Origin of the sequence: Oceanimonas pelagia (assembly GCF_030849025.1) — a bacterium.
GTDB classification, from domain to species: Bacteria; Pseudomonadota; Gammaproteobacteria; order Enterobacterales; family Aeromonadaceae; genus Oceanimonas; species Oceanimonas pelagia.
Genome location: NZ_CP118224.1, coordinates 913,720 through 971,390, shown reverse-complemented (window position 1 = coordinate 971,390; position 57,671 = coordinate 913,720). Strand labels below are relative to the sequence as shown.

Genomic DNA, 57,671 nt, shown 5'->3' with positions numbered 1-57,671 from the left:
CCCATCCAGCCGTAAATGCGCCGGCCAATCAGCGGGTACAGGGCCGAACGAATGGTCAGCGGCAAATTCTGCCGGTAGGAGAAATACGCCAGCGACAACCCCACTACCACATAAATGGCCCAGGGATGCAGGCCCCAGTGAAAGAAGGTGATGCGCATGGCCACTTCCGCCGCCTCCGGGGTCATGCCCTCGGCAATGAAGGGATTGCTCTGAAAGTGGTAAATGGGCTCGGCGATGGACCAGAACACCAGGCCAATGCCCATGCCGGCGCTGAACAGCATGGCGAACCAGGAAAACAAACCGTATTCCGGCCGGGCGTCGTCGCTGCCCAGGCGCAGCCGGCCAAAGCGGCTGCAGGCCAGCACCACGCAAAACACCAGCATCAGCGCCACAATGGCGATGTAATACCACTTGAAGTGAGACAATATGCCGCCCGACACAGTGTCGAACAGGCTGGCGGCGGCGTCCGGATACAGGGCGCCGCCCAGAACAAACAAGGTAACGATCATCATGGAGCTGATCGTTGCCGCCGGACTCATTCCTTTTAACATTCCATCTTTGCCAACCATAGCAAGAGATCTCCGTCGGATTGATTGTGAGTCAGCCGCCACCCGGGCCTCCTCATCCCCCTGGCCCCGGTCGCGACTGCAAGTGATAACAAGGCATCCGCATGGACGCCCGTGGGTGCAGTAGCGCCTTCTATAACAACAGCTAACGGCTGATTAAAACTTCTTCAATGCGACACCGAGTTAACCAGTCCCGCCCCGAGCGGCATATTCTGTTTTCAATGCGACAGCATGTCGCAAATGGTCTTGTTCCCCGCCGCGGCCGGGATTAGCCTGAGCTTTTCGCCATACAGGAGACTCCCATCATGATGATCACCGAGCTGATTGATCAGCAGGACTTTCTGGCCCGGTTGCGCGACTGGGGGCTCTCTCCCCCGGCGAGTCTGGCGGATTGTGAGCCACTGCTGGAGGCGCTGTTGCAAGGTCAGGAAGGGGCTGTGTGGCAGGAACGGCTTGAAGCCCTGCTGGCCCAGCGGGCACTGCTGCACCCCGAGGTGCTGGCACTGGTGGAAAGAAGCCTGAATAACCGATGATCCGGCACAGGGAAGGTCTGTAGCGGCCGCTTTAGCTGGCAGGGCCTGCGCAGCAGGCCGTTAACACCGGAGTATCCTTATAAACCCCGTCATTTCCGTGAAGGCGGAAATCCAGGGCATGGGCACAGACCTTAAGACCCGGCGCTGCGTGAAGACAGCTATGGGCCCCCGCTTTCGCGGGGGCGGCAAAACCGCCGGCTTACTCCGGCAGTTCGACGGACAGGGTCTGACCGCCGGCATTGGCCACAAAGGTGTCGGCATACCAGTTAACGAAATTCACCACCCCGAACTCGTAAGTGGGTGAATAGGGGCCGGGCTCGTAGGCAATGGAGTTGATGCCACGCTGGTTTTCCTCGGCCAGGGCACGGTCCTGGGCGTTGGTGGCATCCCATACCCGGCGCAGTTTTTCCACGTCGTAGTCCACGCCTTCCACCGCGTCCTTGTGCACCACCCACTTGGTGATCACCTTGGTCTTCTGCGGGCCGAGCGGCACCACCTGGAAGGTGATCAGATGATCACTCTGGCCATGGTTCCAGGAGTTGGGCAGATGCAGAATGCGCAGCGAGCCCAGATCCCGGTTCTGCACCCGGCCCAGGGTCTTGTTACAGGCGGCGCTGCCGTCTATGGTCATGGCCACCTTGCCCTCGGCCAGGGGCATGCGCACCATGCGGTTGCGCAAACCGAACGACACATGCTCGTGGGGAATGCCCTCGGCGTCCCATTCCGCCGCCTTGCGCGCCACATGGGCCTTGAAGGCATCGGTGGCACGGGGATCATTGGTGTCGTCGAACTCCAGCAGGGTATTGAGCAGTTCGGGGTGAGAGCCGGCGCAGTGGTAGCATTCCCGGTTGTTCTCGATCACCAGCTTCCAGTTGGCGTCCTCCACGATCTCGGACTGCACCGCCACCTTGGCGTTTTCCAGATCGTAAGGCTCCAGGTAATGCTCCAGCGCCGCCAGAAACTCGTCGATCTCGGGCGGGTTGTCGGCCAGACAGATGAAGATGTAGCCACCGGCGGTCTTGGTGTGCACCTTTTTCAGCGGAAAATCGGCCTTGTTGAACTGCTCGCCCATGTCGTTGCCGGCATAGATCAGCTGACCGTCCAGCTCGTAGGTCCACTGGTGATAGGGGCAGACCAGCTTGGCCACCTTGCCCTTTTTCTCGGTGCACAGGCGCGAGCCGCGGTGCCGGCACACATTGTGAAAGGCCTGCACGCCGTCCTTGTTGCGTACCACGGTAATGGGGTTGTTGCCCACCTCCACCGTGATGTAGTTGCCGGTTTTGGGAATTTCGCAGGTCAGCCCCACATACAGCCATTCCTTGCTGAAGATCTGCTCCATGTCGGCCTCGAACACCGACTGGCTGTTGTAACAGGCCTGGGGAAGGGAGTAACCGGGACGACGCTGCTGCAGCAGCTGAACGGTATCCGCCAGTGCGGGGGCGGTGCCGATAACGGTGGTGTTGCTCTGCTCCATCTGCATTGCTTCCTTTGCTGAGTTGAAAGAACGGGAAAACCCTCCCGTTAATGGGCGTATTGTTATGCCACCGGGGCGGCCCCGGTTGTCTGAAAACGACCCGGGCCGCCGGCTTTTACGACCCGCACACCGGCGGCCCGACGCGGCTTTCCCTTCCTGGCAGGCGAGGCGGGGCTCACGGATATGTCGGTGTCGCTTTCAGGCAATTGCCCCGCCCCAAACTCATCAAGAATGCCGGAAACAAGGACACAAGGGGCCCAGCACCGCCCCTGCGGAGGACAGCGATGAATCAGGACTTTATTTCACCCATCAATACCCAGACCTGGAGCAACGGTCGCCACCCGGTGCGCTGTGTGCGCGTGATCCAGGAAACCTGGGACGTGCGCACCTTCTGCTTTACCGCCGAAAGTCCGCTGCTGTTTTTTTTCAAGCCCGGCCAGTTTGTGACCCTGGAGCTGGAAATTGACCAACAAACGGTCATGCGCAGCTACACCATCGCCTCTTCACCCTCGGTGCCCTACAGCTTTTCCATTACCGTCAAGCGAGTGCCCGGCGGCGTGGTGTCCAACTGGCTGCACGACAACCTCAAGGAAGGCGACGCCCTGGCGGTGCACGGCCCGGTGGGCAACTTCAACTGCATCGACTTTCCCAGCGACAAGGTGCTGTTGCTCTCCGGCGGTGTGGGCATTACGCCGGTGATGTCGATGCTGCGCTGGTGGTTCGACACCAACGCCGATGTCGACATTCAGTTTGTGCACAGCGCCCGCACCCCCAAGGATCTGGTGTTCTACCGGGAGCTGCAGCACATGGACTCGCGTCTGTCCAATATTCAGCTCAGCCTGATCTGTGAGCGCACCGACATTGGTGAAACCTGGAGCGGCTACCGGGGCTTTCTCAACAGCGCCATGCTCAGCCAGATCTCCCCCGACTTTATGGAGCGGGAAGTGTTCTGCTGCGGCCCCACTCCCTACATGAAGGCGGTGCGCAACCTGCTGCAACAGGCCGGTTTCGACATGGATCGCTACCACGAGGAAAGCTTTGGCGCCACCCCGGTGGAAGTGATTGAAGACGTGGAGCTGCTGGCCCAGGAAGCCTCGGATCTGGCCGATGAACTGGAGCGCACCGAAGAGCGGCTGACCATTTCCTTTCTCGACAGCGATCTGCAGGCCAGCATTCTGCCCGGCGAAACCCTGCACAGCGCCGCCGCCCAGGCCGGTTTGCACATTCCCAAGGCCTGCGGCATGGGCATCTGCGGCACCTGCAAGGTCAGGGTCACCAAAGGGCAGGTGGCCATGGAGCACAACGGCGGCATTACCGATGAAGATATTGAGGCCGGTTATGTGCTGAGCTGCTGCAGCGTGCCCAGCGGCGACGTTGAAGTGGAATACTGAAGTCACGGAGGTTGCAAGGGACTGACAGGTCCACCCTTTTGCCCGCGCCGGCATGTCTGGCCCGGGCTTTTTTGCGTTCACAACGGACTCGGGCTGTAGGCGCCGCTTCAGCCGGCGCGTTTATCGGGCTGCGCCGGTGTTAACGGCCTGCTGCGCAGGCCCTGCCGACATCCTCTTTCAAATCCATATTGCATCCCACAACGGATAATCACCCACCCGGTTCACCAGCCCCGCCCTGAGCGGGTTGGCAATAATGTATCTGGTAATCTGCCGCAGGTCTTCTTCCTGCCGGATGGCATGATCATGGCCCCCCCTTTGCCAGCAGGCGCCGCTTCGTCCCAGATGGTGGTTCACACGTCAGGCCGAACGGCCCTTGAAGGTGCGGATCAAACCTGCAAGGGAAGCAGGTTCATTCAGTTGCAACAGCCAGTGCAGATGATCGGGCATCAGCAGCCAGGGCATGATGATAGGGCATGGAGATGATGAGGTGGAGGGTCGGGGGACGCAGTGTAGTTCATGGGGCGCAGGCTGCAGGCGCCACTTTAGTTGGCACGTTAATCAAGCAACACCGGTGTTAACGGCCTGCTGCGCAGGCCCTGCCAGCTAAAGCGGCAGCTACAACATCAGCTCCGGGTTTCACATCGGGCGGGGGCTGCAGATACCCGACACTGCGCCCGGCGCTGCCACAGCAGCACGGCGATCAGGGCGTAGAGGCCAATGACCACCAGGCCCACCCACTCGATTTTGAGCGGGGTGAACTGGAACAGCAGCACCAGGCCGAACATCAGTGTCCAGTTCAGGGCCACGTAACGTACCTGCCCCAGCTTTTCGGCCTCAATACCCAGGTTGGTAGTATAGAGGCGGATCAGCGAGTCGAGGGAGTTAATCACAAAAATCACCCCCACCACCACCATCGACAGGTTCAGCAAGCCGCCGATCGCCAGGCTCTGCTCAAAATGCAGATAGAGCACGGAAAACCAGATGGCAATGGGAATGGAGGGCACCACCAGCATGGCAATACACAGCTGCCAGGCCGGCAGGCCACCGGCAAAGCGGGCCACGAACTGGCCGATCATGATGCTCCAGGAAAACCACCAGAACAGATAGAAGGCATGGTAGTCGGTAATGGGCGTCACAAACCGGTGAATATGGGTGAAGTACTCACCAATGGTGGCCACCGTGCTGCCCAGCCCCTGCACCCCCGCCCCCGTGTTCAGCCACATGGCAAGGATAAGCGCAATAAACAGCCAGGTTGACGCCACGCTCAGCAGCTTCACATAACGCACGTCGGAGCTGGACCAGACCGCTGCCAGCACCACCAGTGCCACCAGCCCGTAGACCATGGCGGGCGGAATACCCTCGATATAACCGGGCAGGTAACTCAGGAACAGGTAACCGGTAAAGGCACAGGTACCGATAATCACCAGGTTATTGATCAGCTTGACCAACGGCAGCTCGAACAGCCTGACCCTGGGCTCGATCAGCACAAAATAGAAGGTGGTGAAAAAGTAAAAACCCCACACCAGAAAGCCCCAGAAGCCAAACTCGATGGCCAGCGGGCTGGCAAAGCCGTATTCCGCCTCGCTGGCATAAACGGGAAATTCGGTGAGCGGAAACATCACCAGGCCCACATCCAGGCCCGAGGTAAACAGAATGGCGATAAAGGTAAACAGGGAGGTGGGCATCTCTCCCTTGCAGCGCACCCGGCCGTAACGCAGCAGTATCCACACCGACGCGGTCAGCGTCAGCACAATGGCAACAGACAACACCCTATCCATGGCAAAGGTCCTCTTTTGTTGATTCCATCAATCGGCTCGCGCCCACCGGCACGGCGACCATCCATATGCTCCTTGCTGGCCTTTAAACCTCACATTAATTGAACAATCAATCAATACCCCACTGTAAAAGCAGGAGAGAATCGGAATATGCTGATTGCGACCCGGGACCTGGCTGTTTGCGACAAAGGGGAGTGTAAGCTGGGTATAAAAAAGGACGGCATTTGCCGTCCTTTGTCTGGGGGGGTTAACCCCGGTGAGCGTCGGTCGCGGGCCGGGTGCGGTTGTAGACGGTTTCGTCCAGCTCGTTCTCGCTCTTGCCGATCAGCACCGACACCATCAGGTCGCCACACACGTTCACCGTGGTGCGGGCCATGTCGAGGATGCGGTCAATGCCGGCCACGATCGCCAGGCCTTCCAGGGGCAGACCGACGGTGGTCAGCACCAGCGACAGCATGATCAGACCGGCGCCGGGCACGCCGGCGGTACCAATGGAGCCCAGGGTGGCGGTCATAATGATCAGGATATAGTCGGACATGGCCAGATCCACGCCAAAGGCCTGAGCCACAAACACGGCACAGATGCCCTGATAGAGAGCGGTGCCGTCCATGTTGATGGTGGCCCCCAGGGGCAGCACAAAGCTGGACACGCCCTGAGACACGCCCATTTCCTCGCGGGCCGCCTTGATGGTGGCCGGCAGGGTGCCGGAGCTGCTGGTGGTGGTGTAAGCCACGGCGGCCGGGTTGATCAGGCCTTTCAGGTAACGCACCGGATTCAGGCGGCCCAGCACGCTGATCAGGCCGCTGTATACCACCAGCACGTGGATCAGCGAGCCCACATACACCAGAGCCACCACCTTGATCAGCGGCAGCAGCACTTCCAGGCCGTATTTGCCCGCCACCCAGGCCATCAGACCAAACACGCCGTAAGGGGCGAGCTTCATCACCAGCTCGGTCAGCTTGTACATGCCTTCGGCCAGGCTCTCAAACAGGCTGACGGCCGGCTGCGCCTTGTCGCCACACAGGGTCAGGGCAATGCCCAGGCCCAGGGCAAACACGATGATCTGCAGTATGTTGCCGGCGGCCATGGCACCGATGGGGTTTTGCGGGATCAGTGCCAGCAGGGTCTCCACCAGGGAGGGGGCCTCGCTGGCCGACACCGGCTCGGTAATGGTCATGTTCATGCCGGCGCCCGGGGAAAACAGCAACGCCAGTGCCAGGCCAATGGTAATGGCCACCGCCGTGGTGCCCAGGTAAAGCACCACCGACTTGAGGCCAATGCGACCCATTTTGCGGGTGTCCTGCATGGAGGTCACACCCACCACCAGGGAGCAGAACACCAGCGGCACGATCAGCATTTTAATCGCGTTGATAAACAGCGTGCCAATCGGCTTTAACAACTCGGCGTCCGGGCCCAACAGGGTGCCCGCGATCACGCCCAGCACCATGCCCACGAGAATCTTTTTCCAGAGCGCCAGTCCGCTCCAAAAGCCGCTACGGCCCTGCACTGCTACTGTCTGTTCCATCGTCGGTTCCTTGGTTCTTGATGTCGAGGTATACAGCCGGACGCGGCCCCGTGCGGGCGCGGTCCGAACCATCGGTATCTGGCGTTCACTCGCCAATCCCTGCCCAGACAAGAGCAAGGGCCATGCCAGTTTCGTCAAACACAATTAAGCAACTGTTTATTAATGAATTTTTAATGAAGAACAGCCGAAGCAAAGAAGCGCAAGGGGTATAACCAGCGTTATGGAAAAGGCTATCGAAAAACAACAAATATTGATTTATCAATGAGATAAGCAAAAAAACCCGGGTTATAACCCTTCACCCGGGTTATAGGGGTTCAGGCGTCGTCGGCCGCGGCCTTTTTCAGCCGTTTGCTCAGCGCCGGCTGGGAAATACCCAGCAGCCGGGCGGCCAGCGACTGATTACCCTGGGCCCGGCGCATGGCCTCGGCCACCAGCAGGTCGCCCACTTCATTCAGCCTGGGCAGGGTCGGCATTTGGCTGAAGGGGCCGGATTCGGCTTCGCCTGTTGGCAGAACCTGTGTTTCCTGCTGGCCCAAGGCCTGGCGGAACACCTCCATCGACAGCATTTTCGACTTGTGCCGGCTCATGGCGTCGTAGGCCAGCGCCCGCAACTCCCGCACATTGCCGGGAAAGGCATAGTTGGCCAGCAGCACCGGCAACTCCCGCGGCACGGTGGGCACGGTTTTACCCAGCTCCGCCGCCGCCTCGGCAAGAAAGTGCTCCAGCAACAGGGGAATGTCGTCCTTGCGCTGACGCAGCGGCGGAATCTCCACCTGATGGGTACGCAGCCGGTAATAGAGATCCTTGCGAAAGCTGCCGTCCTGCTGCTTGCGGGCCAGATCCTGATGGGTGGCCACCACCACACGGGCACGCAGACGTTTGGGCCGGTCGCTGCCCAGGGGGTAATACTCCCCTTCCTGCAGCAGCCGCAGCAGCTTGACCTGGGAAGGCAGGCTCAGGTCGCCTATCTCGTCCAGAAACAGGGTACCACCCGCGGCCTGTTCAATCATGCCGGCCCGGGCCCGCTCGGCCCCGGTAAAGGCCCCCTTGTGATGGCCGAACAGGGTGTCGGCAAACACATTGTCGTCCAGCCCCGCCACATTCACGCTGACCACGGGGCCGTCGCGGTTGCTCAGGGCATGAATGGCATGGGCAATCAACTCCTTGCCCACCCCGCTCTCGCCGCAGATCAGCACCGGCTGGCTGCTGGCGGAAATCGCCTCCAGATACTGAAACACCGAGCGCATGCCCTTGTCCTGGGTAATGATGCCGGCAAACACCTCGGGGCGCTCCAGGGTGTCGGTGAGAAAGCGCCGGCGCATTTCCTGGTTTTCCAGCCGCATTTCCTGGCTGGCAATGGCCCGGCGAATGCCACCGATCAGCCGGTCTTCTTCCGTGGTCTTGACGAAATAGTCGTAGGCCCCGAGGCGAATGCAGTTGACCGCCGTTTCCAGCTGGTTCAGCCCGCTGATGATAATCACCGCTATCTCGGGATATTCCTCCACGATCTGTTGCAGCAGGGCTTCGCCGGACAGGTGCGGCATGGTCAGATCCAGCAGCACCAGGCCGATGGGCTCCCGGGCAATGATGTCCATCACTTCCCGGCTGTCTTCGCAGCGGTAAATGTGATTAATGCCGCCCCGCCGCTCCAGGGCAATGCTGAGGCTGCGCAGAAAGGGGGCTTCGTCATCCACCAGCAGCACACCAAAGCTGGGGTAGGAATTGCTTTTGATCACGATGGGGTTCCTTTTATCGCAGGCAGCGTCAGGGTCACGCGGGTGCCCCTGCCCGGCTCGGAGTCATACTCCAGCCGGCCGCCATGCTCCTGCACGATGCCGGCCGACACGGACAAACCCAGCCCGATGCCGCCCTGCTCGCGCTTGGTGGTAAAAAACGGATCCTTCAGCCGGGACAGGTTGTGGGGCTCGATGCCCACGCCCTGATCGGTAATATCCAGATACAGCTCGTTGCCCCGGACCCGGTAGCCGGTGCGGATAAAGATGCCCTGCTCCGGGCTGGTGAGGGCCTGGCAGGCATTCACCACCAGGTTGATCAGCACCTGTTCAATGCGCTGGGCGTTACCCCTGAACGGCGGCAGGTCCGGCGCACAATCCACCTCCAGCCGGTGGCTGGACTTGCGAATGGTGTTGTCGACCAGGCGGATCACCGTGGCCACCAGGGCGTTGAGATCCACGTTCTCATTCAGCTCCGCCGGGCCCTGGCGGGCAAAGTCCCGCAGATCATCCACAATGCGGCGAATGCGACCGGCGCTGGTCTGCATGTCGTCGAGCATGGCCGGCAGCTCCTCGCGCATGCGGCTGTAGGGCAGCCCGGCCAGGTAAAAGTCGCCCTGCTGTTCATATTGTGCCTCCAGCAGATCTTCCAGATCGGCAAAGGCATCTTTCAGCACCGGCAGGTTCAGCAGCAGCAGGCTGCTGGGGTTGTTGATTTCGTGGGCCACTCCCGCCACCAGAATGCCGAGGGACGACATCTTGTCGGCCTGGATCAGCTGTTGTTGCTGCAATTGCAGCTCCTCGCTGCGCCGGGCCACTTCCCGGGCCAGCATGCGGTTCCAGATGACGATACCGCCCAGCACCACCAGCAACAGCGCCGACACCAGGGCGGCGGCCAGACCGATTTTCTTCCAGGGCCAGCCATCCTGCTCCAGCGGCCCCAGCCATTTGTCGTAAATCTGTTGCAGGCGGCCGGTGTTCTTGAGAATGGCCAGCCCCTCGCTGAACCCCGCCAGCAGCGCCTCGTTGCCCCTGGCCACCGCATAGCCGTAACGCTGGGGCCGAAAGGGCTGGCCCACCGGCACTATATTGGACAGCTCCAGCTCGCGGCCCAGATACAGCCCCGGCAGGTTGGCCACCAGGGCATAATCGTGCCTGCCCGCCGCCAGCAGGCGCAGCCCGGTGGCATGAGTGTCGACCAGCACCAGTTTCGCCCCCACGTCGTTGTGCAGCAGGTGATCGTGCATAATGCCGCCCCGCTGCACGATCACCTCCCTGCCGCGCAGGTCGGCCAGCTCCCTGGCCTCGTCCTCGCCCTTACGGGCAAAAATGGACTGATACACGATGGCGTGCGGGGGCGAGAAACTGTAATCGTCGCTGCGCTCGTCGGAGAAAATCATGCCCTGCAGCACATCCATCTCGCCCGCATTCAGGGCCTGGCGCATGCGATTCCAGTCACCGAGATGAAACTCCACCTGCATGCCCATGACCTCGGCAATGGCACGGGTCAGCTCCACGTTGTAGCCGTCGGGCTCACCGTCTTCATTGAGAAATTCATAGGGCGGGTAGTCGTGATCGCCGCCCACGCGAATAATGCCTTCCCGGTAAGGCTCTGCCGCCATGGCGCCGCCCAGGGCCAGGCCCCACAGCAGCAAACACGCGCAAAGCCGTTTCATGGTTTCGGCTCCGCCCGGCCGTAATTCTGCTCGCACACGCGCCAGAAGGCTTCGGCGGTGTCGGACAGGGGCCGGCTGCAGCGGTAGAGACACACATTGAGCGGCCACTGCCAGCGGCGACCGCCGCAGATCACCAGAAAGCCCTGGCGCAACTCTTCGCGAATGGCAAAGCTCGGCACCCAGGCGATGCCCATGCCCTGCATGGCCATCACCTTCAGGCTGTCGGCCAGGGGTGACTCAAACGCCTGGTGCAGGGTAAGGGCAGGCGGCCGGCGGCGCAGCAGCCGCGCCACGCAGCGGCCAAGAAAAATTTCCTCGGGATAACCCAGATAAGGCAGGGTGGCGCCATGGGCGGCGTCCAGGTCGAAAATGGGCCGGCCTTCCTCATCGGCCCGGCACACCGGCACCAGCTGCTCGGTTTGCAGCTCAAAACGGTGAAACTGCGCCGGTGCCAGACCGGGATCGTCAAACGCCAGCAAAAAGTCGCAAATGCCGTTTTTCAGGGCCTGCACGCTGTCGTCCACGTTGGCCACCAGCTGACGGGTGCTGATGCCCTCCAGCTCCCGGCGGAACGACTGCAAAAAGGCGGGAAACAACGACAGCGACAGGGTGTGCGACACGGCAAAGTCGATGGTGTGGGCACCGCGCTGTTTCATGGAGCGCAGGTGGCCGATGCTGTCGGCCAGCTGGGTGACCAGGTTGCGCGCGGTAATGCGAAACAGCCGTCCTTCATCGGTGAGCTGCACCGGCGTGCTGGTGCGGTCGACCAGCTCGCAGCCCAGGGCGGCTTCCAGCGCGCGAATGCGCCGGCTGAAGGCGGGCTGGGTCATGTGCCGCTCCTGGGCGGAGCGGGAAAAGCTCTGGGTGTGGGCCAGAGAGAGAAAGTCTTCCAGCCATTTTGTTTCTATGTTCATGCACCACCCTCGGCATTATACCCACAGCGTCGGTCAGCCTGCTGACCGCTCCGGGCGGCATTATATCACTCGCCGGCGCCGATGCTCAGGGCCCTGGTGCCTCATGCCAACCCGGCACCGGCGATACCAAAGCGGCATAACGGCGCCATCTTATTGATCTTGCAACCCCGGCACGGGGGTTATGCGGCTTGCGCATAGGGGGTACCCAAACGGCATTGTCGGTGCCCGTGCCGGCTGTTTTAGGCTGCAAAAAAACAGCCTGGAGACCCCTTATGAGTTCCCTGATTGGCATTCTTGGCGGCATGGGCCCGCTGGCCACCGTCGACTTTGTGACCAAGATCATTCACCAGACCCCGGCCAGCCGGGATCAGGATCACCTGCCGCTGCTGGTGCACTCGGTGCCGCAAATTCCCGACCGCACCGCCTGCCTGCTGGAAAACAAGGAATCGCCCCTTGAGGCCCTGCTAAAAGGGCTGAACACCCTGATCGGCGGCGGCGCCGGCTGCATTGCCATTCCCTGCAACACCGCCCATTACTGGTATGAGCCGCTGGCCCGGGCGAGCAGCGTGCCCATTTTGCACATAGCTCAAGCCTGCGCCGCGGCGCTGGCACGGGAAAAAATCACTTCCGTGGGCCTGCTGGCCACCGACGGCACCCTCAAGGCCGGCTTTTATGCCCGGGAGCTGGCGGAATACGGCATTACCCTCACCCTTCCGCAGGCGGAGCTGCAGCGCCGGGTGATGGAAGGCATTTATCTGGTCAAGTCCGGCGCCGTAGAGCAGGGTGCTCAGGTGCTGGACGCCTGCATGGCCGGCATGCTGCAACAGGGGGTGGAGCGGGTCATTCTGGGCTGCACCGAAATTCCTTTCGCGCTGGACTCCATTGGCTCGGCCCATGCCCATCTGGGCATGGACGCCACCAAGGCGCTGGCGGCGGCCTGCGTGCAGTGGCACCAGCAGCAGCAAATGGCGGTGGCGGCCTGAACACACCGCCACCCACCACAAGCCCGGGGCTTGATGCAGCAGCGGCATCAGGCCCCGGGCCAATTTTGCTCTACCAATCAGGCGACGCAGGGTGCCACCATGGAGGCGGGGCTGAGCACCGCCGCCAGGCGCTCTTCGCTGAGCAGCTGCTCTTCACGCACCAGCTCGGCCACGGTGGCGCCGGTCATCAGCGCCTGGTTGGCGATGCGGCTGGCGTTGTCGTAACCGATGTGGGGCACCAGCGCGGTGATGATGCCGATGCTGTTGTGCAGGTGGGCGGCGCACTGGGCCTCGTTGGCCTTGATGCCGCGCACACAACGGGTGTCGAGCATGCGAATGGCCTCGCCCAGCATGCGGCTGGAGTTGAGCAGGTTATAGATGATCAGCGGCTCCATGGCGTTCAGCTGCAACTGGCCGGCTTCCGCCGCCAGGGTCACCGCCAGATCGGCGCCGATCACCTGAAACGCGGTCTGGTTCATCGCCTCGGGGATCACCGGGTTCACCTTGCCGGGCATGATGGACGAGCCGGGCTGCATGGCGGGCAGCTGAATTTCGCCCAGACCGGTGCGCGGGCCGCTGGACAGCAGGCGCAGATCGTTGCTGAGCTTGGACAGCTTCACCGCCAGCCGCTTGAGCACGCTGGAGAAGGTGACAAAGGCACCCATGTCGGAGGTGGCTTCCACCAGGTTGCTGGCCAGGCTGACCGGCTGGCCGGAGATCGTGGCCAGGTGCTGCACCGCCAGCGGCGCGTAGTCGGGGTGGGCATTAATGCCGGTGCCGATGGCGGTGCCGCCCAGGTTCACCTCGCACAGCAGCCGGCAGGCGTCGTCGATGCGGGCGTCTTCTTCACCCAGGTTAACGGCAAAGGCCTCGAACTCCTGACCCAGGGTCATGGGCACGGCGTCCTGCAGCTGAGTACGGCCCATTTTGAGAATGTGGGCAAACTCCCCGGCCTTGGCCGCCAGGCTCTGTTGCAGGGCGGCAATGGCCTGCTTGAGCGGCTGGGCGGCAAACACGATGGCCAGCCGGGCGGCGGTGGGATAGGCGTCGTTGGTGGACTGGGAGCGGTTCACGTCGTTATTGGGGTGCAGGTGTTTGTAGTCGCCCCGGGCATGGCCCAGCTTGGCCAGCGCCAGGTTGGCAATGACTTCGTTGGCGTTCATGTTGGTGGAGGTGCCCGCTCCGCCCTGAATGAGATCCACCACAAACTGATCGTGCAGGGCGCCGTTGATGATATCGGCACAGGCGGCGTTGATGGCTTCGGCCTTGTGCGGCTCCAGCTGGCCCAGATCCCGGTTGGCGCGGGCGGCGGCGGCCTTGACCATGGCCAGGGCGTTGATCAGCTCGGGAAAATGGCTGATGGGCACGCCGGTAATGGTGAAATTCTGCTGCGCGCGCTGGGTTTGAATGCCGTACCAGGCCTCGGCCGGCACCGCTTGTTCGCCCAGTAGATCCTTTTCGATACGTGTTTGCATGGGTTACCTGCTTGGTGGAGTTTGTGCGGTTCAGGCCCCTATTACAGCAGTGCACACGCGCACTGAAAATTTGACGCTCTGTATCCACCTGATGCTGACTGGTGCACTAACTGCGTCACAAAGCATCTGTTGCACCCTGTTGCAGCAAAATAACCTTCGGTATACTGACCCCAGTTTCATGGAGCCGTTATGCACCAAGACTTTGCCAAAAACCTGCGCCTGCTCTGCAGTTACTACAAGTCGGTAGCCGAGGTATGTCGCCGGCTCAGGATTAACCGCCCCCAGTTCAACCGCTATCTGAGCGGCCGCTACAAACCCTCGGCCCACAGCCTGCGCCGGCTGTGCGACTTTTTCGGGGTGGAGGAGCATGAAATTCTGATGCCCCACAGCCAGTTCGAGCTGCTGATCCAGGTGCGGCCCAAGCCCCAGATAACGGAAGAGGCGCACCCGGAAACCGAGCACATGAGCCTGCTGCAGGCCAACTCTCAGGGCCTGGACAAGTACCTGGGGTATTACTTTGAATACCATTACTCCATGGCCTTTCCGGGCAAGATATTGCGCAACCTGCTGTGCCTGGAGCGCCGGGGCAACGGCGTGTATTACCAGCGCACCGAGCGCCTGCAACAGGCCCCGGGCGAGCGGGTGTATCACAGCAAATATCTGGGCATGGCCCACCTGCTGGCGGATCGCATTTTTCTGGTGGACTACGAATCGCTCACCGGCAACCAGATCACCCAGACCATTCTGATCCCCACCTTTAAAAGCCGGGTGGGCCGGCTCAGCGGCCTGCGTCTGGGCGCTTCTGCCAGCGGCGAGCGCATTCCCAGCTGTACCCGGGTGGTACTGGAATATCTGGGCCGGCAGGTGGACATTCGCCGCACCCTCTCCCTGTGCAGCACCTTTGATGCCGACAGCGGCCAGATCGCCGGCACCATTCTTAACGCCATCGGCAACGACATGGCCCCCCACGAACACCACTTTCGGGCCAGGCATTATTTCTGAAACCCTACAGCCTGCATCATCAAGCGGAGCGTTATACAGAAAAGGACGAATGTCTTGGTTACCTGAACGCTGAGTTGCAGGAATACCACCAGCTCCTCACTTATGAGATTCGGAAATAGCAAATCAAGACTCAGCCTTTCTCCTATAAAAAAACGCCGGCTTTCGCCGGCGTTTTTAGTGGTTACTTCTTAGTGAGTCTCCCCCTGCCCCGCATAGGCCAGCTGCTTTTCGGTAAAGGCTTCAAAGCGCTGTTGCCAGTCCGACAGGGTCAGGTCGGTGGTGCCGGTGACCTGCACCGCCGTGACCTTGTATTCCGGACAGTTGGTGGCCCAGTCGGAGTTGTCGGTGGTGATCACGTTGGCGCCGCTGTGGGGGAAGTGGAAGGTGGTGTACACCACCCCCGGCTGCATGCGCTGACTGTGCCGGGCCCGCAGCACGGTGCTGCCGGTGCGGCTCTGAATATTCACCGGCTGGCCGTCGGCAATGCCCCGTGCACTGGCGTCGTGGGGATGGATCTCCAGCACGTCTTCGCTGTGCCACACGTTGTTGTCGGTGCGCCGGGTCTGGGCCCCCACGTTGTACTGGCTGAGAATGCGGCCCGTGGTCAGCAGCAGCGGAAACGCCTCGCTCACCCGCTCTGTGGTGGGAATAAACTCGGTCACCACCATGCGCCCCTCCCCGATGGGGAAGCTGTCGCCGTGCATGATTGGCATGCCCTCGGGATGCTCGTCGTTGCAGGGCCACTGAATGCTGCCCAACGCTTCAAGCCGGTCGTAACTGACCCCGGCAAAAGACGGCGTCAGCGAGGCGATTTCGTCCATGATCTCCGACGGATGCCGGTAGTGCATGGGGTAACCCAGGGCGTTGGACAGCGCCATGGTCACTTCCCAGTCTTCCTTACCCGCCAGGGGCGCCATCACCCGGCGCACCCGGTTGATACGCCGCTCGGCGTTGGTAAAGGTGCCGTTCTTCTCGAGGAAGCTGGCCCCCGGCAAAATCACATGGGCGAACTTGGCGGTTTCGTTGAGGAAAATATCCTGCACGATCAGCAGCTCCAGGGAGCGCAGTGCCGCCTCCACATGCTGGGTGTTCGGGTCCGACTGGGCAATGTCTTCCCCCTGCACATACATGGCCTTGAAGCGGCCTTCGATGGCGGCGTCGAACATGCCCGGAATACGCAGCCCCGGCTCCGCATCCAGCCCGGCACCCCATACCGCTTCAAAGCGGGCACGCACGGCGGCGTCGGTCACCGGCTGGTAGCCCGGCAGCTCGTGGGGGAAGGAGCCCATGTCGCAGGAGCCCTGCACGTTGTTCTGGCCCCGCAGCGGGTTTACCCCCACCCCGGGCCGGCCAATGTTGCCGGTGGCCATGGCCAGGTTGGCAATGCCCATGACGGTGGTGGAGCCCTGGCTGTGCTCGGTGACGCCCAGGCCGTAATAGATGGCGCCGTTGCCGGCGGTGGCGTAAAGCCTTGCGGCCTCGCGCAGACTTTCTGCCGGCACGCCAATCACGGCGCTCATCGCCTCGGGGGCATGGCGCGGATCGATAATAAAGTCGCGCCAGGCGGCGTATTCTTCCGGGGCACAACGGGTGGCGATAAAGTCCTGGTCTTCCAGCCCCTCGGTCACGATCACATGGGCCAGGGCGTTCACCAGGGCCACGTTGGCTCCCGGGCGAATGGGCAGGTGCAGGGCCTCGTCGGTATGCGGGCTGTCCAGCAGATCGATGTAACGGGGGTCGGCCACAATCAGTCTGGCGCCCTGGCGCAGCCGCTTGCGCAGCAGCGAGCCGAATACCGGGTGGGCGTCGGTGGGGTTGGCGCCGATCACCAGAATGCAGTCGGACTGCATCACCGAATCAAAGTCCTGGGTGCCCGCCGACTCGCCCAAGGTCATCTTCAGGCCATAGCCGGTGGGGCTGTGGCACACTCGGGCGCAGGTGTCGGTGTTGTTGGTGCCGAGCGCGGCCCGCACCAGCTTCTGCACCAGGTAGGTTTCTTCGTTGGTGCAGCGCGACGAGGTAATGCCACCCACGCTGTTGCGGCCGTATTTTTGCTGCACCTCGCGCAGGCGCCGGGCGGCAAACTCGATGGCCTCCTGCCAGCCCACTTCCCGCCAGGGCTGGTCGATGGACTCGCGAATCATGGGGTGCTTCAGCCGGTCCTTATGGCTGGCGTAGCCAAAGGCAAACCGCCCCTTCACACAGGAGTGGCCGTGGTTGGCCTGGCCGCCCTTCCAGGGGGTCATGCGCACCAGCTCATCGCCCTTCATTTCGGCCTTGAACGAGCAGCCCACGCCACAATAGGCGCAGGTGGTGATCACGCTGTGCTCGGGCTGGCCCTTGTCGATCACCGACTTCTCGCTGAGGGTGGCGGTGGGGCAGGCCTGCACGCAGGCACCACAGGACACGCAGTCGGAATTAAGAAAGTCGGTGCCCTTGCCGGTGGAAATCCTGGACTCAAAACCGCGCTTTTCCACGGTCAGGGCAAAGGTGCCCTGCACCTCGCCACAGGCGCGCACGCAGCGGGAGCAGAGAATGCACTTGCTGGCGTCAAAGGTGAAATAGGGGTTGGACTCGTCCTTTGGCAGGCTCAGGTGATTCTCGCCGGCAAAGCCGTAACGCACCTCGCGCAGGCCCACGGCCCCGGCCATGTCCTGCAGTTCACAGTCGCCGTTGGCCGGGCAGGTCAGGCAATCAAGGGGATGGTCGGAGATATACAGCTCCATGATGTTGCGGCGCAGCTTGGCCAGCGCCTCGGTCTGGCTGCGTACCACCATGCCCTCGCTCACCGGCGTGGTGCAGGAGGCATGCATGCCGCGCCGGCCTTCAATTTCCACGGTGCACAGCCGGCAGGAGCCAAAGGCCTCCAGGTTGTCGCTGGCACAGAGTTTGGGAATGTTAATGTCCACCAGGGCGGCGGCGCGCATCACCGAGGTGCCTTCGGGCACCGTCACTTCCACCCCGTCTATGGTCAGGCTGATCTGTACGTCCGACAGGCGGGCCGGGGTGCCCAGATCCTTTTCGGGAAAAAAATGTTCAACCATCAGGCTTCGCCTCCCTGGCGCTGAAAGTCTTCGGGAAAGAGGGTATAGGCGCTTTTCACCGGGAAGGGCGTCATGCCGCCCATGGCGCACAGCGAGCCCTGTATCATGGTGTCGCACAGATCTTCCAGCAGCGCCATATTGGCATCGCGGTTCTCGCCCCGCATGATGCGATCGATCACCTCCACGCCCCGGGTCGAGCCAATGCGGCAGGGGGTACACTTGCCGCAGGACTCCTCCACGCAGAATTCCATGGAAAAGCGCGCCTGCTCGGCCATGTCGACGCTGTCATCAAACACCACCACGCCGCCGTGGCCCAGCACGGCGCCAATGGCGGAAAACGCCTCATAGTCGAGGGCGGTGTCAAACTGCGCCGGCGACAGATAGGCCCCCAGAGGGCCGCCCACCTGCACCGCCCGCACCGGGCGGCCGCTGGCGCTGCCGCCGCCAAAGTCTTCAATCAGCTCGCGCAGGCTGTGGCCAAAGGCGAGCTCCACCAGGCCGCCCTGAGCGATGTTGCCGGCCAGCTGAAACGGCAGCGTACCCCGGGAGCGCTCCACGCCAAAGCCGGCGTAGTGCTCGGGGCCGTCCCGCAAAATGGACGGCACCGCCGCCAGACTGAGCACGTTGTTCACCACGGTGGGCAGGCCAAACAGGCCCTCGATGGCCGGCAGCGGCGGCTTGGCCCGCACCATGCCGCGCTTGCCTTCCAGGCTTTCCAGCAGCGAGGTTTCTTCGCCGCAAATATAGGCGCCGGCGCCCAGGCGCACTTCCAGCGCAAAGGCGCGGCCACTGTTTTGAATATTGTTGCCGAGATAGCCGGCGGCCTCGGCCCGGGCAATGGCCAGGTCAAGGTGGCGGTGGGCCAGCGGGTATTCCTCACGCAGGTAGATATAGCCCTGAGTGGCGCCTACGGCGAGGCCGGCGATAATCATGCCCTCAATCAGCATGTAGGGGTCGCATTCCATCACCAGCCGGTCGGCAAAGGTGCCGGAGTCGCCTTCATCGGCGTTGCAGACAATGTATTTTTGTGCACCGGCGGCATCCAGCACCGTCTGCCACTTGATGCCGGTGGGGAACGCCGCCCCGCCCCGGCCGCGCAGGCCCGACGCCTTGACCTTGTCCACCAGCTGCTGCGGGGTAAGTTCAAGGGCGTTATGCAGTCCGTCAAAGCCGCCGGTGGCGCGGTAATCGTTCAGCGATACCGGATCGGTTACGCCCAGACGGGCAAAGGTGACCCGCTGCTGCTGCTTCAGCCAGGGAAGCTCGTCGGTCGGCCCCAGGGCCAGGGGGTGGTCATCGCCGAAGTGGCTGTCCAGCAGCGAGGCCACGTCGGCGGTGTCTACCGGGCCAAAGGCGCGGCGGCCGGTGCCGTCGTCCACTTCCACCAGGGGCTCGAGCCAGAACAGGCCACGGGAGCCGTTGCGCACCAGCTCAATCTCCAGGCCACGGGCCTCGGCCTCACGGCTTATCAGGGTGGCGACATCCCCGGCGCCCAATGACAGCGCCGTGGTCTCACAGGGAACAAAGACTCGCAGGCTCATCAGTTCAGCTCCAGTTTGTAGGTGGTCAGGTCGTCCACCAGGCGGTCAAAGCGGGCCGGATCCATGCGGCCTTTGATGTGCTCTCCTACCCGCACCGAGGGACCGGTGGCGCAGTTGCCCAGGCAATAGACCGGTTTAAGGGTAATGCTGCGATCGGTCGTGGTCTGGCCGTAGTCCACGCCCAGCCTGGCTTTGGCGTGGGCTTCAAGGGCGCGGGCGCCCCGGGCCTGGCAGGCCTCGGCCCGGCACAGTTCCACCACATGGCGGCCGGGCTGTTCGGAACGAAAATAATGATAAAAGCTCACCACCCCGTGCACATCGGCGGCGGTAATGCGCAAGGCCCTGGCGATAACGGGAATGGCATCATCGGGAATGTAGCCAAGATGGTCCTGAATACCATGCAGGATGGGCAACAGGGCGCCGGGTTTGTGTTTGAGTGACGTCACTATTGTTTCAACAGTGTCTGGAACGCCTGCTTGAGTCTCATCCATAACAGTATCAACCTTGTAAAACGGTGCTGGCGGTGCATCGAACCACCGCCATTTACAGTGCGTATAACCCGGCCGCTCCTGGCCGGGCGTGGTGACAACCCTGCACGCCCGCATTGAGGGTGCAGGGTTCACCCTATCTGTTGTCAGGCCACCATGCCATGGGGGTCGATCACAAATTTCTTGGCCACGCCGCCGTCAAAGTCGGCATAGCCCTGCACCGCCTGATCCAGCGAAATCACCTGCACGTTCACGGCCTTGGCGATCTGCACCTTGTCGAACAGGATGGCCTGCATCAGCGGGCGGTGATACTTCATTACCGGACACTGACCGGTGTGGAAGGAGTGGGACTTGGCCCAGCCCAGGCCGAAGCGCATGCTCAGTGCCCCTTCCCGTGCCGCCTCGTCTACCGCGCCCGGATCTTCGGTCACGTACAGGCCGGGAATGCCGATCTGGCCGCCGGCGCGGGTGACCTGCATGGCGGAGTTGAGCACGGTGGCCGGCGCCTCCTTGCCGTGATTGCAGCCGCAGGCATGCGCCTCAAAGCCCACGCAGTCCACAAAGGCATCCACTTCCCGCTCGCCCAGAATGACTTCCAGCTTGTCTTCCATGGAGCCGTCTTCGCGCAGGTCGATGGTCTCACAACCAAAACTGCGGGCCTGGGCCAGACGCTCCGGATTCATGTCGCCCACGATCACGCAGGCCGCGCCCAGCAACTGGGCCGAGGCGGCGGCCGCCAGGCCCACGGGGCCGGCACCGGCAATGTAAACGGTGGAGCCCGGGCCCACGCCGGCAGTCACGCAGCCGTGGAAACCGGTGGGGAAGATGTCGGACAGCAGGGTAAGATCGCGGATCTTTTCCAGCGCCTGATTCGGATCCGGGAACTTCAGCAGGTTGAAGTCGGCGTAGGGCACCATCACGTATTCGGACTGGCCGCCGACCCAGCCGCCCATGTCCACATAGCCGTAGGCGGCGCCGGGACGGGCGGGGTTCACGTTCAGGCAGATGCCGGTCTTGCCTTCCTTGCAGTTGCGGCAGCGGCCGCAGGCAATGTTGAAGGGCACGGAGACGATATCGCCGACCTTGAGGAATTCCACGTCGCGGCCGCACTCGATGATCTGGCCGGTAATTTCGTGACCCAGCACCAGGCCGGACGGCGCCGTGGTACGCCCGCGCACCATGTGCTGGTCGCTGCCGCAGATGTTGGTGGACACCACCTTGAGAATAACGCCGTGATGGCAGGCCCGGTTGCCCAGAGACAGTTCGGGAAAGGCAATGGACTGTACTTCAACCTTGCCCGGCCCGGTGTAGACCACCCCTCTGTTACCGTGTATTGCGCACATAATCAGCATCCTTGTTCTTGACGAGTGTCGCGCTCACCAGTGAGCGCACCCGGCCTGCGGCAACATCATGGGTTCACAGGCCGGCTCCCAGTAGACTGCCGAATGCATTTGGCCACATTCCTGATTAAGACACCGATTTGCCAAAACAAGACATGCAAGGAATTCCGTGCCGGGTCCCCTTGATCATCGGCGCCAAAACCCCTAACCTTATTTTTATTGAACGTTCAATTAAGAAAGAATCATGCCCATTACCGGAATCAAGGACACCCGTAAAAAACAGCTGATCGAGGCCACCCTGGCGTCGGTGGCCGAATACGGCCTGCAGAACACCACCATCAACAGCATCAGCCGGCTGGCCGGCATGTCGTCCGGCATTATCAGCCATTACTTCGGCGGCAAGCAGGGCCTGATTGAAGCCACCGTACGCCAGCTGCTGGACGAGCTCAAGCTGGCGCTACTGTCCCGCACCGAGGGTGCCCCCACCAGCCCGCAACAGCGGCTGATGATGATAGTGGAAGCCAACTTCACCGAGTTTCAGCGTTCACGCCCGGCCACCAAGTCGTGGCTGAGCTTCTGGGCCCAGGCCATGCACGACCCGAGCCTGGCACGGCTGCAGCAGGTGAACAGCCAGCGGCTGATCAGCAACCTGACCTATTCGTTCCGCCCCCTGCTGGGTGCGGAGCCGGCCCGCATTGCCGCCCGCCAGACCGCCGCCATGATCGACGGCTTCTGGCTGCGCAGTGCCCTCAGCGCCAGTCCCGAGCAGGATTTCCGCGACGGCGAGCAACTGTGCAAGGCCTTTATCACCGATTTGCTACAGCACCATGGAGTAACCCCATGTCATTGACCCGACACCAGAACTTTGTTGACGGCCGCTATGTGGCCAACCGCAGTGGCGAAACCTTTACCGTGGTCAATCCGGCCACCGGCGAGGCCATTTATGACGTGGAAGTGGCCGACGAGCACATTCAGGCGCTGGCCATCGACTCGGCGCAACGCGGCTTTGAACAATGGTCGGCCATGACCGGCATGGAACGCAGCCGCATTCTGCTGCGTGCCGTGGCGCTGCTGCGTGAACGCAATGACGAGCTGGCCCGCATCGAGGTGCTGGACACCGGCAAGCCCTGGCAGGAAGCCTCCGTGGTCGACGTGGTCACCGGCGCCGACAGCATTGAGTTCTTCGCCGGCCTGGCGCCTTCTATCGAGGGCAACCAGCAGGATCTGGGCGGCGACTTCTACTACACCCGCCGCGAGCCCCTGGGCATCTGCGCCGGCATTGGCGCCTGGAACTATCCGCTGCAGATCGCCTGCTGGAAGTCCGCCCCGGCCCTGGCCTGCGGCAACGCCATGATCTTCAAGCCCTCGGAAGAAACCCCGCTGGGCGCCCTCAAGCTGGCTGAAATCTTTATCGAGGCCGGCGTGCCCGCCGGCGTGTTCAACGTGGTGCAGGGCGACGGCGCCGTGGGCGCCTGGCTCACCAACCACCCGGACATTGCCAAGGTGTCGTTTACCGGCGAAGTGGGCACCGGCAAGAAGGTCATGGCCACCGCCGCCGGCAGCCTGAAGGACGTGACCATGGAGCTGGGCGGCAAGTCGCCGCTGATCATCTTTGACGATGCGGATCTGGACGATGCCGTGTCCGCCGCCATGCTGGGCAACTTCTACACCCAGGGCGAAATCTGCACCAACGGCACCCGGGTGTTTGTGCACAAGCGCATTTACTCAGACTTTATGGCGCGGCTGCTGGATCGCACCCGCAACAACATTGTGGCCGGCGACCCCATGGATCCCGCCACCAACTTCGGCGCCCTGATCTCCAAAGGCCACCATGAAAAGGTGCTGGGCTACATTCGCAAGGGCATTGAGGAAGGCGCCACCCTGGCCTGTGGCGGCGAGGCGCTGCGTCCGGCCTCGGCCCCCAACGGTTATTTTGTGGCCCCCACCATTTTCACCGACTGCCGTGACGACATGACCATCTGCCGGGAAGAGATCTTCGGCCCTGTGATGTCGGTGCTGACCTTTGAAGACGAGAACGAAGTGATCGCCCGCGCCAACGACACCGACACCGGTCTTGCCGCCGGCGTGTTCACCAACGATCTGCGCCGGGGCCACCGGGTCATTCACCAGCTGCAGGCCGGCATCTGCTGGATTAATGCCTACGGCGCTTCCCCCGCCGAAATGCCGGTAGGCGGCTACAAGCTGTCCGGCATCGGCCGGGAAAACGGCCTGGCCACCCTGCACCACTACACCCAGCTGAAGTCGGTGTATGTGGGCATGAACAAGCTGGAAAGCCCGTTTTAACCGGCGATGACGAGGAACACCATGAGCAACGAATTTGACTACATCATAGTGGGCGCCGGCTCCGCCGGTTGCGTGCTGGCCAACCGGCTGACCGAAGACGGCACCACCCGGGTGCTGCTGCTGGAAACCGGCGGCAGCGACAAGAGCATCTTTATTCAGATGCCCACGGCGCTGTCCATTCCCATGAACACCGAAAAATACGCCTGGCAGTTTCACACCGAGCCCGAGCCCTTTCTCGACAACCGCCGCATGCACTGCCCCCGGGGCAAGGTGCTGGGCGGCTCGTCCTCCATCAACGGCATGGTCTATGTGCGTGGCCATGCCCGCGACTTTGACGAGTGGCAGCAGCACGGCGCCGAAGGCTGGGACTATGCCCACTGCCTGCCCTACTTCAAAAAGGCCGAAACCTGGGCCTTTGGCGGTGATGATTACCGGGGCGACAGCGGCCCGCTGGGAGTGAACAACGGCAACAACATGCAAAACCCCCTGTACCAGGCCTTTGTGGATGCCGGGGTGGAAGCGGGTTACTTTCATACTCCCGACTACAACGGCCGTCAGCAGGAAGGCTTTGGCCCCATGCACATGACGGTGAAAAACGGCCGCCGCTGGTCCACCGCCAATGCCTATCTGCGACCGGCCATGAGCCGGCCCAACCTGACCGTGATCACCCATGCCCTGGTGCACAGAGTGCTGCTGGAAGGCAAGCAGGCGGTGGGGGTGCGCTTTGAGCACAAGGGCCGGGTACAGGAGATGCGGGTCAACAAGGAGGTGATCCTCAGCGCCGGCTCCATCGGCTCGCCGCACCTGCTGCAGCTGTCCGGCATCGGCGACAGGAGCACCCTGGAAGCGGCCGGCATCGAGGTGCGGCACGAGCTGCCCGGCGTGGGCGAAAACCTGCAGGATCACCTGGAGTTCTATTTTCAGTTCCGTTGCAAGGAGCCCATCTCCCTTAACGGCAAGCTCGATCTGTGGAACAAGTTCAAAATTGGCACCCGCTGGATCCTGAACAAGGACGGCCTGGGCGCCACCAACCACTTTGAGTCCTGCGGCTTTATTCGTTCCAGGGCCGGAGTGGAATGGCCGGATCTGCAGTATCACTTTCTGCCCGCCGCCATGCGCTACGACGGTCGTGAAGCCTTTTCCGGCCACGGCTTTCAGGTGCATATCGGCCACAACAAGCCGAAAAGCCGGGGTTATGTGAAGGTGGCCAGCGCCGATCCCAAGGCCGCTCCCACCATTCGCTTCAACTACCTGGAGCACGAAGACGACCGGGAAGGCTTTCGCGCCTGTGTGCGCCTGACCCGGGAGATCATCAACCAGCCGGCGATGGACCCTTACCGCGCGGAAGAGATCCAGCCCGGCGAGCACATTCGCACCGACGAGGAAATTGACGCCTTTGTGCGCCAGGCGGTGGAAAGCGCCTATCACCCGTCCTGCACCTGCCCCATGGGCACCGACGACATGGCTGTGGTGGATCCGGAAGCCAAAGTGCGCGGCATTACCGGCCTGCGGGTGGTGGACTCGTCCATTTTCCCCACCATTCCCAACGGCAACCTGAACTCCCCCACCATCATGGTGGCGGAGCGGGCCGCGGATCTGATCAGGGGCAAGACGCCCCTGGCCCCCTCCACGGCGGAGGTGGGCATGGACCAACAGTGGCAACAGCGCCAGCGCGCCGGCCAGCCGGTGCGCAAGATGGGCTGAGCCCGGCCTGCCGTAAAGAGCAGGCCTTCAAAAACAATGCTCATGCCCCGGAGCGCGGGCATGACTGACATCGGTAAGCACGGGGCAGGTTGCCGGTGAGCGCAGCGAATCGCAACACCGGCGAGTGACGATTGTGCCGCCGGGCGCACAGCGCGATGTCTTCTTCGGTGCCATTATGGTGAGCATAAATACACCACGGGAGAGCAGAATGGCAGGAGGATGGTCACGGGACGGCGCCGTGCAGGATCAGATAGACGCCAGTGTCGAAGACGCGGTGCAGAATGCCCGCCGCCGGCTGGGCGCCGGCGACAGCCTGCGCCACTGCGAGGAATGCGATGCCCCCATACCCGAGGCCCGCCGCCAGGCGGTGCCCGGGGTTCGGCTGTGCATTGAGTGCCAGGGCAAGGAAGAAAAACAGCGCCAGGGCAGCGGCATTAACCGCCGCGCCAGCAAGGACAGCCAGCTGAGGTAGCCGGCTGTCTTTGCCCTCAGGGCTTGCGCAGACCGGCCTCGCGCAGGCAGTCGGCAATGGCCTCCAGCGCCTGAGGGTTGGCCAGGGCATCACGGTTGTCGCTTCGGCCCCCGCCATTGAGCAGCCGGGCCACCGCCAGCTCCACCTTTTTGCCGCTGCGGGTGTAGGGAATTTCCGGCACCTGCACGATATGGCGGGGCATGTGCCGGGGGCTGGCGCCGGTGCGAATGCGCTGGCGCAGCATTCGGCACTGATCCTCGCTCAGGCGCTCATCCGCCACCACCAGCAACACCACCTCCACGTCGCCGTCTGTCTGCCGGCCCACCACCAGACTGTCCTTGATATTGGGGTCCAGCTCCACCTGGCGGTAAATCTCCGCGGTACCGATGCGCACGCCCCCCGGGTTGAGGGTGGCGTCGGAGCGGCCATAGATAATGGCGCCGCCGTGCCCGGTAAAGGCCACATAGTCACCGTGGGCCCAGACCCCGGGAAAGGTCTCGAAATAGGCGTCATGGTAGCGCTTATTGTCGCTATCCTGCCAGAAACCCACGGGCATGCACGGCAACGGCTGGCGGCACACCAGCTCGCCCCGGCCGGTGGTTTCCCGGCCCTGCTCGTCCATGGCCACCGCGTCCACCCCCAGCAAGCGGCACTGAATTTCGCCCCGGCGCACCGGCAGCAGCGGGCAGCAGCCCACAAAGCAGCCGCAAATGTCGGTGCCGCCGGCAATGGAGCCCAGCAGCACTTGCTTCGGCAGGGTGCCATAGACCCAGTCGTAGTCTTCCGGCAGCAGCGGCGAGCCGGTGGAAAACACCAGCCGCAGCGCCGTTAAATCAAAACGCTGCCCCGGTTGCAGGCCGGTTTTGCGGCACTCGGCCAGAAACCGCGCACTGGTGCCAAAGTGGGTGACCCGCTCCTGCTCCGCCAGCGCCCACAGCCGGTTGAGATCCGGCTGCGCCACGGCGCCGTCCACGGTGATCAGGGTCACTCCGGCCAGCAGCGCCGAGGCCTGCCAGTTCCACATCATCCAGCCGCAGGTGGTGTAATACATCAGCCGGTCTCCCGCCCCCAGATCGCCGTGCAGCACCAGCTCCTTGGCGTGATTGACCAGGGTGCCGGCGGCGCCGTGCACAATGCACTTGGGCTTGCCTGTGGTGCCGGAGGAAAACAGTATGTATACCGGATGATCGGCGGGCAGCGGGGTAAAGGAAGGCGCCTGGCCCCGGCCCTCGGCCAGGGCCCGGGACCAGCAGGTCACGGCCGGCCCGGCCTGCTCTCCCAGCCCCGGCAGCACGGGCACGCTCAGCACCGCGCGCAGCCCCGGCAGCCCCTGCACCACCCTGGCAAATTCCTCGCGGCGGTCGTAGTCCCGGCCGCCATAGCGATAACCGTTGACCAGCACCAGCACGCTGGGGCTTATCTGGCCAAAGCGGTCAATGATGGCCTCGGCACCAAAGTCCGGCGATGCCGAGCTCCACACCGCGCCCATGCTGGTGGCCGCCAGCATGGCCACCAGCGCCTCGTAACCATGGGTGACCACGCCCGCCACCCGGTCGCCGCTCTGTACACCCTGCGCCCGCAGCCAGGCCTCCAGCGCGCCCACGTCCCGGTACAGCCGGGCAAAACTGTAACGGGCAGGAGCACCACTCTCGCCATGGCATACCACGGCGTCGTGGTCGGCCAGAGGGCCGGTGCCGTGGCGCAGTAGATTGGCGGCAAAGTTCATGCGCATGCCGGGAAACCACTCGGCCCCCGGCATGTCGCGCCGGCCCAGCACCCGGCTGGCCGGGGTGTGGCAGTGCAGGCCGCAGAAGTCCCATACCGACTGCCAGAATGCCTCGGGCTCGCGCACCGACCAGGCATGCAGGGCGTCATAGCCGGCAAAACCACCCAGTCCCCGGCTTTCCAGCCAGTTGATATAGCGCGCCATGTGGCTGTGCTCCCGCAGCGCCGGCGTGGGTGTCCACAGCACTTCATTGTTCGTCATCATGACCTCCTATTGCATGTGCCAGCCGTGGCTGACCACCACCGACTGACCGGTGAGCGCCGCCGACGGAAACGCCGCCAGGTGCACCGCCAGCTCGGACACGTCCTCCAGGGTGGTAAACTCGCCGTCCACCGTGTGTTTAAGCATGACGTTCTGCACCACTTCCTGTTCACTCAGGCCCAGCTCCCGCGCCTGCTCGGGAATCTGTTTTTCCACCAGAGGCGTGCGCACAAAGCCCGGGCAGATGATGTTGCTGCGCACGCCCCTGGCCGCCCCTTCCCGGGCCACGGTGCGGCACAGCCCCAGCATGCCGTGCTTGGCCGCCACATAGGGCGCCTTCAGCGGTGACGCCTCCAGCGAGTGCACTGAGCCCATGTAGAGCATGACACCGCCGCCGTGTTCATACATGGCCGCCAGCGCGGCGCGGGTGAGCAGAAAGGCGCCGTCGAGGTGCACGTTCATGACCCGGCGCCAGTCGGCGTAGTCCAGCTTGTGCACCGGCTCAATATGCTGAATGCCGGCGTTGGCCAGGGCGATATCGAGCCGGCCCCAGTGCTGCACCACCCGCTGCACGCCGGCGTTCACCGCCTGTTCGTCGGTCACGTCCATCTGCAGGGCAATGGCTTCGCCGCCCTCGGCGACGATGCCCAGCACCGTCTGCTCGGCCCCGGCCAGGCTTAAATCCGCCACCGCCACCCGGGCACCTTCCCGGGCGTAGTGCCGGGCAATGGCCCGGCCAATGCCCTGGCCGGCGCCGGTGATCAACGCCACCTTGTGTTCAAGACGCATAACTGTCTCTCCTTGTGAAAGTCGGATTACTGGCCGCCATAGACATGGGCGGGCAACCAGGTCGCCAGGGGTTCAAATGCAAACACCAGTCCCAGACCCAGCAACTGCAGGCAGATAAAGGGCGCCACCCCCCGGTAAATGTCTCTGGTGGTGATCTCCGGCGGGCACACGCCCTTGATGTAAAACAGGGCAAAACCCACCGGCGGCGTGAGAAAGGAGGTTTGCAGGCACAGGGCAAACAGCACCGCGAACCACACCGGCTCCACCCCGAGGGAAAACACCACGGGGGCCACCAGCGGCAGAATGATCAGGGTGATCTCTACCCAGTCGAGAAAGAACCCCAGCAGAAAGGTGATAAACAAAATGGTGAGCATGACACCCGTGGTGCCAAAGGGCAGACCGGTAATGGCCTGACGGATCACGTCGTCGCCACCCAGGCCCCGCAATACGGCGGCAAACACGGTGGCGCCGATAAAGATACCGAAGATAAAGGCGGTGGTGCGACTGGTCTGGTAGAGGGAATCACGCAGCACTTGCCAGTCCAGCCGGCGGCTGCACAGCGCCATCAGCAGCGCCCCCACCGCGCCCACCGCCGAGGCCTCGGTGGTGGTGGCAATACCGTGAAAGATGGAGCCCAGTACGGCGCCGATCAGCACCAATGGCGGCAACACCGCCAGCGCCACCTCGCCCCAGGCCCGGACGTCCATGGCCTGCTTGCGCTCGGGGGCCGGCGCCGCGTCCTTTTTCCACCAGGCCAGCAGCACGATATAGAGCACATACATGGCCCCCAGCATCAGTCCGGGCACCAGGGCGCCCATAAACAACTTGCCCACCGAGGCCGAGGGCGTGCCCAGCCGGTCGGCCATCAGCACCAGCATGATGCTGGGCGGTACCAGAATGCCCAGGGTGCCCACCGAGCAGGCGGTGCCCACCGCCAGACTGCGGTTGTAATTGGCCTGCAGCATGGGGCCGATGGACAGCATGCCCAGCAGCACCACAGACGCCCCCACAATGCCGGTGGACGCCGCCAGCAGCATGCCCACGATCACCACGGTGAGCGCATAGCCGCCCCGCAGCGGCCCCAGTGCCCGCACCAGGCTGTGCATCAGGCGTTCGGCAATGCCGGAGCGATCCAGCATAATGCCCATGAAAATAAACAGCGGCAGCGCCACCATCAGCTCGTTGGCGACAATGCCGAACAGGCGGGCGTCCAGCACCCCGATGGTGCCGTTCCAGGTAAACCAGAGGTTGGCGTCGAACTGCTCCACCATCACATGGCCGGCCAGGGCAAACAGCAGTCCGGTGCCGGCCAGCACCCAGGCCACGGGAAAGCCCAGCAGCAACAGCCCCATAAAGGTGGCAAACATGGCCACCACCATCAGTGTTTCCAGCTCCATGGTTATTTCTCCGTATTGGCCAGCCAGGCGCCGGATTTGGCCCGAGGGGGATCCCCCAGGCGGCGGGGAAATGCAAACAGCAGGGTGGCGCAGCGCAGGGCGCGGGAAAACAGCGCCAGGGCTACCAGCATCAGCCCCAGAGGCAGCACGCTCTTGAAGATAAAACGGTACGGCAGGCCGCTGGGGGCCTGGGAGCGCTCACTATAGACCCAGGCCTTCCAGGCGTAGGGAACAAGGGTATCCACCATCAGCGCCATGATCGGCAGTGCCAGCAGCAGGATGCCCGCCAGCTCGATGCGGGCCTGGGTGCGCAGGGAAAACCGCTCCCGCAGCACATCCACCCGCACATGCTCGTCTTCCACCACCGCATAGCCCAGGGAGAGCATGGTGGCGATGCCAAACAGGTGCCAGGACAGCTCCTCCAGAGCAATGGAGCCCGCCGACAGCACAAAGCGGCTGAACACATTGGTAAGCACCACCAGCAGCACCGCCAGCCACAGCCAGGCGCTGAGCCGGCCGATGCCCGCTACCAGGGCGTCCAGCCGGACCGACAGCCGGTTATGGGGCAATTCCCGGGTTGAATCCTTTGGTTTTGACATGGCGACCTCGTCAGTTCAATCCATAAAAGGCGGGCACGGCCGTGCCCGCCCCGGCGTGATTAGTTGTACTGATAGAAGTCGCGGGGCAGGTAGCCCTTGCCGTGCCAGATGGAATGGTGCTTCATAAACTCGCGCTGGCTGGTGAGCACCCGCTTGAACATCTCGTCTTCGGCGGCAATGTCGTCCATCACCCGGTTGGTGACCTTTTCCAGCTCACGCAGCACCGGCTCGGGCAGCACCTGGGCGGTGACCCCTTCCTTTTCATAGTCCCTGAGCGCCGTGGGCTGGGCCCATTCGCTCTGGGCAAAGCCCTTGAGGGTGGCGGACTCGCAGCCCATTTCCACCAGGGCGCGGGTTTCGGGCTCAAGCTTGTTCCACACGTCCTTGTTCACCAGCAGGTGAGAGGTGGTCAGGGTCTGGTGCCAGCCGGGCATGATGTAGTTTTTCACGATCTGATCCAGCCCCAGCATCTTGTCGATGGCGGGCTGGGAAAACTCGGTGGCGTCTATGGTGTTGCGCTCCAGCGACTGAAAGATCTCGGCGCCGGGCACCATGGTCACCGAAGAGCCCAGCTCTTCAAGCACCTTGCCGCCGATGCCGGCAAAGCGAATGCGCAGGCCCTGAAAATCGTCCAGGCTGGAAATCTGCTGCTTGAACCAGCCCGCCCCTTCCGGACCGATAATGCTGCACAGCATAGGGTGAATATTGCGTTCGGCGTAAATCTCTTCCAGCAGCGCCTTGCCGTCGCCCTCGTAATACCAGGCCAGGTAGGCGGGCGGCTCCATATTGAAGGGGGCGCCGGAATAGAGTGGCAGGGCCGGAATGGTGCCCTGATCGTAACCCACCCAGGTGTAGCCGGCCGGATACTTGCCCGAGCCCACCGCGTCCATGATCTCAAAGGGCGGCACCAGCTCCCCGGGCTCGTAATAGCGCAGCTGCACATCGCCGCCGGAAATGGCCGCCAGCGACTCGGAGAGGTGCTTCACCGGTGTGGTCAGCCCCACCAGGTGGGACGGAAAGGCCAGCGGCACCTGCCAGCGCACCTTTTCCGCCATGGCGGGGGTGGCGGCCAGACCGGCGCAGAACAGGGCGGCCATACTCAGTGCAGATACTTTGCGGTTTATCGACATGGGTTCATCCTTCTGTTTGGTTACGTCCCTGGTAACGGTGCTCACCGGCCCCGCACCAACTGCTCGCCGTTATCAATACAGAAACCATGCCAAACCTGTTAACAATATGTTAATCAAGGGCTTGCACAAAGGCTGCGGAGACCACCGTCCGGCTTTCAGGACGGTTATCGTATGGGTCTTTAAAAAGGTGTAGCAAAAACCGGACAGGCGTCCGGTTTTCAGGAATGGCGGGCAAGCTTGTCGTAAAAAACCGAGCGGGAAATGCCCAGCAGGCGGGCGGCCTGGGTGCGGTTGCCACCGGCCTGCTCAAGAGCGGCGTGAATGGCCTCAGCCTCGGCGCGGGCCAGCACCTCGGCCAGGGGGCGCACACCGGGAGTGGCGGATGGCTCCGGCAATACCGGCTCGCCGGCCGGCTCAGGCCCGGCCAGCGGCAATACCCGGTCAATCAGCCCGGCGTCGAGCAGCTCGGCTTCTTCGCTCATGGTCCAGGCCCGCTCCAGCACATTGCGCAGCTCGCGAATATTGCCCGGCCAGTGATACCGGCCGAGGGCGGCAATGCCGGCATCGGTGATCTCCACCCGGCTTCCGCCAGCGCAGATCTCCTCCAGCAGCACCTCGCACAATATGCCCAGGTCTCCCAGCCGCTGGCGCAACGGCGGTATGGCGATCTCCAGCACATTGAGCCGGTAATAGAGATCGGAGCGAAAACTGCCGTCGGCCACCATGGCACCCAGATCCCGGCTGGTGGCCGCCATGACCCGCACGTTCACCGGCACCACCCGGTTGGAGCCCAGGGGCTCGACTTCCTGCTCCTGCAGCACCCGCAGCAGCTTGGCCTGCAGCGCCAGAGGCATGTCGCCCACCTCGTCCAGAAACAGGGTGCCGCCGTTGGCAAGCTGAAATTTGCCCTCACGACTGCGCTTGTCGGCACCGGTATAGGCACCGGGGGCCACGCCGAAAAACTCGGCTTCCAGCAGGCTGTCGGGAATGGCCGCCAGGTTCACTCCCACAAAGGGTCCCTCGGCCCGGGAAGACAGAGCATGAATGGACTGGGCCAGCACTTCCTTGCCGGTACCGGTTTCTCCCAGCAGCAGCACCGGCATGTCCCGCCCTGCCGCCAGCCGGGCCCGGCGCTTGACCTCCAGCGCCGCCGGGGTGGCGCCGGCAAAATCGCCGAGCTGATAGCGGGTGCGCCGTCCGTGGCTGGCCAGGGCGCGTTTGGCGGCCTGCAGATCCTGATGCAGGCGGCGATATTTGCTGACCAGGGGCGTGAGCGGCTGCAGATCGTCATACAGCACAAAGGCCACGGCACCACTCACTCGCCCCAGCTCGTCAAACAGCGGCAACCGGGTCACCACCAGCTGCTGGGTGTGGTATTCCATGATATCGACCAGCAGCGGCTGGCCGCTTTCCACCACTTCCGGCATACGACTGTGGGGAATCACCGAGCGCACCGGCCGGCCGATCACCGAATGGGTGTCTGCCAGCCCCAGCAGTCGCGCGTAACGGGCGTTGATCCAGCTGATGCGGCTGTGCCGGTCCACCGCAATGGCGCCGGCACTGGCCTGCTCAAACATGGGAAACAACACTTCTATCAGCTCGCGGGTCAGGCCACTGCCTGACCGTGCATTAAACGGCATGGACACAAGACGCACTCCCTGGCGAAGGTAGGCTCCGATGGTAGCCAAAAGCCGGCGTCAGTTCGAGTGATCCTGCTCTGACGTCAGCCCGCCAGCCGGGGGTGCACCAGCAGGCTGCCGTCTGGGCCGGTCAGCAGATCCGCCTCCACCCCGTAGAGGGTGTGCACCAGTTCGGGACTCAGGCACTGATGCAGTGGACCAAAGGCCTGCAGGCTGCCGCCCTTGACCGCCAGCACGTCATCGGCGGTGCGCGCCGCCAGGTTGAGATCGTGAATGGCCACCAGGGTCACCATGTTCTGCGCTCTGGTCAGCCGCCGCAGCACCGCCATGATATGCAGCGAATGGTACAGATCCAGCGCGCTGGTGGGCTCGTCCAGCAGCAACACTTCGGGCTTGCGGATCAGCGCCTGGGCAATGGCCACCAGCTGCCGCTGGCCGCCGGAGAGCTGCTCCAGATAGCGGGCCGACAAGTGCGCCACCCCCAGCTCGTCGAGCACATCGCGTACCGCCGCCAGATCCGCCTCTGTCACCCGCACCGCACCGTGCACCTTGAGCGCCATCAGCACCGCCTCAAACACGGTAATCCGGGCCCCGGTCGGCGTGATCTGGGGCAGATACACCACCTTGCCCGCCCGGCGGGCCCGGCTCATGCCGGCCAGATCCTCACCGTTAAGCAGTACTCGACCCTGTTTCGGGGCCAGCAAACCCGCAATGCCCTTGAGCAGGGTCGACTTGCCGGTGCCATTGGGGCCCAGCAGCACGCAGAGCCGGCCGGCGCCGGCGGCAAGACTCAGCTCGTTGACGATAAGCTCCCGGCGATAGCCCAGGCTCAGTTGTTCCAGAACAAGACTCATGCTGCACTCCTTCTGCGGACCACCACCAGCAAAAACACGAAAAACGGCACGCCGATCAGCGAGGTGGTAATGCCGATGGGCAGCAGCACGCCGGAAATGATGATCTTGGACAGGATTTCGGCCACGGTAAGCAAAATGGCACCAAACAGCATGGATCCGGGCAGGAAAAAGCGCTGATCTTCTCCCAGCAGCATGCGCGCCATATGCGGGCCCACCAGTCCGACAAAACCGATAATGCCCACAAAGGCCACCGCCACCGCCGCCAGCAGCGACGACAGCATCAGCACCACCAGCCGAATACGGGTGACGTTCACGCCCATGGCCTCGGCGGCCTCATCGCCCATGCGCAGGGCGGTCAGCCGCCAGGCGCTGCGCCACAACAGGGCGCAGGCCAGCGCCAGCAAGGCCGCCGCCACCCCCACCTTGGGCCAGGTGGCCCGGCCCAGGGAGCCCATGGCCCAGAACACGATCTGCTGCAGGGTTTCGGCACTGGCGGCAAACTGCAGCATGGCGTTCAGGGCCGAAAACACAAACAGAATGGCAATGCCGGTGAGGATCATGGTTTCCTGAGTGGCACCGCGCATGCGGCTGACCAGAAAAATCACCAGGGCACTCAGGCAGGCAAACACAAAGGCATTCAGGGTGATGATATAGCCCTGCGCCCATTCCCAGGGCAGCAGAGAAGTGCCAAAGGCAATGGCCAGGGCCGCGCCAAAGGCGGCGGCGTGAGACACTCCCAGGGTAAAGGGCTCGGCCAGGGGGTTGTTGAGAATGGTCTGCATCAGGGCGCCGGCCCCGCCCAGGGCCGCTCCCACCAGTATGGCCATCAGCGCCACCGGCAGACGAATGTCCCACACAATAAAGCGGGACTTGATATCCGCCTTATCGGGGCTGAGCAGGGTATTCAGCACCTGCCCCAGTCCCAGCTGCCCCGGCCCTATGGTCATGTCGAGCAGAAAAATACCCAGCAGCAGGGCAGCCCCGAAGGCCACCCATTGTGTGCGTTTACCCTGATGGCGCTGATAGTGAAAGGGCGCATCCGGCGCCGTCACTCCGGCGTGCTCACTCATTGCATTTTTACCCAGAAGTGACCTTCATAGGCAAAGGGCATAAAGCGCTCATGGTATTCCCGCAGGTCGGCTTCGGCATCGATGCCCTGCATGCGTTCAGGATGCATCCAGCGGGCCATGGCTTCCACCGCGGCGAACCAGGCCGGGTGATTGTAGAACTGGTGCCAGATGCCGTAAAACTGCCTGTTGGCCACGGCGTCGATGGCGGGCCAGCCCGGACGCTGGCTGAGGGCGGCCAGTCCCTGCTGCAGGTTGTCGCTGTCGGCGGCATAGCCCAGGTTGATGCTGGTGACTTCGGGATAGGCCAGCTGCCAGTTGGCACCGGTACCGATGATCAGATCAAAGGGTTCGGTCACCAGCGCCTCGGGGTTAATGTCCAGCGACAGCGCCCGGGTTTTGTCGCTGCCCCAGTTGCGGCCACCGGCCAGTTCCACGAAATGACCAAAGTTGTTGGGACCAAACACCCGGCAGCAGTCGCCCATGCCGGACGCCCGCTCCATCAGTACCAGCGGCCGCTCTTCGTCGGCCAGCCCCCGCAGGCGTTCGTTCACCCGGGCCATTTTCTGCTCGATAAAGGTGTTGACCGCCTCGGCTTCTTTTTCCTTGTGCAGCACTTCGCCGAGAATGCGAATGCTGGGGCCGGTGTTGGCCACCGGCTCATCGCGAAAGTCCACGAACACCACCGCGATGCCGGCCTTGTCGAGCTTGTCGAGGGTGCCGTTTTCCTGCCACAACTGGTAATAGGACTGATTCACCACCACCAGCTGGGCATCCAGGGTCAGCGCTCGCTCCACATCAAAGGTCACCTTGCCCGGATGACCAAAACGCGGCAGCCGGTTCACGGTGCCGGGAAAGGCCTCGGCCAGCCTGAAATAGGTATCGGGATCGGCCCGCTCCATGTCGTCCGACCAGGCCACCACATGGGCAAAGGGATCATCCTTTTGCAGCGGCATCAGTATGTACAGCAAACGGGCTTCCGACAGGATCATGCGATCCACTCGCTCGGGCAGGGTGACGGTGCGCCCCAACAGATCGGTAATTTGGCGCTCGCCGGCCAGGGCCGGCACCGACATCAGGCAGGCACAGAGTACCAGCAGGCATTTTCTGAACATGAATGGTCTCGAGTCTCAGAAAGAAGAAGAGCGCCAATGTTATTGCGAATTATTGCTTTTTGTAAACCATTGCTTTTTCTGTTTGATTTCATCCCCTGCCTGCCGCCGGCCATTACAAGCGCTTCGCTTTCTTATACAATACGGACCAACGTTTTCGGGCCGGTTCTCGGCCACTCATTTCCCGATATTCCCGGAGCAGCGACTTGGCGCAACATAACGACACTTTCCGCGATTTTGGACTGGATACCCGTCTTGTTCGAGCATTGGATCACCAGGGGCTGGACACCCCCACCGAGATCCAGCTGAAGGCTATTCCCGTGGTGCTGGCCGGCCATGATCTGCTGGCGTCCTCCAAAACCGGCTCCGGCAAGACCCTGGCCTATTTGCTGCCGGCCCTGCAACGGCTGATGAAAACCCGGGCCCTGAGCAAGCGCGACCCGCGCGCGCTGATCCTGGCCCCCACCCGCGAGCTGGCCCGCCAGGTGTATGCCCAGTTGCGCTCCCTGACCGGCAGCAGCTTTCACATTGCCCTGCTGCTGGGGGGCGAAAACTTTAACGATCAGCTCAAGGCGCTGCGCCGCCAGCCCGACGTGATCGTGGCCACCCCGGGCCGGCTGGCCAACCATCTGGATGCCCGTTCACTGATGCTCAACGGCCTGGAGCTGCTGATCCTCGACGAAGCCGACCGCATGCTGGATCTGGGCTTTGCCCCCCAGCTTGAACGCATTCACCGGGCCGCCGATCACCGCCGCCGCCAGACCCTGATGTTTTCCGCCACCCTGGATCACGCCGAGGCCAATGCCATGGCCGCCACCCTGCTGAACGCCCCCAAGCGGGTGGCGGTGGGCGAGGCCCATGCCGAACATCAGGACATTGAGCAGCGCTTTGTGCTGGGGGATCACCTGGATCACAAGCAGGCGTTGCTGGAGCACCTGCTGACCACTGAACCCTATCAGCAGGCCATTATCTTTACCGCCACCCGGGCCGACACCGAGCGCCTGGCCAGCCACCTGCAACAGCAGGGGCTGACCACGGCGGCATTGCACGGCGACATGAGCCAGGCCGAGCGCAACCGCATTATGGACGGCTTTGCCCGGGGCCAGCAGAAGGTGCTGATCACCACGGACGTGGCCTCACGCGGGCTGGATCTGCTGCAGGTATCGCTGGTGATCAACTTCGACATGCCCAAGCAGCCGGAAGAATACGTGCACCGCATCGGCCGCACCGGCCGGGCCGGCGCCAGCGGCACCGCCGTCTCCCTGGTGGGGCCCCGGGACTGGGACGCCTTCAAGCGGGTGGAGGCGTTTTTGCAGCGCACCGTCAGCTTTACCGAAATCGAAAGCCTGCCGGGCAAGTTCAGGGGGCTTCGCCCTCCGGCCCGCAAGCACGGCTTCAGGGGCAAACCCGGCGGCAGACCCGGCACCACCCAGGGCCGCGCTCCGGCCGGCCAGAAACCGGCCCGTCGCCCGGGTCCCAAACGCCCCGCCGGCTTTACCGGGCAAAGCCCGGCCGGCGGCACCGACGACGGCATGGCACCGATGAGGCGCAAAAAGCCCAGACCCGAGCAGGAATAACGGAATGTTGCCCAGGCCGCATTTTCTGAATGCGGTCATTTTACATTTTAAAAGTTAATGCTATTAATAAATGCATTAAACTTTTAAATAGTGAATTTTCCAGCATGAAGAACCTGCCCACGGATTTGCTGCGTACCTTTGTCACCATCAACCAGCTGGGAGGCTTCACCCAGGCCGGCGAGCGGCTCGGCCGCTCCCAGCCCGCCGTAAGCCTGCAGATGAAGCGGCTGGAAGAGCTGCTTGACGTCAAGCTGTTCAACCGGGGCCAGGGCCTGCAGCTAACCGAAGAAGGCCAGCTGCTGCTGAGCTGCGCCCAGAAAATGCTAGAGCTCAACGACGGCCTGATCTCCCGCCTGGGCACCCCCAGGGTGAGCGGCTCGGTGCGCCTGGGCATTCCCAACGACTTTGAGGTGTCGTTTCTGGCCACCACCCTGGGGCGTTTCTCCCAGGCCTATCCGGGCGTCACCCTGGATGTAAGCAGCGACATCAGTGCCAACCTGCTCAGTGACTACAAGAAAGGCGCCTACGATCTGGTGATGGCCATTGAAGAAAGCCGGCCGCAGCACCCGCAACTGACCGACTACATTACCGAGCCCCTGGTGTGGGTGCGCAACAGCAACATCATGCTGTCGCCGGATGCGCCCCTGCCGCTCATTCTCTATCCCAAGGGTTGTCTGTACCGCAAATCCATTATCAATGCCCTCACCCGTGCCAACCTGCCCTGGCGCGTGGTATACAGCACCTCCAGCCTGCTGGGCATTCACTCCGCCATCAAGGCGGGTCTCGGCATCAGCGTGCTGTCCAAGAGCACCGTGCCCGAGGGGCTGGAAGCCTCGTCCAGCTTTGCCCACTGCCCGGATCTGGGCAGCGTATCCATCGGCTTTTGTTACGACGCCAACGAACTCACCTCCGCCGGCCATATGCTGCTCGACTACCTCCGGCAGGGGCTGAAGGCGCTCTGAGCCGGAAGCGGGACGCTTCAGTTCCGTTCCGCCTCCTGCCCGGCCGAGGCAAAGCGCGCCGCCATGGCGTCGAACTCTGCCTTCAATGCGGCATGAAAGCGCTGGCACAACCGTGACGTCAGGTGAAAGCGCGGCAGAATAATGGCCACTTCAAACTCCACCCGAGGCGCAAACGGCCGCAGCACCACGGAGCAGTCATGGCGCTTGCCGTATTCCATGGCGGTAATGGGGTCGATCAGGGTATAACCGACGCCGGCGTCGACCAGGCCCATGGCCGACGGAAACAGCTGGGTTTCGGCCACCACGTTGAGGGCCAGGTTGTGCCGGTGGGCCAGGCTGCGCAGCTGCATGGTGCTCTGATGGCCGTCCCCCAGGGTGATCAGGGGCCGCCCTTCCAGATCGTCAATGGTGATTTCCCGCCGCTCCGCCAGGGGTGAGCCCGCCGGCAGCGCGCACAACATGCGAAAACGGTAGGGCCAGATTTCCAGCTCGTTTTTGGCCTGGGGTTTTTCCACTATCCCCAGATCAAAGTGCCCCCCGGCCACCCACTCCTCCACCTTGCCCGACGGAAAGGTCTGCAGCGACAGCTTGACCCCGGGGTTATGGCCCATAAAGGCCGCCACCATGGCGGGCGCCAGGGTGGCCATGCCCGGCATGCAGCCAATCTGCAGCTTGCCGGTGCGGCCGTGCTTCAGATCTGATGCCAGCTCTTCCAGGTTGTTCAGGGCCTTGAGCGCACGCTCCACTCCCTCGGAAAAGGATTTGGCTTCTGCGGTCATCTCGGTGCCGTAGTGATTACGCCGGAACAGCATAAACCCCATGTCACTTTCGAGGTTGGCTATGGCGGTGCTCACGGCCGGCTGTGTCAGCCCCAGCCGGCGTGCCGCCTTGCTGATGCTGCCACTGCGGATCACCTCCTGAAAAATGTGCAGTTGTTTCGCATTGACCTTGGGGTTCATGGCAACTTTCTCCGCGTCCTTGTTCATGCCAGCTGGGTACAAATTTCATTTATACATTCATCAAAAAGCATTATTTGATTTTATGGCCTCACGATTAACATAATCGGTACACTCTCGCAACAAACAACGGACGTAGGAGATTGTTATGCATTACCTGGACGTAGCAGGCCTGTTGGCTTACTTCATACTGCTGGGGTACATAGGTTACCGAAGTATCAAAAAGGTCAATTCCAGCGACGACTTTGCCGTGGCCGGCAACCGCATCATCTGGCCCGTGCTGTTTGCCACCCTGGCCGCCTCTTTTCTCGGTGGCGGCGCCTCCATGGGCCGGGCCGGCCAGGCCTTTGATCACGGCTATGCCTTTATGTTTGCCGCCAGCGCTTTTCCCATCGCCACCGTGCTGACCGGCATCTTCATCGCTCCCCGGCTGAAGCGCTATATCGGCGCCCAGACCGTGGGGGATATCATGGAATACCACTTCGGTCGCTACTCCCGGCTGATCACCGGTATCTTTTCACTGATTTTCTGCGTGGGTATTCTGGGTGCCCAGGCCCTGGCCGTGGGTACCGTGTTCAACGCCATTCTCGGTATCGATATCACCACCGGCATTTTGCTGGGCATGGGGGTGGTGTTGCTGTATTCCACCATCGGCGGCATGTGGGCGGTAATCCAGACCGACGTGGTGCAGTTTTTGATGCTGGCCATCTTTATGCCGGTAACCCTGCTGATTGGGGTGCATGAAGTGGGCGGTGCCGAAGCCCTGATCGCCCGCCTGCCCGAGGGCCATTTCAGCATCATGGGCGATTACGGCCCGGGCATGTTCCTGAGCCTGTTTATCGCCTTTTTGCTGGGTGAGACCCTGGTGCCTCCCTATACCCAGCGGGCGCTGTCGGCCCCGGACTCCCGCCATGCCAAAATTGGCTATACCATCTCCGGGCTGTTCGGCTTTTTGTTTTACTTCGTCAGCTCCACCATTGGCCTGGTTGCCTTTATTCTCTACCCGAACATCAGCCCGGATCTGGCCATGCCCGAGCTGATCCGTAGCGCCCTGCCCCTGGGCATTACCGGCCTGGTGCTCGCCTCACTGCTGGCGGTGGTGATGTCGACCGCCGATTCCTACCTCAACTCGGCCACGGTGATCTTTGTACGGGATATCTACCAGGGCTTTATCAACCCCGAGGTGGATGAACGGAAAAAGCTGTGGATTGAACGCCTGATGAACCTGCTGATCGGCGCCGGTGCCATAGTGTTTGCCCTTTATGCCACCTCCATTATCGACGCCCTGCTGCTCAGCTACTCTCTGTGGGCCCCCACCATTCTGGTGCCCTTTGTGCTGGGTGTGCTGCTGGATCTGAAATGCAGCAAATCGGCCATCGGCGCCATTCTCGCCGGTGCCCTGATCACCCTGGTGTGGAAATGGGGCCCCTGGCCACTGGCCGACGTCACCGGGCTCTCGGCGCTGGTAGCCGGCGTCTCCGCCAACCTGCTGACCTTCTTTATCATCTACCACATCTGCAAGTCCCGTCGGGGCAAGCTGCACACCGCCAACGACTGGGCAAGGAGCTGAGTTATGCACTGGTTTGAACTCGTTATTTATGCCACATCCGCCATTTGCATTCTGACCGCGCTGGCGGTGGGGGTCATGTCTTACCGCTTTTACCAGGACCACTGACCGGCAGGGGGAAGCACTCCCCCACCTCGTCCGGACTCGTGAACCGGCCGGCGCGCCCGGCCGGAACGTCCTCTTCTTCGGTTCATTAGAGTGGTTGATTTACCATGCAACATATTATTGTGGCCGGCGCCGGCATTGTGGGGCTGGCCGTTTGCAACGCCCTGCTGGAGCAGGGCTGCCGGGTGACCCTGCTGGACGCCAACGCCCCCGGATCCGGCACCTCTGCCGGCAATGCCGGGCTCATCGCCGACTATGCCACCATGCCGTTGTCCAACCCCGACAGCCTGCGCGCCATGCTGCGGGAGCTGACCCGCCGCCAGCCCGCACTGTCGGTGGAGCCCCGCTACCTGGCCGCCCTCGGCGGCTTTGGCCGGCGCTTTCTGCAGGCCATGACCAGCGAGGCCTTCAACAACAACAAGCAAACCCTGGTGGACCTGGTTTCAAGGGGGACGGCACTGCAAAAAGACCTGCTGGAGAGCCTGAACTCGCCCGGGCTGTACCAGCAAACCGGTTGCCTGCAGATCTTTCGCGATTCGGCGATAACGGAGCAGCAACTGGCTGCCCTGGCCAACGCCAAGCGGCGGGATGGCGTGGCCTGCGAGGCGCTGGCACCGAAGGCCGTGCTGGCACTGGAGCCGGCGCTGAACGCGCAGGGCCTGACCGGCGGGCTCTGGTATTCCAACACCTGGTCCTTGCGCGATCCGCAAGGTCTCTGTGTCCGGCTGTTCCGGCAGTTGCAGCAGCGGGGGCTGGAATATGTACCGTCGCCGCTGGACCGGCTTGAGCCGGTCGAAAACGGGGTGCAGGTGCTGACCGGCGGCCAGACACTCGGTGCCGATGCCGTCGTGCTCTGTGCCGGCCTGGGCAACCAGGCACTGCTGGCCCCCCTTGGCGTGAACCTGCCCGTGGTCAGTGAGCGGGGTTATCACCTGATGCTGGACCGGCAACAGGTGGCGCTGAACCGGCCCGTGGGCTGGCTTTCCCGCTACTTTTACGCCACTCCCATGGACCAGGGCATTCGCATCGCCGGCACCACCCAGTTTGCCCGGCCCGATGCCCCCGCCGCGCAGCGCCGCTACCGACACATGCAGGAATGGGCCGCCAGCCTGTTTGGCCAGCCGGTGTCGGTGTCGTCACAGTGGATGGGGGTGCGCCACAGCACGCCGGACTCCCTGCCGGTGATAGGCGGGTTACCGCAACACAAACGCATCATACTGGCCTTTGGCCATGGCCACCTGGGCCTGACCCTGGCCGCCATTACCGGCCGGCTGGTAGCCGACTGCGTGGCAGGCCGGCAGACGGACAAGCTGCACTCTGAGCTCTCGCCCGCGCGTTTTCTGTAAGCTAGCCGGGACTCCGTCAAGCCGGTAACAATCACCAGCCGGGTTAAGGGCACACAGTGCCTGATCTCCCCTTGATGCCGCCTGTATCCACTGGCGCTCAGGTCCGCCGCAGCCAGAGCTGGCGTGACAGCTCGTTCAGCCCCTCGGCCAGTTCCGCCACCCGGTCGCAGCGCTGACGGTTGTGCCGGCCGGTGGCCACCTGGTGCTCGGCGGCGTCGCGTATGGTGTCAACGCCCCGGTTGATATCCTCGCTGACCGCGCTTTGCTGCTCCACCGCGGTGGCGATGCACATGTTCATTTCGGAAATTTCCTGCACCCGCTGATCGATGCCATCCAGCGCGCCCGCCGCCTGCCGGGCATGATCCACGCAGTGCCGGGCCTGCTCCCGGCTGCGCTCCATCACCGACACCGCCAGGCGGGTGCCCTGCTGCAGCTGGCTTATCATGTTCTGAATGTCCGTGGTCGACTCGCTGGTGCGGCCCGCCAGGCTGCGCACCTCGTCGGCCACCACCGCAAAGCCCCGGCCCTGCTCACCGGCCCGGGCCGCCTCAATGGCGGCATTGAGCGCCAGCAGGTTGGTCTGCTCGGCAATGCCCCGAATCACTTCCAGAATGGTGGAAATACTCTGGCCATGGCTTTCCAGCTCTCGAATCACGCGGCTCGCTTCCCGGATTTCGTCATCCAGCGCGTGAATGGACTCGCTGGTGCCGGCCACCAGACGCTGGCCGGCGCGGCTGTCCTGCCTTGCCTGCTCGGCAGCGGTGGCAGCCTGCTGGGCGCTTGACGCCACCTGCTGAATGCTGGCGGCCATCTGGTTGATGGCGGTGGCCACCTGCTCGGTTTCGGCCTGCTGGCGCATGGTCAGTTGCTGACCGGTGGCCATTTCCTGCAACAAGTCGGCGCTGTGACCGCCCAGGCGCTGAGCCGAGTCAGACAAGCGTCCGAGCAGGGCAACCGACTCGGCCTGTGCCATGGCCAGGGCAAAATCAATCTGCCCCAGCTCGTCTTCCCGGCCGGTATAAACCAACCGGCTGAGGGGGTTGTCGGCCTGCTTTCGCGCCCGGACCGCCAGCCGGCGCAGGGGCGAGAGCATCACCGCCGCAGTCAGCATGCACAGCCCCCCGGTCAGCCCCGCTGCCAGCAGCACCGGCAACCAGGCGGCGGAAAACAGCGCCGCCGTCCCCAGCCCGGCCAGCAGGGTGAGCGGCAGCATCAGCAGCGCCATGCGCAACGTCAGGCCCAGCCGCCCCCAGCGGGAGCCCAGACGCCTGCCCGCCCGCAACCGGGCGTAAAGCCGCTCCGCCGCCGCGACCCGGGCGGGCTCCGGCTTGGTGCGCACCGACTGGTATTCCACCACCTCACCGTTGTGCACGATGGGAGAAACATAGGCGCTGACCCAGTAGTGATCACCGTTCTTGCACCGGTTCTTGACCAGCCCCATCCAGGAGCGGCCGGCCTTGAGGGTCTGCCACATATGGGCAAACGCCTGAGGCGGCATGTCCGGGTGGCGGATCATGTTGTGCGGCTGGCCGATCAGCTCCTCGGGCTGAAAGCCGCATACCTCGGTAAAGGCCCGGTTCACATAGGTGATCCGGCTGTCCGGGCTGGTGGTGGACAGAATGTTGATGCCGTCCGGCAACTCCACATTGCGCCCGGTAACGGGCTGATTATTGCGCATTCCATGAATCTCCGGTCGTCTCGTCCATGAGGCGCCGGCGATGTCGTTATTCCCCGTGAGCATGCCGCCGGCAGACAGATATCCTTATTATAAAAATGGTTATTATCCATGTGCAGATGACAAAAATGTGATCCGGAACACCCACAAATATACTCATACGAAACTCTCTGAGCCGTCCGCGGCCACGCAAAAAAGCCCGGCAAGCCGGGCTTTGATCCATCAGGTCAGCAAGGGCTCAGCAGCTGCGCGCCACGGCACCGGCAGGGGCGCCCTGTGTCAGCCTGCTCACGGTCACATAGACAAGAGAAGACGCCAGACAGCCATACAGCGGGCCTTCCACCCAGCCCACATCGGTAAACAGCAGGAAGCTGCCGCTGGTGACCAGGCCGGTGAGCATGGATGCCAGGGCGCCATAACCGTTGCCCTGCCAGAAGGAGGAGATGAACACCGGTCCTATCATCACCGCCAGCAGGGTGCCGGAGCCGAGAATGCCCAGCCACGACAGCATGAAGGGCGGCGCGTACAGCATCATCAGAAAACCCACAAAGCCGAGAATGGCCACCCAGATGCGGTTCACCCACAGAATGCGGGCGCCCGACGCCTTGCTGTGGGGAAACAGCGCGGTACGCAGATCGTGGGACGCGGCGCTCGACACCGTGTGCAGCAGCGAGTTGGCGGTGGATTTCATGGCGAACAGAATAAACAGGGTGATCACCCCCGCCAGTGCCGGATGCAGGAAGGTCGCCAGATACACCGGCATGGCCTGATCCGCTTCCGCCAGCTCGGGGTGAGCGATGCGCACATACATGCCCACAATGGGTACCAGACTCAGCAGGCATCCCATGGGCGCTACCCAAATGGCCACCTGGTGCATTTTCACGGTCGGTTTAAAGGCCAGAAAACGCACCGCCATGTAGGGCAGCACGGCGGTAAACAAAAAGGCATAGGGCAGCACCAGGAATACCGAGCCCTTGCTCTCACCGTAAGGGGCCGAGGTGCTCGGGTTAAGCAGTTCGGGATCGATGGCGTTCAGCCGCTCGCTCATCTCGGTCAGGCTCACGTCGGTGAAGATTTGCACCATCATCACCAGGGCACCAATGCCCATGCCCGCCACCATCAGGGTGTCGGTCCAGGCCACCGCGGCCAGCCCGCCCAGCATGGTGTAGAGAATGATCACCGAGATCATCAGCAGGGCGCTTTCGGTGAGTTCAATCCCCAGCCAGGACGCCCCCAGCAGACCCACCGCCTTGATCTGGCTGGTGAGGAACACCAGCAGCAGCACTATGGTAATGGTGGCTGCCACGCCCTTGACCCAACGCTCCAGCAGCTGGCCGCCGCCGTGCACCTGAGACACATACTCAGGGATGGTACAGCTGCCCAGCTCCTCGGCACGCCGGCGCAAAAAGTGGGCAAAGTACAGCACCGCAATCACCATGGCCGGGGCAAAGAAGAAGTTGCCCAGCACTTCCACCGAGCCGAACTCATAGGCCACACCGGGGGAGCCCATAAAACCCCAGCCGCTGAAGCCGGTGGCCACTATGGTGCCGGCGCCCACGAACGGGCCCAGGCTGCGGCCGGCCACCAGAAAGCCGGTTTCATCGCTGTCTTTTACCACCCGGCTGGACAGATAGCCGATAAAGATCAGCACACCGAAGGAGCCCAGCAGCAGGGCCCAGTTCAGAAATGAATAGTTTTCCATCACAAATTCCCTTTGGTCGTTTGGTCGTGTCGTTCATCAATGGCCGGATTTACGAACGTATTGCCGGTAGACATAGGCCAGGGCGGCCCAGGCAAGAATGATGGCGTTCAGATAGACGAACCATTCCATGGTCCAGGATTCATTTAGCATGACTTCTACCTCATTGAGCGGCTTCTTGCGAAGCGGGTTTGATGTCCCTGATTCCACCGGGCGTGCCGGCCTCACCAGAAGTAGGACGGCAACAATATTCCCTTCATTGCCGTTAAAAAAATCAGGCTCGCCCCTGCGGGCGAGCCTGCGTTTATCAGCCCTTGATGATGTTGTGCTCGGGGCCGAAGGGGAAGCGGGTGATGTTTTCCACACCGCTGTCGCTGATCACCAGAATGTCGTGCTCGCGGTAACCGCCGGCACCCGGCAGGCCTTCCGGCAGCATGATCATCGGCTCCATCGACACCACCATGCCCGGCTCCAGCACGGTTTCAATGTCTTCCCGCAGCTCCAGGCCCGCTTCACGGCCGTAGTAGTGGCTCAGGGTGCCGAAGGAGTGGCCATAACCAAAGGTGCGGTACTGCAGCACGTCGTGCTCGGCGAAGATTTCATTCAGCTCGGCGGCAATGTCGCAGCAGCGGTTGCCGGCCTTGATCAGCTCCAGGCCACGGCGGTGCACCTTGCAGTTGATTTCCCACAGCTCCAGGTGGCGGTCGGAGGCGTATTCGCTGAACAGGGTCCGCTCCAGCGCGGTGTAGTAACCGCCGATCATCGGGAAGGTGTTCAGGCTGAGAATGTCGCCGGCTTCAATCTTGCGGCTGGTCACCGGGTTGTGGGCGCCGTCGGTGTTGATGCCGGACTGGAACCACACCCAGGTGTCCATCAGCTCGGCATGGGGGAAAGTGCGGGCAATTTCGCGCACCATGGCCTGAGTACCGGCCAGCGCCACTTCGTACTCGGGCACGCCCACGGCAATGGCGTCGCGAATGGCGGCACCGCCCACATCGGCCACCCGGGCACCCTGCTTGATCAGGGCTATTTCTTCCGCCGACTTGATCATGCGCATCTTCATGGTGGGCACGCCGATGTCCACGAACTCGGCTTCCGGCAGCGCCGCCTTGAGCTTGTCGAGGTTCTGCAGGCTCAGGTGGTCAAATTCCACACCTACCCGCTTGGCGCCGCCAATCAGCTGCTGCACGGCGCGGAAGAAGTTGTCTTTCTGCCAGTCGGTATACACCAGGTTGTCGCCCAGGGCGTTGCGGCGGTAGGGCTGGCCGCCGTCGATGTTGGCGGTAATGGTGGTGTGAATGTCCTGGGTCACCGCCAGACCATAATCCCGGCCGAAACGGCAATACACAAAATCGCTGAAGTAGTTGATGTTGTGGTAGGAGGTGAACAGCACGGCGTCCACATCGCTGGCGGCCATATACTGGCGCAGTTTCTGCTGGCGGGAACGCATTTCCGCTTCGGAAAACATGCCGCGAACTTTTTCACCGTTGGGAATGGTCAGGGTGCTGGGCATCTGCATGGTAAGGCTCCTTCCTTATATCGGTAACAGGGTTGTTAACTGCGCTCCATAAATGGCTGATTAGCGCATGTCCCTGATGCTAGAGCCTGGCCGACCATAACAGAAATGAATACTTTAAATTATGACATTTATATTGTTAATGAGATGTAACCACAATAATGCAATTGCCATCTGACTGGCCCTAAAATAGGGCCTGCCTGTCACCGAAAGGATCAATAAACCACAAAGCTCAAGCTTGTTAATATCATTGTGCCATCACCAATTTAATTCTTCGCAATAACAATTACCCTGCCTGGTTACAACTGATGTGCTCCCCGGCAGGGTGATTTATTTAGCTCTTCTAAGCGTTTGTCACCGGCTCCGCACTGGTAACGGCTCGAAGATCACCGTTACTGTCAGTTTCCAGCGCAACCTTAGGATCTGGGTTATTAACTACTTTCTCCAGCTCCTTTACTGACCTATCCCTGCCAAGTAACCGCTTTATCATGTTGGCAATCATGATCAAGATAACTATAGAAAAGGGAAAGGCACCAATAATGGTTCCTGTCTGTACTGTATCCACTACATCACTCCCTCCAATGGTCAGCAATACTGTGGCGACAGCACCAATACTTAAAACCAGTGCCACTCTAAACCAGGCACCTGAGCGTTTCGGTGCCGAAACAAACTCTGCCAACGCATATGTTCCGGCATCTAACGACGTGACATAATAAGTTGCCACCAACACCGTGGCCACCACCAACAACAAACTGCCAACCAGAGGAATCGACTCCAGCATAACGAACAGTCCGCCGGACACATTTTCACCAATAGCCGCAGAGATTCCACGACCGGTTTTATCATCATAATAAATAGCGGCAGAACCCAGCACACCAATCCAGATCATTACAATCAATGACGGTATAACGGTTACTCCTACGACAAACTCTCGCAGAGTACGACCGCGTGAGATTCGGGCAATAAACCCGGCAACAAAAGGTGAGAAAGCAATTACCCAGCACCAGATAAATACAGTCCACCAGCCATTCCAGCTCTGCTGCCAGGAACTCAGTGGCTCCGCACTGCTGGGGGCATCTGTCCAGAAGCTCATTGAAATAAAATGGTCAAAATATGAGCCGAAAGTCTGGGTTATATTGGACAGGATAAACAGAGTTGGGCCAAATACAAAGGCCGCAACAACAAGCAAAATACTCAAAATCGAGTTAGCTTCACTAATCAGCTTCATGCCTTTACTAATGCCAAAAAAAGCGGATATGGCAGCCGCAAGCCCCAAAGCAAGTATCACTAAAAACCAGATGCTGGCACCACCATCAATGGAGGTAAATGAGCCCAGACCAGAAGTAAACTGCATGGCAGCAAAAGCAAAAGACGTTGACAGCCCAAATACGGTTGCCATAATCGCCAACAGTTCAACCCCCACGCCAACCGGCCCTTGAGCCCATGGTGGCAACATATCCACTGTGGCTTCACGAAATGTCAGGGTTTTACCCAGGTTATGATGAGAGTAAGCCAGACATACCGCAACAACACAATACATGGCCCAGGCAGTGAATCCCCAGTGGAAATAGGTCCATACAATTCCTCCTGCAGCGACGTCACCTTCCACCGCCTGCACGACAGGACTGTCATCACGCAACATAATCGGCTCGGCGACTGACCAGAATATCAAGCCAACCCCCTGCCCACAGGCAAATAACATCGAGTACCAGGCAAAATTACTGTACTCAGGTTTGGCGGCGGGCCCGCCCAATCGCACCTGTTTGCCTACTTTGCTAAAAACCAGCCAGCCGCATACCGCCACGGCAAAAACGGAATATAAAATAAATAGCCAGGTAAACCCTCCGGTCACATAGGTACGCAAGTCAAAAATAACATCTGCAACGCCCTCGGGATTCTTTAACACCATGGCAATCAAGGCAACAATAACGACAGGGGGAGTCACTTGAATAATTAACCTGCTAATCACTGACAAGTCAGACCCCATTACCCGCGGAATAGCCAACTCCTTACTGGCATGCTGACAAGCACCTGCATGATTGTTCGCCGAATTATGACTTACCATTCCGTACTCCTCCTTGTTACTGTCATTCATTGCCACATTCCATTTAGCCTATTCATTTTAAAAAACACTCCACCCAGAGCTTTAAAGCAACATTTCCGCCAGGGTCGATGCCTCAATACTTTAACTTCTTACACCAATGATTAAAAACTAGCGTTACGCGGTGTACGTGGAAAAGGAATGGTATCTCTGACATTACCCAACCCCGTAACATAAGCCACCATTCTTTCCAGACCCAGGCCGAAACCCGCATGTGGTACGGTACCGTAGCGCCTGAGTTGCCGGTACCAGTCATAATCTTCGAGCTTCATGCCAAGCTCTTGGATTCTCGCATCCAGAATATCCAGGCGGTGTTCTCGCTGGGAACCGCCGATGATCTCACCAATGCCCGGCGCCAGCACATCCATGGCCGCCACGGTTTTGCCATCATCATTCAGCTTCATATAGAAAGACTTGATGTCCTTGGGATAATTCTTTACCACCACGGGGGCTTTGAAGTGTTGCTCGGTTAAATAACGCTCATGCTCGGAGGACAGATCCGCCCCCCAAAACACGGGAAATTCGAACTCGCGCCCGGACTGTTCAAGAATGGCCACAGCATCGGAATAGTTGATGTGAATAAAGTCTGAGCCCACCAGCGTCTCGAGCCTGCCAATCAGATCTGCATCCACAAAGCCGGACAGAAATTGCAGATCGTCCCGGCGCTCGCTCAGCACAGCCTGGCAGATCGCCTTCAGCAAGGACTCGGCAAGTGCAGCACTTTCATCCAAATCCGAAAAAGCCACTTCCGGCTCGACCATCCAGAACTCCGCAAGATGCCGGCTGGTATTGGAGTTTTCGGCTCTGAAGGTCGGCCCAAAGGTATACACCTTGCTCAGGGCACAGGCATATGCCTCGGCATTGAGCTGACCTGATACGGTCAGGAATGCCTCCTTGCCAAAAAAATCCTGGTCGAAATCCACCTCGCCCTTTTCATCCAGTGGCAACTGCTGCAGGTCAAGGGTAGAGACCCGGAACATTTCCCCCGCTCCTTCACAATCGGAGGCGGTGATAATGGGTGAGGCCACCCATAAAAAGCCCTGCTCGCTAAAAAACCGATGAATCGCCTGGGAAATGGCGTTTCTGATCCTGGCCACGCTGCCAATAACATTGGTTCTTGGCCGCAGGTGCGCATGTTCACGCAGGTATTCGATGCTGTGTCGCTTGGGCGACATCGGGTAACTCTCGGGATCCTCGACCCAGCCCACCACAGTGATCTGCTCGGCACGCAGTTCCAGCGCCTGCTGTTTACCATGAGACTCAACCAGCCTGCCCGAGACAATCAACGAGCATCCCGTGGTCAGTTTCAATACTTCTGTACCATAGTTGTTCAGGCTGTCGGGTGCGACCACCTGAAGGGGCTCAAAGCAGGAGCCATCATAAACATTGATAAATGACACTCCGGATTTGGAGTCTCTTCTTGTTCTGACCCACCCCTTTACCACAATGGCATCACCGTCACCGTAGCGATGGCTTTTAATTTCCTTAATGGCTGTATGCATAACTTGACCGTCATCATTAAAAAACAAGCCACCCTGGGTGGCTTGTTGGTATTTACAGAAAAGAAAACCCTATCTAGATAAATCGTTCTGACACCGAGCCGTATATCCCATCGACACACACATCGAAGAGTAACTTCCCGTATTCCTCACTGGCATTCTTGGCCGATGACAATGTTCCCGAGGATGGCACCCAACTGGGCTCTGACGGGAAGATATCGTAAGGCGGAAAGGTCGCCGGATGGTGATGCACCACCTTATCCATGTCGACACAATCCGGGTGAAGATGAAGCATCAGCGATGTTTCCAGCACGCCGCCGTGCTCCACGTCCCAGCCGGTAAAGCCATCGGGGAAGACGGTTGCAATGGTTTCCTTGGTCACATAGTCCCAATAGGACAGCAGCATCACCTGGGCCTGAATGCCCTCATGGCGCAAGTGCTCCAGGGCCAGATCAATGCCTTCCACCAAAAACATGGAGTTTTCAAAGTGGCCGTTCACCAGCACAAACTTTCTGTTGCCGTGGCGGGCATAGGCCACCAGCACGTCCCTGACCACGTCGATCAGTGTCTTGCCGTTGATGCAGGTGGTACCCGGGAAGAAGTTGCCGCCACCGGACTTCACCTGCGACTTGTAGCCGTAGGAGATGGGGGGCGCCACCAGGATGGAGTCCGACTTTTTCGCCACTCCTTCGGAAATGGCCTTGGGGATCAGCACATCCGGATTCATCGACATATGAGGACCGTGTTGCTCAATGGCGCCAATCGGCAGCATGATAACGCTATTACCATCCTTGACCTTGGCGGCGTAACTTTGCCAGTCCATCAGTTCCAGGTTAACCATTTAATTTACCTCTTTGGAATCAACAATAACGGTGTTATATGCCTTGTTCTCGATCATTCTTCTGTATTCGCTTTTAACACCCATATACAGGGAACAACACATCAGCAGCATGATCAGGGAGAACGGCAGGGCGGCGGCAATGGAGGCGGTTTGCAGCGAACTCAGCGCCGCATCGCCTCCCACCACCAGCAGCACGGCGGCCACCACGCCCTGCATAATTCCCCAGACCACCCGGTGACGGTTCAAGGGATGTTCATTACCCTCACTCATGATGGTGGTCAGCACCAAGGTGCCGGAGTCGGATGAGGTGATGAAATAGGTGGCCACCAGTATGGTGCCGACGATCATCGCCAGGGTAGACAGATAGCCCAGATCCATGCTCTGGAAGGTGGCATACAATGCCTTGGCCACATCATTGCTCACCACGGCCGCAATACCGGCGTTGTTGAACAGGTCCTGGTAGAGTGCAGTGCCGCCGTAAGCTGCCAGCCAGACGAAGGACAGCAGAGAGGAGACCCCGACCACGCCCAGCACGAATTCCCGAATTGTGCGACCACGGGATACCCGAGCGACAAACACGCCCACAAACGGAGCCCAGGACATCCACCAGCCCCAGTAGAACACGGTCCACCAGCCTTGCCACATGCTCTTCCAGCTGGCATCGGCATCGGTTGGTGCCGGTTCAATGTAGATGTTGAAGCTGACCAGTTGCGCAACATAATCAAAGGTTACACCGAACAGGGTCTTCAGAATATAAAGTGTGGGACCGAAGGCAAAAAAGAACACCAGCAGCAGCACCGTCAGCCACATGTTGCCAATCGACAGGTATTTCACTCCGCGTTTCAGACCGGTCAGCACCGAAATCAGCGCACAGACGGTAATCACGGAGATCAGCACCAGCTGAACATTCTCGCTTTGCGGTATGCCCCAAATCTCCGCCAGGCCGGCGTTGATTTGCTGCGCGCCCATCCCCAGGGAGGTGGCGATACCAAACAGGGTGGCAAAGACCGCAATCACATCGATCAGTATGCCCCAGCGACCGGTCACCTTGTCACCGAACAGCGGATAAAGGGTATAGCGAATACTCAGCGGTTTTTTCAGGCGATAACAGATAAATGCCAGTGACAGCCCCACCACGCAGTAGATGGCCCAGGCATTCAAGCCCCAGTGAAAGAAGGCGATGGCCATGGCAGATTCGGCCGCTTCCTGGTTGCCGACGGCAGCAGAAAAGGGAGACCCACCGGAAAAATGGAACATGGGTTCAGCGATGGACCAGAAGATAATGCCTATGCCCTGACCGGCCGCATACACCATGGCGAACCAGGCAAAGTAGCCGAATTCCGGCTTTTCATGGTCGTCACCCAGCTTGATGTTGCCATATTTGCTGAAGGCGATGCCGACGCAAAAGATCAGGAACAGGCCTGCCAATATGACATACCAGGCGTTTGCTGACACTGTGATCACCGTTCTGACAGCATCGACCAGGAAGGCCGACTGGCCGGGATACAGCAGTGCAAACCCTACCAACCCTACCGTGATCAGCAGGGAAATAAACATGATGTGCGGATTAATGCCCTTCAATGGGCCACTATTGAGAACCATAACGTCCAACTCCTTAGAACTGCTCAATACAGCTGTTCTCATTAACTTCAACATGCCCGGGCGATGATTCGCCGCAGACACATCTCGTTGCCAAGACCGCGAGACTCTCCTTGCATCGCGGGTATTCATCAAAACCAAAAAAGCCTGCCCTTGCGGGCAGGCCTGTCTGTTATCAGCCCTTGATGATGTTGTGCTCGGGGCCGAAGGGGAAGCGGGTGATGTTTTCCACGCCGCTGTCGCTGATCACCAGAATGTCGTGCTCGCGGTAACCGCCGGCACCCGGCAGGCCTTCCGGCAGCATGATCATCGGCTCCATCGACACCACCATGCCCGGCTCCAGCACGGTTTCAATGTCTTCCCGCAGCTCCAGGCCCGCTTCACGGCCGTAGTAGTGGCTCAGGGTGCCGAAGGAGTGGCCATAACCAAAGGTGCGATACTGCAGCACGTCGTGCTCGGCGAAGATTTCATTCAGCTCGGCGGCAATGTCGCAGCAGCGGTTGCCGGCCTTGATCAGCTCCAGGCCACGACGGTGCACCTTGCAGTTGATTTCCCACAGCTCCAGGTGGCGGTCGGAGGCGTATTCGCTGAACAGGGTCCGCTCCAGCGCGGTGTAGTAACCGCCGATCATCGGGAAGGTGTTCAGGCTGAGAATGTCGCCGGCTTCAATCTTGCGGCTGGTCACCGGGTTGTGGGCGCCGTCGGTGTTGATGCCGGACTGGAACCACACCCAGGTGTCCATCAGCTCGGCATGGGGGAAAGTGCGGGCAATTTCGCGCACCATGGCCTGAGTACCGGCCAGCGCCACTTCGTACTCGGGCACGCCCACGGCAATGGCGTCGCGAATGGCGGCACCGCCCACATCGGCCACCCGGGCACCCTGCTTGATCAGGGCAATTTCTTCCGCCGACTTGATCATGCGCATCTTCATGGTGGGCACGCCGATGTCCACGAACTCGGCTTCCGGCAGCGCCGCCTTGAGCTTGTCCAGGTTCTGCAGGCTCAGGTGGTCAAATTCCACACCTACCCGCTTGGCGCCGCCAATCAGCTGCTGCACGGCGCGGAAGAAGTTGTCTTTCTGCCAGTCGGTATACACCAGGTTGTCGCCCAGGGCGTTGCGGCGGTAGGGCTGGCCGCCGTCGATGTTGGCGGTAATGGTGGTGTGAATGTCCTGGGTCACCGCCAGACCATAATCCCGGCCGAAACGGCAATACACAAAATCGCTGAAGTAGTTGATGTTGTGGTAGGAGGTGAACAGCACGGCGTCCACATCGCTGGCGGCCATATACTGGCGCAGTTTCTGCTGGCGCGACCGCATTTCCGCCTCGGAAAACATGCCGCGAACTTTTTCACCGTTGGGAATGGTCAGGGTGCTGGGCATCTGCATGGTAAGGCTCCTTCCTTCTAGCTTGGTAACAGGGTTGTTAACTGCGCCCCATGAATGGCTGATTAGCGCATGTCCCTGATGCTAGAGGCTGGCCGCCCATAACAGAAATGAATACTTTAAATCGGCGCATTAAGCTTGTTAATGCCTTGTTACTCTCCATGGCCAGGGCGCCAGTGCAAGGTGCTCAAAAAGCGAGAATGATCACAAAATTTTTACCCTTCGGACCGCTTTGTGACCATTCATGAATACCGTTTGGCGAAAGCTCCTTTCCGTGTGGCTCCGCCTGCCGCGGCTTCAGCCCGCCAGAAAATGCCTGCCCAGCACCATGGCCCAGACAAACACCGCCAGCAACAGGGTCAGCAGCACCGCCGCCGAGGCGGTGTCCTTGGCCCGCCCCGCCAGCTCATGATGCTCGGGCCCAATGCGGTCCACCACCGCCTCGATAGCGGAATTGAGCAGCTCCACCACCAGCACCAGCATCAGGCTTACCACCAGCCACAGGGTTTCGCTCAGGCCCAGCTCCAGCCAGAGGGCAACCGGCACCAGCACCAGCGCCAGCATGCATTCCTGACGAAAGGCCGCCTCAAAGCGCCAGGCGCTCGCCAGCCCCTGGCGGGAATAACCCAGGGCCGCAATCACTCGTTTCAGTCCGGTTTTGCCCGGTTTCATGGCATGTCCTTGTTCAGTTCACGGCGTTGCAGCTCGGTATTATCAGGGCCAATGCGCAGCACGCTGCCCTGGGTGTACCAGTCGCCCAGCACCAGCCGCTGCACCGGCCGGCCGTCCAGCTCAAAGTCATGAACGGCGGGCCTGTGGGTATGGCCGTGGATCAGCCGCCGTACCCCGGCCCGGCGCATTTGCCGTTCCACCTCGGCCTGGTTTACGTCCATGATGGTGACGCTCTTTTCCTGTTTGGACCGGGCGCTTCTGCCGCGAATGCCGTCGGCGATTTTCAGCCGCTTTTGCAGCGGCAGGCGCAGAAACAGCCATTGCAGCCAGCCAAGCCGGGTGATGCGCCGGAAACGCTGATAGCCGGCGTCATCGGTGCACAGGGTGTCGCCGTGCATGATGAGGGCCGGCTCGCCATACAGGTCAATGACCTTGTGTTCAGGCAGCAGCGTCATGCCCGCCTCGGCGGCAAAACGCCGGCCGAGCATGAAATCCCGGTTGCCGTGAATGTAATACACCGGCGTGCCACCTTCGCGGCAGATCCGGAACGCTGCCGCCACCTGCCGGTTCAGTGTGCTCGGCTCGTCGTCGCCAATCCAGAATTCAAACAGATCCCCCAGCACATACAGGGCATCGGCCTCGGGGGCTTCGTGCTCCATAAAGTGCAGAAAGGCAGCGGTAATATCGGGCCGGCCGGCACTCAGGTGCAAATCGGCAATAAACAGGGTATGGGGCATTAATCAACTATCCGGTATCACACCGTCCGCTTCCAAACACAACAATGCCCGCCGGGGCGGGCATTGCAAGGCAATAACGGGAACGCCTTATTCGCTGACGGTCACGCCGGTGATCAGCACGTCGTCGACCGGTACATCCTGATGCATGTAGCCGCGGGTGCCGGTGGCCACGCCCTTGATCTTGTTGACCACGTCCATGCCTTCGCTCACTTCGCCAAACACGCAGTAGCCGTAGCCCTGAGTGGTGGCAGACTTGAAGTTCAGAAAGTCGTTATCGTTGACGTTGATAAAGAACTGGGCGGTGGCGGAGTGAGGCTCCATGGTGCGGGCCATGGCAATGGTGCCCACCTTGTTGCTCAGGCCATTGTCGGCTTCGTTCTTGATGGCGGCACGGGTTTCCTTTTCTTCAAAACCGGGGCCGTAGCCGCCGCCCTGAATCATGAAACCGTCAATCACCCGGTGGAACAGGGTGTTGTCGTAGTGACCGTCGCGGCAGTATTGCAGAAAGTTGGCAACGGTTTCCGGGGCCTTGTCGGCAAACAGGTTAAGGGTAATGTCGCCGTAGGTAGTATGCAGTGTGACCATGTTCATGTTTCCGAGTATTTGAGTTCAGTTGCCGAGTTTAGCGCAAGCGGCGGCGTTAGCGAACCCCCGCCCCTGCCTGGCCGGCGATAAAGCGCCCAGCGGGCAGCCGGTACAGCCCTTGCTGGTAGGCCAGGCTGCCCCACAGCGCATAGGCCCTGGCCTGGTGCGCCAGCCCGGCGTTCACCGGCGCCGGGGTGAGCTGCTGCCCGCCGGCATCATAGCGAAAGCCGAGGGCGTCCTGCTCCGGTTGCAGCACCACCATGTCGCTGCCCTTCAGCAGGGCGAAATTCTGATCGAACTGCATCAGCGCCCGGTTGGGGGAATATTGCGTCAGA

46 protein-coding genes (2 of these 46 only partly in view) are annotated in these 57,671 nt (G+C 61.4%); 12 read left to right on the top strand and 34 right to left on the bottom strand.

Annotated elements, in window-relative coordinates; genetic code table 11:
* A protein-coding gene (locus PU634_RS04485; protein WP_306762862.1) for a BCCT family transporter crosses the window boundary here: on the bottom strand, positions 1–569 show its start. The gene continues 1,030 nt to the left of window position 1, outside the view; only the first 569 of its 1,599 coding nucleotides appear in the window; the start codon lies at positions 567–569; its stop codon lies off the left edge, out of view.
* A gap of 302 nt (positions 570–871) precedes the next feature.
* On the opposite strand from PU634_RS04485, the gene PU634_RS04480 reads away from it, so the two are divergent.
* Positions 872–1,099, top strand: coding sequence for a hypothetical protein (locus tag PU634_RS04480; RefSeq protein WP_306762861.1), 228 nt, complete (start codon positions 872–874; stop codon positions 1,097–1,099).
* Positions 1,100–1,298: 199 nt separating this feature from the next.
* Here the strand turns inward: PU634_RS04480 and gbca are convergent, their stop codons facing one another.
* On the bottom strand, positions 1,299–2,573 hold the full coding sequence (gene gbca, locus PU634_RS04475) for a glycine betaine monooxygenase oxygenase subunit (protein WP_306762860.1): 1,275 nt from the start codon (positions 2,571–2,573) through the stop codon (positions 1,299–1,301).
* A gap of 284 nt (positions 2,574–2,857) precedes the next feature.
* Between gbca and gbcB the strand changes: the two genes are divergently transcribed.
* Positions 2,858–3,964 (top strand): glycine betaine monooxygenase reductase subunit, encoded by a 1,107-nt coding sequence (gene gbcB, locus PU634_RS04470; RefSeq protein ID WP_306762859.1) that lies wholly within the window; start codon positions 2,858–2,860, stop codon positions 3,962–3,964.
* Between the two features lie 623 nt (positions 3,965–4,587).
* Here gbcB and PU634_RS04465 read toward each other — a convergent pair.
* From PU634_RS04465 to PU634_RS04445, 5 genes are all read right to left on the bottom strand, one after another.
* Complete coding sequence (locus tag PU634_RS04465) at positions 4,588–5,742, bottom strand: BCCT family transporter (protein WP_306762858.1); 1,155 nt, start codon at positions 5,740–5,742, stop codon at positions 4,588–4,590.
* A 244-nt stretch (positions 5,743–5,986) separates the two neighbouring features.
* Positions 5,987–7,264 (bottom strand): dicarboxylate/amino acid:cation symporter, encoded by a 1,278-nt coding sequence (locus PU634_RS04460; RefSeq protein ID WP_306762857.1) that lies wholly within the window; start codon positions 7,262–7,264, stop codon positions 5,987–5,989.
* A gap of 314 nt (positions 7,265–7,578) precedes the next feature.
* On the bottom strand, positions 7,579–9,000 hold the full coding sequence (locus PU634_RS04455) for a sigma-54-dependent transcriptional regulator (RefSeq protein ID WP_306762856.1): 1,422 nt from the start codon (positions 8,998–9,000) through the stop codon (positions 7,579–7,581).
* Positions 8,997–10,673 (bottom strand): transporter substrate-binding domain-containing protein, encoded by a 1,677-nt coding sequence (locus tag PU634_RS04450; protein WP_306762855.1) that lies wholly within the window; start codon positions 10,671–10,673, stop codon positions 8,997–8,999. Before PU634_RS04450 ends, PU634_RS04455 begins: the two co-directional genes overlap by 4 nt.
* The gene (locus PU634_RS04445) at positions 10,670–11,587 is read right to left on the bottom strand and encodes a LysR substrate-binding domain-containing protein (protein ID WP_306762854.1); all 918 of its coding nucleotides are present in this window, start codon (positions 11,585–11,587) and stop codon (positions 10,670–10,672) included. The genes PU634_RS04450 and PU634_RS04445 overlap by 4 nt, the downstream gene beginning before the upstream one ends.
* Before the next feature lie 272 nt (positions 11,588–11,859).
* Here PU634_RS04445 and cuyB point away from each other — a divergent pair, with 272 nt between their 5' ends.
* The gene (gene cuyB, locus PU634_RS04440; protein ID WP_306762853.1) at positions 11,860–12,570 is read left to right on the top strand and encodes a cysteate racemase; all 711 of its coding nucleotides are present in this window, start codon (positions 11,860–11,862) and stop codon (positions 12,568–12,570) included.
* Between the two features lie 77 nt (positions 12,571–12,647).
* Here cuyB and PU634_RS04435 read toward each other — a convergent pair whose 3' ends face one another.
* The gene (locus tag PU634_RS04435; RefSeq protein WP_306762852.1) at positions 12,648–14,045 is read right to left on the bottom strand and encodes an aspartate ammonia-lyase; all 1,398 of its coding nucleotides are present in this window, start codon (positions 14,043–14,045) and stop codon (positions 12,648–12,650) included.
* A gap of 189 nt (positions 14,046–14,234) precedes the next feature.
* Here PU634_RS04435 and PU634_RS04430 point away from each other — a divergent pair, with 189 nt between their 5' ends.
* Positions 14,235–15,047 carry a helix-turn-helix domain-containing protein gene (locus PU634_RS04430; protein WP_306762851.1) on the top strand — a complete coding sequence of 271 codons (813 nt, stop codon included), beginning with the start codon at positions 14,235–14,237 and terminating at the stop codon, positions 15,045–15,047.
* Between the two features lie 188 nt (positions 15,048–15,235).
* Here the strand turns inward: PU634_RS04430 and fdhF are convergent, their stop codons facing one another.
* The 4 genes from fdhF to fdhA form a co-directional block, all read right to left on the bottom strand.
* Positions 15,236–18,091, bottom strand: a complete 2,856-nt coding sequence (fdhF, locus tag PU634_RS04425) for a formate dehydrogenase subunit alpha (protein WP_306762850.1) — start codon at positions 18,089–18,091, stop codon at positions 15,236–15,238.
* Positions 18,091–19,632 carry a formate dehydrogenase beta subunit gene (locus PU634_RS04420; protein ID WP_306762849.1) on the bottom strand — a complete coding sequence of 514 codons (1,542 nt, stop codon included), beginning with the start codon at positions 19,630–19,632 and terminating at the stop codon, positions 18,091–18,093. The genes fdhF and PU634_RS04420 overlap by 1 nt, the downstream gene beginning before the upstream one ends.
* Positions 19,632–20,123 (bottom strand): formate dehydrogenase subunit gamma, encoded by a 492-nt coding sequence (locus PU634_RS04415; RefSeq protein WP_306762848.1) that lies wholly within the window; start codon positions 20,121–20,123, stop codon positions 19,632–19,634. Before PU634_RS04415 ends, PU634_RS04420 begins: the two co-directional genes overlap by 1 nt.
* Positions 20,124–20,266: 143 nt before the next feature.
* The gene (fdhA, locus tag PU634_RS04410) at positions 20,267–21,463 is read right to left on the bottom strand and encodes a formaldehyde dehydrogenase, glutathione-independent (protein ID WP_165661627.1); all 1,197 of its coding nucleotides are present in this window, start codon (positions 21,461–21,463) and stop codon (positions 20,267–20,269) included.
* A 241-nt stretch (positions 21,464–21,704) separates the two neighbouring features.
* Between fdhA and betI the strand changes: the two genes are divergently transcribed.
* From betI to PU634_RS04390, 4 genes are all read left to right on the top strand, one after another.
* Positions 21,705–22,310, top strand: a complete 606-nt coding sequence (gene betI, locus PU634_RS04405; RefSeq protein WP_306762847.1) for a transcriptional regulator BetI — start codon at positions 21,705–21,707, stop codon at positions 22,308–22,310.
* Positions 22,301–23,764 carry a betaine-aldehyde dehydrogenase gene (betB, locus tag PU634_RS04400; protein WP_306762846.1) on the top strand — a complete coding sequence of 488 codons (1,464 nt, stop codon included), beginning with the start codon at positions 22,301–22,303 and terminating at the stop codon, positions 23,762–23,764. Before betI ends, betB begins: the two co-directional genes overlap by 10 nt.
* A gap of 21 nt (positions 23,765–23,785) precedes the next feature.
* Complete coding sequence (betA, locus tag PU634_RS04395) at positions 23,786–25,468, top strand: choline dehydrogenase (protein WP_306762845.1); 1,683 nt, start codon at positions 23,786–23,788, stop codon at positions 25,466–25,468.
* A 208-nt stretch (positions 25,469–25,676) separates the two neighbouring features.
* Positions 25,677–25,940, top strand: coding sequence for a DksA/TraR family C4-type zinc finger protein (locus PU634_RS04390; protein ID WP_306762844.1), 264 nt, complete (start codon positions 25,677–25,679; stop codon positions 25,938–25,940).
* A gap of 16 nt (positions 25,941–25,956) precedes the next feature.
* On the opposite strand, the gene PU634_RS04385 is transcribed toward PU634_RS04390, so the two are convergent.
* The 9 genes from PU634_RS04385 to PU634_RS04345 form a co-directional block, all read right to left on the bottom strand.
* Positions 25,957–27,927, bottom strand: a complete 1,971-nt coding sequence (locus PU634_RS04385; protein WP_306762843.1) for an acetoacetate--CoA ligase — start codon at positions 27,925–27,927, stop codon at positions 25,957–25,959.
* A gap of 9 nt (positions 27,928–27,936) precedes the next feature.
* On the bottom strand, positions 27,937–28,716 hold the full coding sequence (locus PU634_RS04380; protein WP_107850436.1) for a 3-hydroxybutyrate dehydrogenase: 780 nt from the start codon (positions 28,714–28,716) through the stop codon (positions 27,937–27,939).
* A gap of 26 nt (positions 28,717–28,742) precedes the next feature.
* Positions 28,743–30,113, bottom strand: coding sequence for a TRAP transporter large permease (locus PU634_RS04375; protein ID WP_306762842.1), 1,371 nt, complete (start codon positions 30,111–30,113; stop codon positions 28,743–28,745).
* A gap of 2 nt (positions 30,114–30,115) precedes the next feature.
* Positions 30,116–30,712, bottom strand: a complete 597-nt coding sequence (locus PU634_RS04370) for a TRAP transporter small permease subunit (protein WP_306762841.1) — start codon at positions 30,710–30,712, stop codon at positions 30,116–30,118.
* A 59-nt stretch (positions 30,713–30,771) separates the two neighbouring features.
* Positions 30,772–31,842, bottom strand: coding sequence for a TRAP transporter substrate-binding protein (locus PU634_RS04365; RefSeq protein ID WP_306762840.1), 1,071 nt, complete (start codon positions 31,840–31,842; stop codon positions 30,772–30,774).
* 218 nt (positions 31,843–32,060) lie between these two features.
* Positions 32,061–33,482, bottom strand: coding sequence for a sigma-54 interaction domain-containing protein (locus tag PU634_RS04360; protein WP_306763659.1), 1,422 nt, complete (start codon positions 33,480–33,482; stop codon positions 32,061–32,063).
* Between the two features lie 83 nt (positions 33,483–33,565).
* On the bottom strand, positions 33,566–34,336 hold the full coding sequence (locus tag PU634_RS04355) for an ABC transporter ATP-binding protein (RefSeq protein WP_306762839.1): 771 nt from the start codon (positions 34,334–34,336) through the stop codon (positions 33,566–33,568).
* Positions 34,333–35,406: a FecCD family ABC transporter permease gene (locus tag PU634_RS04350; RefSeq protein WP_306762838.1), complete on the bottom strand. Its 1,074-nt coding sequence runs from the start codon at positions 35,404–35,406 to the stop codon at positions 34,333–34,335. The genes PU634_RS04355 and PU634_RS04350 overlap by 4 nt, the downstream gene beginning before the upstream one ends.
* A complete protein-coding gene (locus tag PU634_RS04345; protein ID WP_306762837.1) occupies positions 35,403–36,518 on the bottom strand; it encodes an ABC transporter substrate-binding protein in 1,116 nt (371 codons plus the stop codon). The genes PU634_RS04350 and PU634_RS04345 overlap by 4 nt, the downstream gene beginning before the upstream one ends.
* 203 nt (positions 36,519–36,721) lie before the next feature.
* On the opposite strand from PU634_RS04345, the gene PU634_RS04340 reads away from it, so the two are divergent.
* Positions 36,722–38,092, top strand: coding sequence for a DEAD/DEAH box helicase (locus tag PU634_RS04340; protein ID WP_306762836.1), 1,371 nt, complete (start codon positions 36,722–36,724; stop codon positions 38,090–38,092).
* A gap of 104 nt (positions 38,093–38,196) precedes the next feature.
* Positions 38,197–39,054, top strand: coding sequence for a LysR substrate-binding domain-containing protein (locus tag PU634_RS04335; RefSeq protein WP_306762835.1), 858 nt, complete (start codon positions 38,197–38,199; stop codon positions 39,052–39,054).
* A gap of 17 nt (positions 39,055–39,071) precedes the next feature.
* On the opposite strand, the gene PU634_RS04330 is transcribed toward PU634_RS04335, so the two are convergent.
* Complete coding sequence (locus PU634_RS04330) at positions 39,072–40,013, bottom strand: LysR family transcriptional regulator (RefSeq protein WP_306762834.1); 942 nt, start codon at positions 40,011–40,013, stop codon at positions 39,072–39,074.
* Between the two features lie 145 nt (positions 40,014–40,158).
* Between PU634_RS04330 and PU634_RS04325 the strand changes: the two genes are divergently transcribed.
* On the top strand, positions 40,159–41,580 hold the full coding sequence (locus PU634_RS04325) for a sodium:solute symporter family protein (RefSeq protein ID WP_306762833.1): 1,422 nt from the start codon (positions 40,159–40,161) through the stop codon (positions 41,578–41,580).
* A gap of 209 nt (positions 41,581–41,789) precedes the next feature.
* A complete protein-coding gene (locus PU634_RS04320) occupies positions 41,790–43,028 on the top strand; it encodes an NAD(P)/FAD-dependent oxidoreductase (RefSeq protein WP_306762832.1) in 1,239 nt (412 codons plus the stop codon).
* Positions 43,029–43,125: 97 nt separating this feature from the next.
* Here PU634_RS04320 and PU634_RS04315 read toward each other — a convergent pair whose 3' ends face one another.
* The 12 genes from PU634_RS04315 to PU634_RS04260 all read right to left on the bottom strand — a co-directional run.
* The gene (locus tag PU634_RS04315) at positions 43,126–44,706 is read right to left on the bottom strand and encodes a methyl-accepting chemotaxis protein (RefSeq protein ID WP_306762831.1); all 1,581 of its coding nucleotides are present in this window, start codon (positions 44,704–44,706) and stop codon (positions 43,126–43,128) included.
* Positions 44,707–44,941: 235 nt separating this feature from the next.
* Positions 44,942–46,405 (bottom strand): sodium:solute symporter family protein, encoded by a 1,464-nt coding sequence (locus PU634_RS04310; RefSeq protein WP_306762830.1) that lies wholly within the window; start codon positions 46,403–46,405, stop codon positions 44,942–44,944.
* A 304-nt stretch (positions 46,406–46,709) separates the two neighbouring features.
* Positions 46,710–47,921, bottom strand: a complete 1,212-nt coding sequence (locus tag PU634_RS04305; RefSeq protein ID WP_306762825.1) for a M24 family metallopeptidase — start codon at positions 47,919–47,921, stop codon at positions 46,710–46,712.
* 340 nt (positions 47,922–48,261) lie between these two features.
* The gene (locus PU634_RS04300) at positions 48,262–50,013 is read right to left on the bottom strand and encodes a BCCT family transporter (RefSeq protein WP_306762829.1); all 1,752 of its coding nucleotides are present in this window, start codon (positions 50,011–50,013) and stop codon (positions 48,262–48,264) included.
* Between the two features lie 110 nt (positions 50,014–50,123).
* A complete protein-coding gene (gene asnS, locus PU634_RS04295; protein WP_306762828.1) occupies positions 50,124–51,521 on the bottom strand; it encodes an asparagine--tRNA ligase in 1,398 nt (465 codons plus the stop codon).
* A 73-nt stretch (positions 51,522–51,594) separates the two neighbouring features.
* Positions 51,595–52,359, bottom strand: coding sequence for a creatininase (locus PU634_RS04290; RefSeq protein WP_306762827.1), 765 nt, complete (start codon positions 52,357–52,359; stop codon positions 51,595–51,597).
* The gene (locus tag PU634_RS04285; RefSeq protein WP_306762826.1) at positions 52,360–54,003 is read right to left on the bottom strand and encodes a BCCT family transporter; all 1,644 of its coding nucleotides are present in this window, start codon (positions 54,001–54,003) and stop codon (positions 52,360–52,362) included.
* Positions 54,004–54,133: 130 nt separating this feature from the next.
* On the bottom strand, positions 54,134–55,345 hold the full coding sequence (locus PU634_RS04280; RefSeq protein WP_306762825.1) for a M24 family metallopeptidase: 1,212 nt from the start codon (positions 55,343–55,345) through the stop codon (positions 54,134–54,136).
* A 294-nt stretch (positions 55,346–55,639) separates the two neighbouring features.
* Complete coding sequence (locus PU634_RS04275) at positions 55,640–56,014, bottom strand: diacylglycerol kinase (protein ID WP_306762824.1); 375 nt, start codon at positions 56,012–56,014, stop codon at positions 55,640–55,642.
* Positions 56,011–56,751 carry a UDP-2,3-diacylglucosamine diphosphatase gene (lpxH, locus tag PU634_RS04270; protein WP_306762823.1) on the bottom strand — a complete coding sequence of 247 codons (741 nt, stop codon included), beginning with the start codon at positions 56,749–56,751 and terminating at the stop codon, positions 56,011–56,013. Before lpxH ends, PU634_RS04275 begins: the two co-directional genes overlap by 4 nt.
* A gap of 87 nt (positions 56,752–56,838) precedes the next feature.
* A complete protein-coding gene (locus PU634_RS04265; protein ID WP_306762822.1) occupies positions 56,839–57,336 on the bottom strand; it encodes a peptidylprolyl isomerase in 498 nt (165 codons plus the stop codon).
* Between the two features lie 55 nt (positions 57,337–57,391).
* Positions 57,392–57,671, bottom strand: the 3' end of a protein-coding gene (locus PU634_RS04260) for an LTA synthase family protein (protein WP_306762821.1). It continues 1,694 nt past the right edge of the window; the window shows 280 of its 1,974 coding nt (coding positions 1,695–1,974); the start codon falls outside the window, past its right edge; its stop codon occupies positions 57,392–57,394.

What these genes read in the sequence shown, in the direction of transcription:
- PU634_RS04435 (WP_306762852.1), bottom strand. Translation starts at nt 14,045, where the DNA reads ATGCAAACACGTATCGAAAAGGATCTACTGGGCGAACAAGCGGTGCCG.
- PU634_RS04445 (WP_306762854.1), bottom strand. Translation starts at nt 11,587, where the DNA reads ATGAACATAGAAACAAAATGGCTGGAAGACTTTCTCTCTCTGGCCCAC.
- PU634_RS04300 (WP_306762829.1), bottom strand. Translation starts at nt 50,013, where the DNA reads ATGAATGACAGTAACAAGGAGGAGTACGGAATGGTAAGTCATAATTCG.
- PU634_RS04330 (WP_306762834.1), bottom strand. Translation starts at nt 40,013, where the DNA reads ATGAACCCCAAGGTCAATGCGAAACAACTGCACATTTTTCAGGAGGTG.
- PU634_RS04345 (WP_306762837.1), bottom strand. Translation starts at nt 36,518, where the DNA reads ATGTTCAGAAAATGCCTGCTGGTACTCTGTGCCTGCCTGATGTCGGTG.
- PU634_RS04355 (WP_306762839.1), bottom strand. Translation starts at nt 34,336, where the DNA reads ATGAGTCTTGTTCTGGAACAACTGAGCCTGGGCTATCGCCGGGAGCTT.
- PU634_RS04380 (WP_107850436.1), bottom strand. Translation starts at nt 28,716, where the DNA reads ATGCGTCTTGAACACAAGGTGGCGTTGATCACCGGCGCCGGCCAGGGC.
- betA (WP_306762845.1), top strand. Translation starts at nt 23,786, where the DNA reads ATGAGCAACGAATTTGACTACATCATAGTGGGCGCCGGCTCCGCCGGT.
- gbcB (WP_306762859.1), top strand. Translation starts at nt 2,858, where the DNA reads ATGAATCAGGACTTTATTTCACCCATCAATACCCAGACCTGGAGCAAC.
- PU634_RS04335 (WP_306762835.1), top strand. Translation starts at nt 38,197, where the DNA reads ATGAAGAACCTGCCCACGGATTTGCTGCGTACCTTTGTCACCATCAAC.
- PU634_RS04360 (WP_306763659.1), bottom strand. Translation starts at nt 33,482, where the DNA reads ATGCCGTTTAATGCACGGTCAGGCAGTGGCCTGACCCGCGAGCTGATA.
- PU634_RS04280 (WP_306762825.1), bottom strand. Translation starts at nt 55,345, where the DNA reads ATGCAGATGCCCAGCACCCTGACCATTCCCAACGGTGAAAAAGTTCGC.
- PU634_RS04385 (WP_306762843.1), bottom strand. Translation starts at nt 27,927, where the DNA reads ATGACGAACAATGAAGTGCTGTGGACACCCACGCCGGCGCTGCGGGAG.
- PU634_RS04460 (WP_306762857.1), bottom strand. Translation starts at nt 7,264, where the DNA reads ATGGAACAGACAGTAGCAGTGCAGGGCCGTAGCGGCTTTTGGAGCGGA.
- PU634_RS04265 (WP_306762822.1), bottom strand. Translation starts at nt 57,336, where the DNA reads ATGGTCACACTGCATACTACCTACGGCGACATTACCCTTAACCTGTTT.
- PU634_RS04415 (WP_306762848.1), bottom strand. Translation starts at nt 20,123, where the DNA reads ATGGATGAGACTCAAGCAGGCGTTCCAGACACTGTTGAAACAATAGTG.
- PU634_RS04315 (WP_306762831.1), bottom strand. Translation starts at nt 44,706, where the DNA reads ATGCGCAATAATCAGCCCGTTACCGGGCGCAATGTGGAGTTGCCGGAC.
- PU634_RS04480 (WP_306762861.1), top strand. Translation starts at nt 872, where the DNA reads ATGATGATCACCGAGCTGATTGATCAGCAGGACTTTCTGGCCCGGTTG.
- PU634_RS04450 (WP_306762855.1), bottom strand. Translation starts at nt 10,673, where the DNA reads ATGAAACGGCTTTGCGCGTGTTTGCTGCTGTGGGGCCTGGCCCTGGGC.
- PU634_RS04320 (WP_306762832.1), top strand. Translation starts at nt 41,790, where the DNA reads ATGCAACATATTATTGTGGCCGGCGCCGGCATTGTGGGGCTGGCCGTT.
- cuyB (WP_306762853.1), top strand. Translation starts at nt 11,860, where the DNA reads ATGAGTTCCCTGATTGGCATTCTTGGCGGCATGGGCCCGCTGGCCACC.
- PU634_RS04305 (WP_306762825.1), bottom strand. Translation starts at nt 47,921, where the DNA reads ATGCAGATGCCCAGCACCCTGACCATTCCCAACGGTGAAAAAGTTCGC.
- PU634_RS04325 (WP_306762833.1), top strand. Translation starts at nt 40,159, where the DNA reads ATGCATTACCTGGACGTAGCAGGCCTGTTGGCTTACTTCATACTGCTG.
- PU634_RS04285 (WP_306762826.1), bottom strand. Translation starts at nt 54,003, where the DNA reads ATGAGAACAGCTGTATTGAGCAGTTCTAAGGAGTTGGACGTTATGGTT.
- betB (WP_306762846.1), top strand. Translation starts at nt 22,301, where the DNA reads ATGTCATTGACCCGACACCAGAACTTTGTTGACGGCCGCTATGTGGCC.
- PU634_RS04390 (WP_306762844.1), top strand. Translation starts at nt 25,677, where the DNA reads ATGGCAGGAGGATGGTCACGGGACGGCGCCGTGCAGGATCAGATAGAC.
- asnS (WP_306762828.1), bottom strand. Translation starts at nt 51,521, where the DNA reads ATGCATACAGCCATTAAGGAAATTAAAAGCCATCGCTACGGTGACGGT.
- PU634_RS04375 (WP_306762842.1), bottom strand. Translation starts at nt 30,113, where the DNA reads ATGGAGCTGGAAACACTGATGGTGGTGGCCATGTTTGCCACCTTTATG.
- fdhA (WP_165661627.1), bottom strand. Translation starts at nt 21,463, where the DNA reads ATGTGCGCAATACACGGTAACAGAGGGGTGGTCTACACCGGGCCGGGC.
- PU634_RS04370 (WP_306762841.1), bottom strand. Translation starts at nt 30,712, where the DNA reads ATGTCAAAACCAAAGGATTCAACCCGGGAATTGCCCCATAACCGGCTG.
- fdhF (WP_306762850.1), bottom strand. Translation starts at nt 18,091, where the DNA reads ATGGTTGAACATTTTTTTCCCGAAAAGGATCTGGGCACCCCGGCCCGC.
- betI (WP_306762847.1), top strand. Translation starts at nt 21,705, where the DNA reads ATGCCCATTACCGGAATCAAGGACACCCGTAAAAAACAGCTGATCGAG.
- gbca (WP_306762860.1), bottom strand. Translation starts at nt 2,573, where the DNA reads ATGGAGCAGAGCAACACCACCGTTATCGGCACCGCCCCCGCACTGGCG.
- PU634_RS04465 (WP_306762858.1), bottom strand. Translation starts at nt 5,742, where the DNA reads ATGGATAGGGTGTTGTCTGTTGCCATTGTGCTGACGCTGACCGCGTCG.
- PU634_RS04350 (WP_306762838.1), bottom strand. Translation starts at nt 35,406, where the DNA reads ATGAGTGAGCACGCCGGAGTGACGGCGCCGGATGCGCCCTTTCACTAT.
- PU634_RS04420 (WP_306762849.1), bottom strand. Translation starts at nt 19,632, where the DNA reads ATGAGCCTGCGAGTCTTTGTTCCCTGTGAGACCACGGCGCTGTCATTG.
- PU634_RS04290 (WP_306762827.1), bottom strand. Translation starts at nt 52,359, where the DNA reads ATGGTTAACCTGGAACTGATGGACTGGCAAAGTTACGCCGCCAAGGTC.
- PU634_RS04365 (WP_306762840.1), bottom strand. Translation starts at nt 31,842, where the DNA reads ATGTCGATAAACCGCAAAGTATCTGCACTGAGTATGGCCGCCCTGTTC.
- PU634_RS04430 (WP_306762851.1), top strand. Translation starts at nt 14,235, where the DNA reads ATGCACCAAGACTTTGCCAAAAACCTGCGCCTGCTCTGCAGTTACTAC.
- lpxH (WP_306762823.1), bottom strand. Translation starts at nt 56,751, where the DNA reads ATGCCCCATACCCTGTTTATTGCCGATTTGCACCTGAGTGCCGGCCGG.
- PU634_RS04275 (WP_306762824.1), bottom strand. Translation starts at nt 56,014, where the DNA reads ATGAAACCGGGCAAAACCGGACTGAAACGAGTGATTGCGGCCCTGGGT.
- PU634_RS04310 (WP_306762830.1), bottom strand. Translation starts at nt 46,405, where the DNA reads ATGGAAAACTATTCATTTCTGAACTGGGCCCTGCTGCTGGGCTCCTTC.